We start from the raw sequence: 57,671 nt of genomic DNA, 5'->3' as shown, positions 1-57,671 counted from the left end.
CGAGCTTTGGGATAATTTCTTCAACGTTGTCATCCTTCATTTCTGAAAGAATTTGTTTATGAAGAATACTTTTCAGTTCTTGATGCTTGTTCACAGGTTGTTGTTTTTGTTTTTGAGGTTGAGTGAGCACATTTTCGTTTCTTCTTGATTCGCGGAAAGATGAGATCAGATCTTTTTTGGGCGTTTCTCCCGCTTCATCTTCATTCACACCTGATTCAGGAGAGTCCACAAGATTCTTATTTTTTTCTTCAAGCTTCTTTAATAGACTCATTCTGTCTCCTCCTTTAATCGCCTTTTATTAAACATCTTTGAAAGTAAAGATGGTGCTTTCGTTTTAATAATGGTAATTTCTCTTCTAGATGAAATTTGCTCGGCCATTTTGTAGATCGATTTTGCAAGTTCTGACTTCCCTTGATTTACAACGAACGGAATTCCAATATTCAACGATTGTGAAGCAATCTGAAAGTCATTAGGAATATAGATCGGATCTTCTGCACCAAGTATATCTGGAACATCCACAGCTTGAATCACACTTTCCATTGTCGCCCGGTTAATCACTAAACGTACTTTATCTCGCATATCAAGCTTATCTAACGTTTCTAACATCGATTTCGTATTTTTTAATGTTGCCATCTCTAAATTTGTCACTAGCAAGATTTGGTCTGCTTTCTCTAATAGGAGGAGGGTCTTATCTGTCAGACCCACTCCTGTATCTGCAATCGTATACTCATTTTGCGTTAATAATAATGGAATAATCTTGTCTAATGCTTCCTCTGTAATGAGGTCTGCAAATTCTGGTTTATCTGGAGCAGATAGCACCTTTACCCCACTTTCATGATGACTCAGGTAACTTGCAAGTGTGTATTCATCTAAATTATTCATCTCTTGAATCACATCTTTAATCGTAAAGGTAGACTGTAAATCCATAGCTAGACTAACATCACCAAACTGAAAATCGCCATCGAGTATACTGATTCTGATATTTTTCTTACAAAGTGCAACGGCAAGGTTAACTGATAGCAGTGTTCTGCCGACACCACCTTTTGCACTGCAAATCGCGATAAATTCTCCTCGTTTTTGCTGTTTTTCTTCACTCACTCTTACTTCACCCCCACTTTCCCTCTTCAACCAAGGGTTACAAACGTTACTAGTTCTATTTTTCTACAATCTTACTGTTAAGTGTAAATTGAATATTCCCACGTTCTGAAGCATTAATAACTGTCACTGCATCAGTAGGTTTTAATTCTAGCGTTACGGAGTTATATTCCACATACTCTTCGCTTTCGTCTGATTTAGGTACCATTTTTGTTCCAACAGCAAGCACACGCACATTGCTCAAAATTTGCTCTGATTTTATAACATTGGGATTCGTACTAATGACTTCACTAAATACTACATCTACATAATCTTCTGGTTCAATAAGTGTGGATACTGATTGAACGAAGTCAACTCCGATTGACACTGCACGGTGCCCATCCATTACTTTACGAGAAACGTATAAACTTTCCTCTAAAGATGACTGAACGCGATGTTCTAATATCGATTCTCCTGCTTCAATCGGTGACGTTACATACAAGCCCTCTAGTTTAGACATATCTAGAATTGTTTGTGGATGTAATCCTTTTTCGGGCACTGATTTTATCTCAAGTAAACTTGCATTTAATTTTGTGTTTGCTGGAATCTTTTCTTTCGCAACAACAACCTCTATCATACTTTCACTTATTGCAATTTCCGAGTCAAATTGTTTCATATAATTAAAGAATAAAAATGTCGTAATAACACCCATTGTTATGGCTAATATAAGGATAAATTTTGATTTCATATGTTCACCTACTCTGTTAGTCTTATGCTATATGCCCCTCTATTTAAAGCATTCGGATCGATTGTCCCTGGGCCAGTTGTTTTGATAAACATTCCATGTACAGATGTATCTTTACTTGTTGCTGGTCTTGTTAAATAGAAGTATGCAAATCCAACCACCTGTACTTCTTTAATTTGATTTGAAGTTACATTTACTGGACGATAAACAGGAATAAGGATAATTCTTGAACACTTTTTATCCACTGCATCCTCAAAGGTATATGGACATTGATCAATTCTCGCTTCGATTGCAGATCTTGTCTTACCCGCTACGTTTCCTGTTTCAGTTGAAAGTACGTCTCCAACTTTGATCTCTTCATCATATCCATTCATAAAATTCTCATAATACGTGTCAGCACCTGAGCCACCTAATGATAAGATCCCAAACCATCCAGTATCATTGCCAATCGAATCTGTTTTAAGTTGATATTCCTTATAAAATTCAAGTTCAAACCTCTCATCAATACCGATTGGAACTGCCCCAGAAGCTTTTCCCATCGTTCCAATTTCAGCTGCTGCTTTTGCAAATACGGGGCTTGATTCTAAACCAAATAATGTTGAAAACGATAATGGCATCTCTTTATTTAATGAAACCCTGACAAGTCTGTTGTCCTCAATCATAACTTCTTGTAAACTCTCTTTTTCTTCGTGAAAGTCTAATACGTCATTCACTACGTTATTTACAAACTGTTCATCTACTAATAGCTTTTGTGCACCTGATAATACAGATGCATTCGCAGCCTTTTGTAGATGACTTTTCGTCACATACAATTTCCCACCATCAATAACTAGTCCAGCCATCGTTAATAACACCATTAATGAAATGGTTACTAATATAATTGCATTACCATTTTCTCTATTAAGTATCTGTTTGAATGTCTTCATTTCATCACTCACTCCACTCGTATCGTAGAATCCGTTTTTAGTTGAATAGGATTTGGGATGACTTCCGATAAAAGTGGTGTAAGTAGCTCGATTGGATATTGTAGGCTAACAGTCACATAATCACCAGATTCTCGGTTACTCTCATTAGGTGAAATCGATACTGTTAAAGTACCTGGTTCACTAAGGTGAATATACTCTTTTGCAAATTGTGTAATTTCACTGTCCGATTTTCCTAAACCACCTAACCGTACCGTCTCCTGGGTGGCCATATGCAAGTGAGAATAGGAATATAGCAACCTACCAAAATCAATTATTCCAACTAGTATTAGTAATAGCACTGGCAACAATAGTGCCATTTCAACCAATGATTGTCCGCGCTCTTCTTTTATCATAAAATTCCCCATCCTTTATAGAAGAGACTTAATGCTGCGCCACCTGCAATTGCAACACCATAGGGATAAGTAGTCTTTAATCCTTCTTTATCCAAATAGAGCGGGATTCGAACACCCGATCTGATGCCAGACAAACTGTATATGATTGATCTCACGCGCTGAAGTGCTCCTTTTCTAAACAGTAGTACGAGTAATCCGATAAGACCACCTAAAAGTGCCATGTAAATCGAGGTTACGATGACAAATTGCATCCCCTTCATCGCACCAATTAACGCTAATAGCTTCACATCTCCTGCTCCCATTCCACCTAAAAAGTAAGGAATAAGTAAAATGGAGAAACCTACGATAAACCCCAAGAATGAAAAACCTAAACCAGCAAACCCGTCTGAAATAAAATGGAGAAGAAAAGTGAGTAGTAATGACGGGAAAATCACGATGTTATATATTTTTCTAGATTTTAAATCTGTTATTAAACAAATGCTTAATACGAACAGGAGGAGTAAATTGAATAGCATGTTTATCCCACCTTTCTCACGCAAAATATAGTAATCTTCATGAAAAGTTGAATTTTCATGATTAGTCAAAAACAGCCCCACGTAATCGAACGTATGGGGCTGTAATAATTTCAATTTTCATAGAAAGTACTTTCTAACAGCTGATGAATAACTGATTTAGATAATAAACGTAGAATAAGTTCAATTTCTTCCATTCTGTTAAAAAGAGATTAAAAATCTATTAGTTCCCTGAACCGTCACCTGTTTGACGCCCTTGAACTGATGTTACTGCATCTTGGAACATTGCTGTAATTTCACCACGTAATGTTACTAAGAAGCCCACTACTGCTACTGCGATAATACCTAATACTAAACCGTATTCTGTCATCCCTTGACCTTGTTCTTCTTTAACTAGACCTTTTAATTTGTTCATCATGATCATTCTCCTTTTAATTGTATATTTTTTGTTTATTAATTATTGTGCAGATCCATCTCCAGTTTGACGGTTTTGTACAGAAGTTACTGCATCTTGGAACATTGCTGTAATTTCACCACGTAGTGTTACTAAGAAACCTACTACTGCTACTGCGATAATACCTAATACTAGTCCGTATTCTGTCATCCCTTGTCCTTGCTCTTCTTTAACTAAACCCTTTAATTTGTTCATCATGTTAACATTCTCCTTTTTCTCGATTATTTTTTGTAATTAAATTGTGTGAGTCATTAGTTTCCTGATCCGTCACCAGTTGCTCTTGTTTGTACCGTTGTAACTGCATCTTGGAACATTCCTGTAATCTCACCACGAAGTGTTACTAAGAAACCTACTACTGCTACTGCAATGATTCCTAATACTAATCCGTACTCTGTCATCCCTTGACCTTGTTCTTCTGATAACAATGCTTTCAACTTTTTCATTGCTCCCCCTCTTTTCCTACGACTCGTTGATTTCTAACATATCTCCAATGTTAGTGTTTGTTCTACTGACAGTCCCTGCTGGAAATTCGAACACGGATGATGCAGAACGATATACTTTACTGACTTTTCTCGGTGACATCGATTCTACGATTCCAACTATCTCAAGATGTTTATTGACGAACACAACATCAATTGGATAGTTCATGAAATACGTATGAACCGACTGACAGGGTTTAAGATGAAGGCTACAACCATCTGGTAAATCCTTCGAGAATATAAGCCCTTTTAGTCTCGTTAGGAAGGAATATGCTTTACCTACCTGAGTAGCTAGTTCTTCTTTATTCCTCTGGTTGATCAACTTCACTCTTCGTTCACCTCCTAGTGATAAAGAAAAAACCCCGCCTTTACCGAAAGGTGGGGTTTTAAATAGCACAAAAAACGCCCAAATCTTTCGGTAACTGGCTGGCTTAGTGTGATTTACACACCTTAGCCCCTGTAGCTTTGCGTCACTGGCTTTCACCAGCTTTGCCTTTATCGAGACTCAGCGTTTTTAATTCCGTCTGATCTCTTACGTCTATATTAAAACCACATGATAAAAAGAAGAATCCATCAGACTGCTTATTTTCGACAAGTTTTTTACTAGTCTCATTGTCACAATTTGTAGAAAATTATGGAATAAAACGTGGGAATTTTCAGTTATTTTACAGAAATATTAAATTCAAGTTACTTTTTTACTATTTCTTTAAATTTCTTTTAAAGGAAATTACCCCCATAAAAAAACAAGAGAACTCGTATATTTAGAGTTCTCTTGTTTGTCTAACATTTAGAATGAAAGCTCATTTTGTTGATCTTTATTTATACTTATTCCACGTCCACGAATGAGGAACACTATTAAAGCGAGTAGTGCAAATAACAAAAAGAATAATGATAATACACCCACGTTTATCATATTACCGTTTAAGGATATAACAGATTTAAAACCTTCAATTGTATACGTAAAAGGTAGGAAGATGCTTCCTGCTCTATATTCTTCAGGTAACATCTCTATTGGTAAGTTTGCACCTGTAATCGACAACTGCATCACAATAAATGCAATGGCAACCCATCTACCAAAGTTACCTAATGACGCTAAGAATAAGACAATCGCCGAAAAGACAACGCTTACAAAAATAGCAAATAGAATAAATCCTCCTGAACTTTCTACCATTAAGCTTTCACTATTAGGAAGTAGGTTAAATCCAAATAATACAACAAAGGAAAGAATTAACGCCTGCACTACTGACAATGATGCAAGCTTCACAAACTTCGCAACAAACCAACTTACACTTGATACATTTTGTGGCTTTGTGAAATTGATAAACAAGGACATAATCAAAATCCCAACCATTAAACCAAGTGTTACGACATATGGAGCAGTTGAGTCACGGTAAAACTCATAACTGTTCACTTTACTTCCCACTAACTGTACAGGAGAAGCAAACATAGCTGCATTCTCTTCCGCTAAATTAAGTCCACCTGTTTTCTCAGATCCTTCTTTTAAACCTGTAGCCAATTGTTTTGTTCCTTCATCAACCTTAGCAGCACCCTCGTTTAACTTCATAGTACCTTCAGCTAACGTCTTCCAACCTTCATCAACCGATTTGTTTCCATCATAAATCTGTGTAGCACCTGAATTTAATGCTGATGCACCTTTTGTTAATTCGGTCCAACCATTTCTCACAGTTGCATTTCCTGCTGCTACTTGTTTAGCTCCAGCTTCTAACTCAGATGCTCCGGTGACAATTTGTGATTGACCAGCTACAAGTGCTTTTAATCCTTCATTAATCTTAACCACACCTGTATTAGCATCTCCTGCTAAACCATCAGAAACAGATTTTGCTCCTACTGCTAGTTCACCAGATTTAGTAGATAGGTAAGTCAAACCTGCAAGGATTTCATCCGCACCATTTTGAATATCTCCGTAATATGGTCCAACTAGAACCGTTGGATTTGCAGCCTTATAAGCTTCTAATCCAGCAACAAGCTTTTCAGCACCTGTTTTTAGTTGGTTTACTCCACCCTGTATACCAAGAGCACCATCCGCAACTCCCTTACTACCAGGTTTTAGTTTAGTATCAAAGGCCGTACGAAGTGTCGCACTACCTGCTTCGGCTTGTTTCAAGCCACCCATAACCTCAGCAGTACCATTTTTCAATCTTACGGTACCTGCATGTAATTCCTGGGCACCATTTGATAGTTTCGTAATATCTCCTGATTTCCCTCTTAAGCTACTAAGTAGTTGTCCTGTACCCGCTTTCAAATCTTTGGAACCGCTTGCAAGTTTTGAGATGTCAACTAACTTGGAGGTAACGGATGTATTCAGCTCATTCGTCCCTTGAAGAAGCTGGGAAGTTCCTTCAGCAAGTTGCGTGGAACCATCTGATGCCTCTTTAAACCCGTCAGCTACATCTTCTAGGCTTGTAAACATGGTAGCCACATAAGTTGCAGTGATTGTATTTGCAAGTTCTTCTCTAATTTGCGTTGTAGCCGACTCCGTTACTTTAGAGGCTAAGAAGTTTAAGCCTTCGTTTTGAATGTACTTTAGTTCAAGTTTTGTTGGTTCAGAACTTAGCACTGTTGTTGCCCGTTCAGAAAAATCCTCTGGAATGACAATGACTAAATAATATTCATTATCTTCCAGTCCTTCCATCGCTTCGTCTGAACTTACAAACTCAAAGCCTAAGGATTTCTTTTCCTTCAACGACTCTACTAATTTGTCCCCCACATTCATTGGCTCTCCGTTCGAGGTTGCTCCTTTGTCATCGTTCACTACTGCAACTGGCAGGTTAGAAAGATTATCATAAGGACCCCAATCTGGACTGAGCATAATACCTCCAAAAATCACAGGCACTAGTAATGCACCAATCACAGAAAATAATATTGCCTTGTTTGCAGCAAGCTTCGAAAACTCTGAAGCAATTAATTGAAACACATTCATTTAAAAACCCCCCATCTATTTAATTTTGATTACAGAATAATGAATGAACACCCATTCATTACACTAGTAATCTATTTTCATAATATTTAAAACTTTTAAACAAATCAAGGAAAATTTTACTAATATTTAGTAAATATTTACTTCGGTTTTCGTGCTTTTCTCACACAAAAAACAGTGATTCAATGAACCACTGTTTTTTTTTAGATTATACCGCGAGCTCTTGATTGTAATTTCTAGAGTTGAGTCTCCCTTTTATAAAGAACACCATATATGCTAAACCAGCAAAAACAACTAAGTAACTAGCTAAGAATCCAATATTATGAAATGCAGCTGTAGGATGATCTAGACTTATTACAGATTTGAAACCAGCAATTGCATACGTAAATGGTAAGAAATTACTTACGTTTTGATAAAATTCTGGCAGCATTTCAATCGGCAGGTTTGCACCTGTGATAGACAGCTGCAGAACGATAAATGCTACAGCAATAAATCTTCCGATGTTACCGAACGTTGCGAGGAATAAAACGATTGCCGCAAAGGTAACGCTTACAAAGATTGCAAAGAAGAAGAACATTAACGGATTCGTAACCTTTAAATCCAGTCCAAAATATACAACATTTGTGACGATTATAGCTTGTAATATCGCTAGCGACGCAAGCTTTACATATTTAGCAGCAAACCAACTAAAGCTAGATACAAATTGTGGCTTTTGGAAGTTAATGAATAATGACATGATTAAGATTCCAACCATTAGACTAAGTGTTAATATATATGGTGCAGTTGAATCTCTGTAGAATTGATAGCCATTTTTTTTATCAGCTACTAGTTCTACAGGAGAAGAAAACATTTGAGCATTTTCTTTTTCTAAGTTTAATTCACTTGTTTTTTCTTCTCCTTCTTTTAGTCCTGATGCTAATTGCTGGCTACCATCATTTACCTTTCCAGCACCTTCATTTAATTGACTAGTTCCAGCCGCCAAAGTTTTCCATCCTTCATTTACAGCTTGGTTTCCGGAATAAATTTGTGCTGCTCCTGAATCAAGTTGAGTCACTCCTTGTGTCAAATCTGCCCACCCTTTATTTACTTGGGCATTGCCATCTGCAACTTGTTTCGCACCATTTACAATTTGCCTTTGACCTACAACAAGCTGATTTAATCCATCATTTAAAGCCACTACCCCTGGACCAACACTATCCGCTAATCCGTTTGAGACTTTATGTGCTCCATCTGCCAAACCGATAGATTTTGAAGACAAAGTGTTTAATCCTGCTAAAATTTTATTAGCTCCATCTTGAATTTGTTTGTAATACGGACCAACCAGTACTGTTGGATTTGCCTTTTTATATTCTTCTAATCCGTTAACAAGTTCTTGTGCTCCAGCTGCCAATTGAGCAGATCCTCGTTGTATTGCCGTTGCACCATCTGCAACAGCTGCACTTCCTGGTATTAATCGATCATACAAACCGTCTCGTATCTTCTTACTACCAGGTTCTGCCTTTTCTAAACCTGCTAGTATTTGGAGTGTACCAGCATGCAGTTCTTGTGAACCATTTGCTAATTTGGAGATGTCACCTGATTTTCCTTGTAAGCTATTTAATAACACTCCCGTTCCTTCTTTTAATTGTTTTGTTCCATCTGCTAGCTTCGAGATGTCACCCATTTTCGCTGTTACAGATGCATTCAGTTCATTTGTGCCATCATGGAGTTGTGTCGTTCCCTCAGCAAGTTGCTTGGATCCATCTGCTGCTTTTTCAAATCCTTCTGCTACTTCTTCAAGACTTGAAAACATTGTTGCTACATAGGTTTCTGTTATTGAATTGGCTAACGACTCTCTGATTTGAACCATTGCCGATTCCGTTACTTTCGAAGCTAAAAAGTTCAGACCCTCATTTTGAATATACTCCAACTCTAGCTTTGTAGGATCAGCATCTAAGACCGTGACGGCTCTTTGAGAAAAATCTTCTGGGATGACAATAGCTAAATAATATTTGTTCTCTTCCAAACCTCTCATTGCCTCTGTAGAATTTACAAATTCAAATCCTAAAGAATTTTTCTCTCTTAATGATGCTACAAGTTCACTTCCGACATTCAATGGCTCTCCATCCTTAAGGGCACCATGATCGTTGTTGACAACTGCAACAGGTAAGTTAGATAAATTGTCATATGGCCCCCATTTTGCATTAAGTAGAATCATTCCATAAACCACAGGAACGAGAAGGGCACCAATTACGGAAAAGAGAATTGCCTTATTAGCAGCCAACTTCGAAAATTCAACAGCTACTAGGTTAAACACATTCATACAACTACCTCCATCCCAAGCAATCTAATCTTTCACAAACACTGAATGAACATCCATTCACTTTATTAATAATCATAATATTTTAAAAAATGAAACAAATCCATCTATTATTACACCGAAACTGCAATTTACTTACTATGTACTAGTGCAATGTAACCCAAAAGTTATAAGTGGTTTATGCCTATTAGATATAAATGACTAAAAAACAAAAACTCCATTGACATGGAGTTTTTAGCTTCTAGAATTTTTTAAATGACTTTGATGAGGATCTTTTACCTGTAAAGGTTTCTGCCCACTCTAATAGTTCTTTATACTGTAAAGGCTTAGCGAAATAATACCCTTGTATAGTTAACACTTCTGGCATAGAACTCAAAAATTCGATTTGATCCTCAACTTCTACCCCTTCGATCACGACATGCAGATTTAATGATTGACAAAGTGAAATAATTGCCTTAATAATCGCTGAATCTTTGTTTGATCCAGGCACATCATCAACAAAGGATTTATCAATTTTCAATGTAGTAATAGGCAATCTTTTTAAATAGGAAAGTGAGGACACACCTGTACCAAAGTCATCTAAAGCAACAGAAAAACCAAACTCCTTAATTTCTTTAACAGATCGAATTGCATTATCAATATTGCTTACGAGACTTGTTTCTGTCATCTCCAGCTCGAGATATTTTGCCGGAATTTTATGCTTTTGAATACTTTCTTTTAATACTCGTAGTAATCGTTCAGATGTAATATAAGGACCAGGAATATTGATCGCGACTTGCCAAACAGGTTGTCCCTGTTCAATAGATGAAGCGATTTGTAAACCGACTTCATTAATGACCCAGTCTGTTACGTCAAACATCCTCCCACTTTCCTCTAAAATCGGTATGAATAGTCCAGGTGATAACGGACCATGAACAGGATGACTCCAACGAAGGAGAGCTTCTACACCCATAATTTCTCGTGTATTAGAGTTTATTTTCGGTTGATATACAAGGTATAACTCTTTATCTTTCATTGCCCTGTCTATATCATCAAGCAAGTTACGTTCAAATGAATACGTATGAATCGCAGGGTCAAATTCAACAATTTCATTATTATACGATATTGATGGATGGTGTAAGACCGACATTGTATTCAGAAAAAGCTGATTAATTTCCTTTTCAGCAGTTGAATGATCAATTGCCGATACCGTTTCTAACACTACTTTGTGATCGTTGACAACTAAAGGTTTCATTAAAATCGACAAAATTCGCTCCATTGTAGTTTTCATCTCAAGGAAGTCATTTTGATCACGAGTCAACAATGCAAACCGATTTCCTTCAATTCGATAAAACTCAGCTGAAACAGGCTTTAACTTTATAAGTAAGTCAGCTACAGTTCGAATGATTTCATCGCCCATTTCGTAGCCATATCCACTATTTAATCGTTCAAGATTGTGTAAATGTAAGATTGCTAACATACTAGGAACATTTGAATTTTTAATCGATTTTTCAAACTGTCTTCGATTTGGTAATTTCGTTAAAGCGTCAAAATAATTTAAACGATATTCTACGTATCTATCCAACACACCTGAAAGACCCGTAATACCGAGTAAAATCGAAATACCCACCGTCACACCAACAACTAGCATCGTAATATCCATTTGGTGTAAGTGTAGTGCAGCAAATGGTCTATTTAACTCTTCTACATAGAAAATGACAGCTTTCATCCCCGTATAATGCATGCTGGAAATTGCCAATCCCATTATTATAGCCGTTAAACTTCTTACAAATATGTTCGTCAAAAAGTTCAAATTTCTCGAAAAAATGAACAATGCAACAAAGGAAACAACGATTGCAATCACTACTGATACGAAAAATAGTAGAGGATCATACACAAACTCGACATCCATCTTCATAGCCAGCATACCTGTATAATGCATCGCCGAAATGCCAACTCCCATTATAACTCCAGCTATCACATAGGACCAAATGGACTTGTTTGTCCGATTTGATATATAAAAAGCGAGGAAGGAAGCAAGTATTGCAGGAATGACAGACAATATTGTCAATTGAACATCATAATCCATCTTAAGTGGAAGCATAAATGCACTCATCCCAATAAAGTGCATTGACCAAATACCAAACCCCATCGCAAATGAAGCAAGTGTAAGCCAAAAGTGCTGATGAAAAAAGCCATTCTGCTTCATTTTTTCGTTCATCACCAACGCTGTATACGAAGCAACAATGGCAATAACAATCGATAGAATGACAATTGAAACCGAATATTTTCCATGGAGTATAACAATTTCACTTGAATTAGGCAACGTAAACATGAGAATCACCCCCTGACTTTTAGTCCTATAATGTATATCGACAGAGATTGACTCAAAATAATACGTTTTTCATGATTGCTAATAATTACTAATTTTATAAATCTAATTTGTTTTACACACAAAAAAAAGAGCTAGCGAATGCTAGCTCTCTTCACGATGATCCTTATAGAAAATTCTAGATACCGCAAGTCCACATAGGCCAAGAATAATGAACAGTATTGCTCTTATAAAGATTGAGACATATGCTAAATCAATCAACAAAAGTTTTCCTAATGTCACAAATAATAGACCGATACCAAAAATACGTAGTACTTTGTTGTTTCGTTTGGCCCCAAGGACAATACAAGAAATTGCATACAGTGCCCATACAATGGAAACGGTCATATATTGAATATTAAGTGATAACCATAAGTTCTCCGTAATTACACTTACCGTTAATGAAGTGAAAACTAATAATAATAAAGTAAATAGGATATCCATGATCTGCGTGAATTGCTTTTGTTCCTTTACAAACACTGTTTTAAATAGCAACAGTCGTAAACCAATAAAGGTACCTAATAAGATTAACCAATTTAAGTATTCAATCGAGAAGATATAATAAAACCTGTCCCCGATCGTCATTAACGCAGCAATTATGAATATAAATGCCCCTAGTAGCTGCTGCACTTTCGAGGTAGCTTTAATTCCAACATAAATTGCCAGCACTGCTTGTATTAGAAAAATCCCAACTAAATCCTCAAGATTAAATCGACTTGCGAGAAAGAAAAGAAAAGACAAGGTAGAAACAGGTAAAGTTAAAGATAATCTTGGTCCACTTTTCTTCCAGAAATATAGAGACAATAATGAATAGACTACAAACAAACCTAGTAAGGTGAATTCATATTGAAAATCATTTAACGAAACCTCGATCCACAGCACCGTAAGGATAAAACTCGTAAACAACGTTCCCATTTGCTGCTCTATCCGGTTCATTCGATCCATACTGAATGTGACCAGCAGAATGATGTGTTGAATTAAGATGGCTATACTGAAAACTTCAATATCACTTGGTCTTATTAGTAAACTTCCAGCTAGTAATGTCACGTGAAGGAGTCCAAATGCAACGTGATATAGAATGATGTATCGTTTCTTTATCGCAAACAGTAAAAGGGAAATATAAAAAATTGTTTCAAAAGCAATAAAACCTAAAATATTCGGGTTTGTACTTTCAAGTAAAAAGGGAATTAAATAGCCTCCAACAGCGGTTACAATGGCAAGTGGTTCAGATTCATGACGATGCGAAAAATAAATACCAAGCCCAATCCAGGCAATGTTAATAAGCAATGCTACTAGTACCGGAACCATCGCGTATATAACATGCATCGAAAACGTAACGATCAATAAGAGTACCACACTACCGCCAAGAAGAACTTGCCCTAAGGCAATCCGGCTCTCCTTAATTTGTTTATTTCCAAGCCAAACCAAAAGAATTGCTGCAAAAAACCCTATGCCAATCTTAACAAAATTATTAAGAAGTCCGTAATCTGACGCTGCCTTAAACGCCCAAATCACCCCAAGCAACAGGACGAAAATAAAAATTCTCGGCAACCAAACTTGCCCGATTTGTTTTTCCCAGTCAATGGGCTTCGCTTCTTTCGGTGCAAGAGGAGGTTTTTTTACTTGCTGTGAAACAGGTTTAGGTGCCGCAGGTTTTTCCACCTCTTTCTCATACTTTAACTCCTCTATTAACGTTTTTAATTCTCTTGCTTCGCGTTGTAGGTCAATCACCCTTAACTCTAGTTGTTCAATTCGTTGTTTATCTGTCATTCCAATCTCCTTTAGCCTAAGAAATCTTTCCTCCCTTATATATTCGTTTTCATTTAAAAATATCCTTTTTGGCTAAAAGGTTTACATGCATCAACCTTTTTATACTTGCTGCTTATGTTGGGTCCGTATCTTCCCATAAAAGATAATTCCACTAGCCAACAATAATACACCAAATAGAAAGGTTTTAAGATCAGACGTACCTGCTATGATGACCCATAAAGAGTAAATCGTTGCAAGAATGGCAATAATCCCATCTGCCATCCTCCACTCTCCATTTGAATACGTCTCCTTTGTCCAAACAAGTTTAAGCTGGAATACGGAGGCAATAAAGTAAGGAACTAAATAGGATAACGTCGCAATATAAATAATGAAATCAAACGCTGCTGAAATGGAGTTCGAAATAGTTGAAAAGATAAAGAATTGGCCTAGTATATTCGTTACAACTAATGAAAAAGTCGGTAATCCTTTTTGATTTTCTTTTAAAAAAATGGGTAGGAATAACCCTTGTTTCGCTGCTTGATACGGTATTTCAGCGCTTAACATAATCCATCCAATTGTTGACCCTATTAGACTAATTAAACCAATCGCCGCAAGAATTTTGCCACCTATCGATCCTAACACCGTTTCTATAGCATCTATTAATGGCTTTTCTGATTGAACTAAAACATCTTGTGGAAGCATTCCCATTACTAGAATACTTATTCCAATATAAATACCTAATGCAATTAATAAGCCCAAGATGGTTGCACGTTTGACATCCAATTGCTTTTTCGCACGTGATGCAAACACCATTGCAGATTCGACACCGACAAACGCCCAAAGTGTTGTAAGTGCGGCACTATTTATTTGTCCAAGCAAGCCCAATGTTTGTCCATTTGTAACCTCTTTTGTTGAAATGAAGGGTATGATATAAGCTTTTTGAAAAGCAAATAATCCAGCAACAATAAACAATACAAAACCTAATACTTTTGCTGCAGTCGCAACAAAGTTTATTTTTCCAGCCCCTTCAATTCCTTGCAAAATAATAAAGTGGGTTGCCCAAAGTAATAGTGTACAAACTACAAAAGTACTTAAATTACCGAGTCTAAGTGAGAAGGTTCCACTAGTATATAGTACAGTTTCATCCGTTAAAATCGGAAAGAAGGTTGATAAATAGCTTGCAAAAGTAGTAATGATCGCAATATTGCCAGCTAAATTTCCGATCCAATATCCCCATGAAGCCATAAAGCCAGATAAAGTTGATGCGGTCGAGCCTTCTGAAAATAATTCTTTCGCATAAATCTGTGGCCCTCCTGTTAGGTTTGGTTTTCTAATAGCTAAGTTACCAAACACTAATGCTACCATTAACACACCAAAGCCAGTTAAAGTCCATGCAAGCAGAACACCTGCAGGACTTGCCACCTCAGATAACGTCCTTGGTAACATAAAGATCCCCGAACCTACCATATTTCCTACAACAAGTGCTGTTAATATCCAAAATCCTAATTTTCGTGTATCAGTCACAGCTGTTACTCCCTCTATGTATGGCATATTTGTTTTATTTTATGCCATTCATGTGTATCGTAAACAAAGAAAGAGGTAGACAGTCAAAGACCGTCTACCTCTTTTAAGCAAGGGAATTAGTTGTTTCCATTTCCGTTACCTTTATTATTCTTCTTTTCTTCAGCTTTAGCTTGACCTTGTTGCTTCTTTTCTTGACCTTTTTGTTTTTTCTCTTCAGCTTTAGCCTTACCTTGTTGCTTCTTCTCTTCTGCCTTTGCTTTAGCTTGTTGCTTCTTCTCTTCAGATTTAGCAGGAGCAGTTACTGCTACAACTGTTTCTTCTTCAACTTCTGTTACTTCTTCTGTTGTTTCATTTTCTGTAACTTCTTCAGTTGCTACCGTTTCTTCTGTAGTAGTTTCTTCAGTTGTTGTTTCTTCAGTTGCTTCTTCTTCAGTTCCGTATTTCTTTTCAAGCTTTGCAATCTTTTTATCTAACTTAGCAAATGATTTTTGAATGTTTTTCATAAGTGCTTGCTGTGCTCTTGGGTTTTCAACATGACTTAATGCTGCTAATAGTGCATCAATATTTTGACCAAGCTTAACTTCAACAGTTACTTCTTCTTCTGTTGTAGGCTCGTCTATTGCAACTACTTCCTCTTCTGTTCCTTCTTCTACAACTTCAGTTTCTTCAGTTGCTTCTTCTGTTCCTTCTTCTGTTGTCGTTTCTTCAGTTCCTTCAACATTCTCTAACTCTTCAGTTGCTGCTGTTTGAGTTTCAATCGCTTTTTGTAATAACTCAGTTGCTTCTTCCGTTTTACCTTCAGCAATTAATGCGTTTGCTTCTGCAATACGCTCTGCCGCAAATTCAGCTAAAAGTTGTGCTTCTTTGTAGTCATCTACAGTTACAGCAAGACGAATTTGCTCCATGAATGATTTTACGAAATAAAAGAAATCTCCAGGTACTAATGATGGTGCTTCTTCTTGTACTTCAGTATCTTCTTCTACAACTTCTTCCGTAGATTCATCTGTTGTTGTTTCTTCTGACACTTCTTCAGTACTTTCTTCAGTTGTTGTATCTGTTCCTTCTTCAGTACTTTCTGTTGTTGTTTCTTCAGAAGGCTCAGTAGAAGTACCACCTTCAGTTAGTTCAATAACCTCTAGTGTTTCGTCAGAAGTAGATGTGTCTCCATTTGCAAATGCTGCGCCTGCTCCATAAGAGAAAATAAGTGCTGATGCTACCATGCTGCTTACTAATTGTTTTTTCATGTAAACCTTGTCCCCTTTTTAATAAATTTTTCACTACAAATTTCGACTTAATAAAAATCTTTATGTCGCATTTTTTGAAAATATTTTTTTCTATTAACACTCCTAACTTGTTTGAAGTTGACTGTTCGGTAACAAGATTCGAGTGTAAGGAATTCTTTTGTGTCGCAAAAGTAAAATATAGTACAAAATTGATTATGATTGTTCGAAACAATAAAATCGAGATTGATTTTTTGGAAATAAAGTAAAAAAAGACTAACTCATGTTAGTCTTCCAATAACTCAAACGATAGCCCCTTTTCGAGTATCCCTTTTATAATAGAAGGTAAAGCCTTCACAGTCTGCTCAACCTCATGTAAAAGGATGATAGAGCCTTCTTCTACATGATCAACAATATTGGATGTTATCCTCTGTGGTTCTGATTTCAACTCCCAATCATAAGTGGAAATGTCCCACATGACAGGGGTCATTTTTAATTTTTCTATTATATTCATCGTTTCTTCATTATAACGACCAAACGGTGGTCGAAAGTATTTTACTTCAATTCCAGTTAATTTTTCTAATATTGATTTGCTACTGTTTATATGGTGAAATTGTTCCTCTTTCGTTAACCGTGTTAAATTGCTATGGTTATGTGCATGTGAACCGAGAATGTGCCCTTCTTCTAATAGCCTTTTCCACGGTCTTTTTGGATAAACAAGGCGTGATTGCCAGAAGAAAACCGCTTTCACTTGTTTCTCCTGCAAGATATCTAGAATATCTTTTGTATACTTTCCAGGACCGTCATCGAACGTTAGGACAACTCCTCTTCGTGGAGTATGACCTTCATTAATATTTTTGATCCACCTAGGATCATTGAAATCGTATACGATTTCTTGCTTTACTACTCATGGATTATTCAATATATTCACCCCTTCTAAATAATGTAGAAACGAATATTTCAAGCAAAATATTATAAAATATGACATGAACTTGTTACTATATAAATGTTACTATTTTATACTATATCGATTGGATATGAATACATAAAGAAAGAAGTGAAGAAAATGTCTCATAAAACACTAAATGATATTGCTATTTCTGTGTTAGACCTTTCTCCAATTGTCATAGGAAGTACAGCGAGGGAATCATTACTAAACACAATAGATCTTGCTCAGCATGCTGAAAAATGGGGGTATAACCGTTACTGGCTTGCAGAGCATCATAATATGCCAGGTATCGCTAGTTCTGCAACTGCTGTCGTCATTGGACAAGTTGCTGCAAACACCTCCAAAATACGCGTAGGATCTGGCGGTGTCATGCTTCCAAACCACGCTTCCCTTGTTATTGCAGAACAATTCGGAACGCTAGAATCACTGTTTCCTGGACGAATAGACCTTGGCTTAGGCCGTGCACCCGGCACAGATTATCGCACGATGATCGCATTACGTAGAGATCCAAGAAAAACAGGCGATGACTTCCCAGAACAGTTATCAGAGCTTCGTTCTTATTTTAACCCTTCTTTAAGCTCAGAAAAACTACTGGTTCACGCCGTTCCTGGTGAAGGGTTATCAATTCCAATTTGGCTATTAGGTTCAAGCGGTTTTAGTGCGCAGCTTGCCGGACAATTAGGGTTACCATTTTCGTTTGCAAGCCATTTCTCACCTGCCAATACACTACCTGCCTTAAACTTATATAGAAGCAACTTTACCCCTTCTGATGAACTTCAAAGACCATACGTAATGGTTGGAGTTAATGTGATAGCTGCGGATACAGAAGAAGAAGCACAAAGATTAGCTACATCCATGTATCAACAATTTTTAAACCTAGTCCGTAATAATCCAGGACAATTACAACCTCCAGTCGATAATATGGACGAATTATGGAGTGAGCAAGAGAAAGCAACTTTGCAGCAACAACTAGGAGCATCCATTATCGGAAATCGTGAAACAGTAAAGATGCGACTTCAAAGCTTCTTAGATGAAACAGATGCTGATGAGATCATCATTAATACTCAAATTTATGATCACAAAGCACGACTACGTTCATTTGAAATTGTATCCGAATTATTCAATTCATAAAAAAGTATGGAGAAAATCAGACTAATGATTTTCTCCATACTTTTAAAGATCACTCCTTCGTTAATTGCTCAAAATACATTCTTGCTTCTTCTAGATCATTTGAACTTAACCATCTTTGATTTTCGCAATCTAGTATTCGATAATGCTGGGAGATCATGTTTTGTTGAAGACGATACACTCCATTTTTCTCAACTTCTTTCCACCAAACCTTACCCCCGAGCGTTTTAGGTTTCGGTTTATGTAACCCATCATGAACATAAACATCCAGCATCTCAAGCGGGTCTCCTCCCAGTGAGTAATGTAAAATTTCACTTTCACGGAATAGTGCACACACCACTACCGCTGTTGACCATCCTGCCAATATTCTATCTTTTTCAATTTGAACTAACGTCTTCTTAGAGATCCCTAATATTTCGGCCATAGCCTCTTGTGTATGTCCCGCTTCTGTTCGAATTAATCTAATCTTCTGTGATATTAATCGAATAAATTGCTCTTTATTCATTGTAATGACCGCCTTTAATGAGTATGAATGAATGGATATATATCCTTCTCTGATTTAATAGAAGATATATTATCTGGAGGGATGATAATGGTTGTAAAAGTTTTTCCACTATCACTTTCGTATGAAATAAATAATTCAACATTCGTTAACTCTCTGTTTTGAATTTCCTTAATAATCTCATATATTTTTATGCTAACTTTCTCTTTCTCCTGTTCTGTAAACTCTCTTTCAAACTTTATCATAATCGTAAAGGGATGTTCCACCTGACTATAGTGAGGGATATTTCCAACACTATAATATTCCGATCCAATACCATAGATTGGTTCAAACAAAATCGTTTCATCTTTGAATTGCTTTTCTAGTAGTGGAGAAAACTCACTTTTAAGTTGTTGTGTCCATAATGCTTCCGCATAATAGTCAACGTATGGACTGTTTTTATTTTGACCTTCTTCTACATGCACTTTAATTGTCGGGTCTTCTTTAAGCGTAAATTCGGTTACATATGTTCCCATCTTAAAATTATAACCTGACTTCTCTTTTACGACTTCAATGTCATACTTATTCTCAATATATTCCTCCATTTTTGATGCACTCACAATTCGATGCCAAGGAGTTCCGTTAAAACTTACATACAACCAGACTGAAATGGTAAAAATGATAATCAATAACGAATATCCAAAAAACTTTTTCATCAAATAACCTCCGCTACTCTTTTAGTGTAATTTTACACTATTTACGCCGTATTGCAACCATTATTTTCCTGAACTAACTCTTTCCAGTGAAATTGTATTGTTACGTTAATTAACTTAAAAAAAATGAGCTGATTATATGAGTATTATTTTAGCGCTACTTGCAGCATTATTCGCTTCATTTACGGCGATACTTGCCAAAATCGGAATTGAAGATATTAATTCTAATCTTGCAACTGCGATTCGTACAATCGTTGTGCTAATCATGGCATTTTTCATGGTTTTGATTACCGGTGAAGTGCAATCCATTTTTAAAGTTGAAGGGTATTCTTTGTTTTTTTTAATCTTATCTGGTTTTACGACAGGGTTATCTTGGCTCTTCTTTTTTAGAGCCATCCAAATCGGGGATGTTTCAAAAGTTGTTCCGATTGATAAAGCAAGTGTTGTGCTGACTATTTTATTATCCTTTATCATCCTTCAAGAGCCTGCTACAACATTTATCATTATTGGTGGCTTATTCATTTCAATTGGAACATTTGTATTAATTGGTAAAAAGAAAGACGAAAAAATCAAGAAGAAAAAAACTACTATCTCCAGCTCATATATATTTCTAGCAGTTTTAGGTGCTGTTTTTGCATCCTTGACAAACATCTTAGCGAAAATTGGGATTGAAGAAGTAGATTCTAATGTGGCTACGTTTATTCGTACAATTGTCATTCTCATCTTTTCGTGGGGAGTTGTATTTTTTCAAAAAACAGTGAGTGAGGCTAAAAAGATTTCTAAGAAATCTTATCTATTTCTTATTTTATCTGGGGCAGCAACAGGCTTTTCTTGGCTATGTTACTTTGCTGCAATCTCCATAGGTAAAGTAAGTGTCGTGACACCGATTGATAAATTTAGTGTTGTCATTACAATGATTCTTAGTTATTTCATTTTAAAAGAGAAAGCAACAATGTATACGATTATTGGTGGTATATTTATTACTATTGGAACGATCTTTCTAATTTTATAAGTAACGCTCTGTTAAACTTAATTGTTGATTTCAGTGAAGGTCTGGCGCATTCCGCGGGTTGTCTCACTTGGACACGCCGGATATCCCGCAGGAGTCGCCGCCTTCCACTGCAATCAAAGATTCAAAAATCAACATTCTACTTTAACAGAGCCGTAAGTCAAAAAAAATATATAATGAGATAAATCCCCTCTTCAAAATGTTTAATTAACCAAACAGATTCCTTCTTATCCTATTCTTTTAGGTAAGTTATAGCTTTTTGGATGTATGAAATTAATGGGCTTGAGGTATCTATGACCAAGAACATGCCATTCTCTGGTTTCTTACTATTAACTAGCGCCTTCTGAAAGTAATCCTTTGATTCTACTTTTTCAATTTGGCTAAGTAATCGATCTCTGTTCTGTAATCTTCTATTCACCTCATGAAAATCATCCAAATAACATTCAATATATTTGTATTTGACAGAATACTTCTTTGCAAGCTGCATTCCTCGTACTAATCCTTCTGTATAAAAACATGGACTATCCAGTACGACACTTTTCCCCTGTGATAAATGGTAATCGGTAAGAGCCCATTCCACCTTATACGCCATTTTACCCGCTTTGTTTGAATCCATATGTTCATCACGATCTTCAAGTATTGCAGTCTTCACAACATCATGATCAAGTACGATGGCATTCGTTAATAATCCAATTTGTTTCGCAAGTGTAGATTTTCCTGTTCCAGGGAATCCTGCCATTTGTAGAAAAAACATGTTATCACACCTAGGTATCATTTTTTCATTATTATTCAATAGAAAGTTAACATTTCCTCTTTTCCTGTCTGTTTTTCGGCATAGAAAAAACACGGTATTTTCTTTTGTTGGAAATACCGTGTTCTTAATAGTTCTATGAATAACGATTAATCACTTCTTGTAGTTTATGTTTGATCGTAGACATTTCACTTGCTGAAAATGATAGTCTAATATGACTTTCATCCATATTTAACGCTTCGGATAGTAGGCTGCCTAAACCACGCGCACGACGGTCAACTTGTAGTAGTACATCTATTCTAGTTTCTGAAGCTGACAAGAATGTTACTTCTAATTCATCCAACTTCCCACGGAAAGATCCACTTGTTGGAACAAACTCAAATTCTTGAATAAACGGAAGAGTTCCTCTTAAATATCTTGGAGCCGCAATACATTCTGCCTCACGAATTCTGAACCCAAGCTCTTGTACAGACTGTAACACTGTATGAGCAAGTGGAGATGGTGTTACAGTAATAAAGTCTTTGTCAGTTGGATCAACCGCATTTTTTATATCAAGTCCAGTATGAATCCACACTCTCGTTCTACCTGCCGTTAATGGCGTATCATACGGTAAATCAAATGAAAATGGAATTTCTTTCTTCTCATTTGGTCCAATCGTTAACTTATCTAGTACACGAAATTTGCCAACTGTGCCTGTTTGTGTGAATTTATTATCATCCACTTCTTTAATATACGTTGTCATGACTGATAGGTAAATTTCATCAATTGGTTGTTCTGTGTTTCCACCTGTTATTTCAACTACACCTTGAACAGCTTCACCAGCTGAATATGTTCCTTTATGTAACTTTGTATCAACCTTCGCTCCACCAATTCCAATGCTTGCTAGTACTTTATTAAATAGTGACAATTGATTTTCCCCCTTTATAAATAAATAATCTTACCTATACATTCTATTCTTATAGCCTATTTCCTTTTACGTTTATTGGAAAATTTAATAGTAATCAAAATGAAAAGGAGTATTTCTACTCCTTTTATTAATATTTTGAAATTGTCGTTCCTGGAAAGTAATGCTGAATGATCTCTTGATAAGATTTTCCTTTTTGGCCCATAATACTTGCTCCCCATTGACTCATTCCAACACCGTGACCATAACCTCTGCCTTGCATCGTATAGGTTTTGTTTTGAAAATCTAATGAATCAATGAGATAACTCTTAAATAGATCCCCACCAATAAGTGGCCTGATCCGATTGATTTCTACATCCTTTAATTCATACTCTTCTAGCATAACAGTCCCATCGTACAATCTATGCAGAAATTGTATTGTAATCGACCCTTTTCTCGAACGTTTGGAATCATATTGGTCTTTTGAAAGCTCAAACGTAGGAATTGAAACAATCTTTATATCACCTGGGTATCCGTTTTTTTGCAACTTTTTCTTCATCGTGTTAGTAATTTTTTGGTCAACTTCTTCTGTTTCATCCCAACATTTTGAATCAGTCCAATCAACATTATCAAGTGAAATTTGTTCTTGATGTAAAGAGTATTCCCATGGATGAGTGGGATCATATGGGTCTTCTTTGATTGGGAAATAAGGCTCTGGATTTCCTCCCCATACATTTGCATTACTTTCTGTTACCCCACCATTGCTAGCAGAATAGAAAGCGTTAATTAGCTTGTCTTTATGGGTAATAACTTCTCCCTTTGTTTCATTTACTGCTTTCGTTGTCGATGCCTTCCAATCGTATCCACCATACACTTGGAACCGAATTGTATCGTCCATTTTATCGTTGATATGAGCAACTGCATAAGTTCTGGCAGCTAAGGCTTGTGCCTTTAACGTTTCAATCGGCCAGCTAGGATATACCTCTAATGGTACAACACCTTTTAAATAATCTTCCAACGGTAATTGATTAATGGGCCTAATAAATTGATTATTTTCTACTGCGAATTCCATAGCTCCTAAATAAGGATGATTATTAATTAAAATTTGATGATCTACATCGTACTTTTCTGGAACGATATATACAGAACCCTCGACCACTTGCTTTTGTCCATTTCCTTTGATGACTAGTTTACCTTTTTTCACAGATAAAGAGTAGTTTACACCGTCCTCAAATTGAAAAAATGGATTTAATGAGAAGTACCCTCCTTTTAACATTATGTCTAACTCAGAAGTTTCTTCAATGTTTTGAAAAAGTCGTACCGTCACCATTTCTTCTGCATGAATATTCATAGGAAAAAACAGAAACATTACAGCACTTAGGAATAATAGTATTTTTTTCATACACGTAGATTTCCCTGTTGACTACACTTTTTATTCTTTGTCATTGATTGGCAATTATATGAACAATTTCATCTTCAAGTTCCTTACCTTTACCTTCATCCAATAAGTGATTAAGCATGATCGAAAATATTAACTTCTTCCCACTTTTCGTTGTGATGTAGCCTGAGAGTGTGCTAACGGTTGAAAGGGTTCCTGTTTTTGCTCTTACTTCTACTCCGTCAGGTAGGTTGTGCATACGATGAAACAACGTCCCTCCAATTATCCGTTCACCAGAGCCGGCAATCGGCAGCGAATCGTAATACGTTGAGAACCATTTCTCACGCTGTAAAGAAAAAAGAATGGATGTAAAATCATTTGCCTTCATTGAGTTAACGTGTGAGATACCAGAACCATCGCGGATAATAAGATTGTCGGTATTTATACCAAGTCTCTTTAACTCTATATTTACCACTTGTAACCCACTATCCCAGCTTCCTTCATTATGAACTTTCTTTCCAACTTCTTTAACGAGTACCTCACCAATTCCATTATTACTTTGCTTCATAAATGTCATCACAATTTCTGCTAATGGTATAGAGGTATCTATCGCAATTTCCTTTGCATTGTCTGGTGTAATACCTGATCTAACTTTTCCTAAAACCTTAATCCCTGAAGAATGTAACGTTTCCTTAAATACTTGAGCCGTATATCCTGATGGGTCCCAAGTTGCGACCCAATCTTTTTGTAATGTACTATGTACTGGAATTGTTCCTTCTATTAAAATCAAGTTTTGTCCATGTTCTCTCGTAATGGTAAGATCCTTTACTCCCTTTTCATCTACAGTTTTTGCTTTATTTACGATTCTTACGTAGTCTGTATTTGGATAAGTAGAGACTCTTGGAGACTGTCCAATCTTACTAGGCCGAACTTCAACAATGACAGTCCCAGCATCATAATCTCTGTCCGGGGAAAGGTTGAGTGCTGAAACTTGACCACCGTAATATGTTTCCTCATCACTCCAAGGTAAGTCAATCGAATATCTCACATCATCAAACCACGTGTCATCTGCTATAACATCCCCTTTAATTGCCGTAATCCCTGATTCTCGTAGTTTTTTTGACAGTTGTTCCAAGTCTTCCAATAGTAACGTCGGGTCACCCTTTCCCCTTAAATACACATTTCCTAATAGCAAGCCATCTTTTAGAACTCCGTCTGTTAACACTTCTGTTTGGAAAGTATAGTCTACTCCCAGTACAGATAAAGCAGTCATTGCCGTAACGAGTTTTAAGTTAGAAGCAGGTTGTAGTCTAACGTTCCCATTATGGTTATATAGATGCGTTCCACTGTTTGCATCTCGAATACTTATTCCGGCTATCGCTCCATCTAGAATCGGACTTTGTTGTACGATTGAGTCTAACTGTTGTATTACTGAGTTTTGCATATTCTCTGCTATTCCATAGTGGTGAGGACCTATACACACTAATCCCACTACAAGAATAGGCATCATGAACATTTTTACGAGACTAGATTTATAAATATTATTCACCCTCCATTTTCAATTATCGATGAAAATACGAACGTTTCGTTGCTGGTCGTTTATTAAAGCATTCTTCACATTTCATAAATCTAAAGTTTTTTGGTAACTCAGCTCCACACGTACGACACGTTTTAGTTGGAATTTTAATACCTGTTTTCAGCATTTCATGAATACTATTAGAGAGATCTTCTCTCACTCTTTCCCAATAAACCGTTTCCGTTCTTCTTTCTAATCGGTATAAAAATAACAAGTGAAGTCCAACACTTTTATAGGAAAGTTCTAATTCTTCGAGACTATCCGTTTTGATGACGGGCTCTGGTAAGTCAGATTTATCAATAATGGAATACATGTTCTTTTTCCATTGTGCAGCGAGAGCTGGATCAGAAGCTGAAAACGGCATATTGATAAAACTATAAAGATCCTTTAATGACAGTCTTGCTGCAATTTCTGTATGTTTAATACTTTCATATAAATCTCTTGCTTCAATTAAAGGAGCTTTCCTCGTACCTGCTGGATTTTTATATTCCTTCCATAGTTCAAAAAATTCTCCTAGATTACGCGAGTATTTTTCGTATCGTTCCAACACATTACTTGTTGGTGCAATCGCAAAAGTATGAAGCGACTCGTCTTTCCCTTGAAGTAACTCAGTCATATGGCTAATATCTTTAGAAAACGCGACTTTACCAATATCATATATGCCTTTCCTTCCAGCACGTCCAGCTATTTGTTTTACTTCTTGAGAAGATAACGTTCTTCTTCTCGTTCCATCGAACTTTTCATTCTCTAAAAAGACAATTCTTCGTATTGGTAAATTCAAACCCATTCCTATAGCATCAGTAGCTACGATGACGGTTGTTTCACCATCTACAAACATTTTCATTTGTTTTTTTCGTGTTTCAGGTGGCATGCTACCGTATATCATGCTCACTTTATAACCGTCATCTTTTAGAGAAGAAGCAGTTTCAAGCACGCGACTTCTTGAAAAACAAACGATTGCATCTCCCTTTTTGGTCTGCTTTAAAGAGAATTCTCTAGCTTCAACTTCAAGAGGAATCTCCCTTACATACTCATATAATTCAATTTCCGCCTCACCAAGAAGCTGTAAGAGCATTTCCTTACTATTTAAGCTGCCGATAATATGAACTTCAGTTGCATTCGCTTTTGTAATCGCTTTGTACCAGGAATAACCGCGATCCTTATCTGATATCATTTGCGCTTCATCAATGACAATTACTTCATAATAGTCTTTCTCATAGAACATTTCGACAGTACTCGACAAGTGACTGGCACCATTAGTGATTTTTTCTTCTTCTCCTGTCTTTAATGAGCAGGGAACATCTTCATTATTTAATTTATCAAACACTTCTAGAGCAAGTAGACGAAGAGGAGCTAAGTACAGTCCACTTTGCGCTTCTTTCATTCTTTGCAGGGCATGATACGTTTTCCCTGTGTTCGTTTCTCCAACATGCAGAACAAACTTCATGGTGCGACTCGCGGATGGACTGTATTCCTTTCCGAATACATCCTCCATCATTCTTTCGTGTTCTTCTTTTCTACGCTGCAACTCTGCTTGTTCTTCAGCATATCTTAATTCCTGATTCTCTAAATCTCTGTAATACATTTCTAAATGTTGCTCAGAAGTAAACGGTACCTTTGTAACATTTCTTAAATCTTCAATAAACTCTGACTTTAGCTCATCTAGAAATTCATAGCTTAAGTCATATAACGGTTCAATAATAAATGCTTTTAATTTATCAAGCGTTAATTCTTGATGTGTTATTTTCTTATAATCCTGAGTGGCACTTGTTCCTAGTTTTTCCATAAACCATTTTGGACCCAAGTTAAATAAATAATCTGAGATAATCATTTGATATTGATTTTCGATTTCTTCCCAATCCAACGTCTTTCTTTTCCAATAAGGTATATATGATTGTTCTTCAATGGAATCTTCTATGTAGGATTCAACATTTGTATTTATAGAGCTTGGCTCGTAGCCACTGCGCTCCATTTCCTTTGTAATATGTAAGGCCATTTCGTACCTCACGTGAACATATAACTCATCAAAATACTCAGTCAGTAATTTTTCAATTTCGTTTTCAAGTTTATGAATGACACTTTGTCTCAGTTCGACTTCTTTTCTTCTTCGCTCCCTTTGTATATATTGATCTCTTGCTTCTTCATATGTTTTCTGCCATTCTTGTTTGTTATTGGAAAATTGCTCATCTAGCCATTTAATTACATTAAACGTTCTATATTCTCGAATCTCATTTTTGAACAATACATTTAACTGTTTTCGAGTGACATCTTCAACATCAAGCCCTTTTTCAACTAAAAATGCCTTTCGATCCTTTACTGGCGTTTGGCTGGAGGCAACGTTTACCCACGTATTTAACCATAGGTGAACGATAAATTGTCCACGTTCTCTTAAGTATTGTTCATATGTTGGTAATTGTTCATGGTTTTCGAGATATCGCGTAATATCTTCATATACTCTATCTATCGTTTCATTTTTCGCTTTTTCGTATAATCCGTTCATCATATTCATTTCATAACCCCTTTACGTACAAGCTAATCCATTTTATGGTTCTCTTTTTTTGGAAATTTATGTATCAACAACCATTAAAACTGTTGAGAACACACAAAAAAAGAGCTCATCGTGTAAGCTCATTAAAATTTCTTATTCATTGCTTTCTGCTTATTCATAATCTCATGAGACTTTTCAATAATATCAGCGAGAACGTCGCCTTTATATATTCTGCCTAGTTTCATATTTTCTTGATAGTACTCCACGATTTCATCTAGCTTCGCTGAAGTTTCCTTCGTAATTCTAACATTCAATTGAATTCGTTGATCATTCGACATACCCCTCACCCTCTCTATCTTTATGATATCATAGTGCTAGCAGTCTGTTAAATTAAATCTATCCAATGCAAAGAGCATGAGGAAACCCAATCACCTCATGCTTTTGACAATATCACTTGCAAGTCGTCTAACAAAGCACGACAACTTTTATAGGGTTTGTCTATTTTCAACAATTTTCTAAGTAAACTCCGAGTATTATTTGTAATCGCAAGCTCATCTTCCCAACTTTTTTCTTTTCTAGAAGAAGGCTCATAGCCTGAATACAATAAAAACAACAAGAAATGTCCGAGTGCATAAAAATCACTTTCGAATAATGGCTCTCTGTATAATCTCTTTTCAAAGCTAGCATCAAGTGTAGACGTTATATTCTCTGTTTCATGTTGAAAAACAGCTAACCCAAAATCTATAATAAATACTTCATCATTATGAAATAAAATGTTCGGTAGTCGAAGATCTCGGTGGACAATATTTTTAGAATGAATATATTCTACAACTTCGACTACTTTTTGAAGAATTCTTAAACTTTCGTTTTCATTATAGATTTTCCCCGTAACTAAAACTAACTCCTCAAAATTCTTACCCTCCATATGTTCCATGATTAATGTACTTTTAGATGCTTCTTCAACAAAATCTATACATTTGGGAATATGAGGATGAAGAAGCACATGTAATGTCTGAGCTTCTTTTTTTAATAACGCTTTACTTAGTTTTTCTCTTTTTCTTCTATTTTGTTTTATGATCACTAGTTTACTGGTATCCAAATCCAGTGCCAGGTACACAATACCATAACTTCCCATTCCAACAAAGTCGATAATTTCATATCGGCACTGTAAAATTACACCCTTTTTAAGTGGTCTTTCTAGTAGATATTCTATAAAGTTCCGTACCATTAACTACTATATGAACGACTAAAAAACCCGCTGGATTTGTTTTTCTTCTTATAATAACCATGTCCGTAATGTGAAGGATGCTTTTTGTAATGATTTTTCTTATAGTGACTACTTGAATAACGATGACCGTGTAATTTACTATTGATCAGTTGTTTTAATAGTTTTTTTAACATAGTAAGCCCTCATTTCTTTTTTTCATATCGAAAGAGAAAAACGCTTCTACCAAAGCTGGTAAAAGCGTTTTATGCATAAGAGGAGCCTTTACCATGATTGGCAAAGGTCTCGCTAACAACTAAAGTTGCCAATTAAAGCCGAGGATTATCATCCCGTAATGACGACTTTAATGTGAAAGCTACTCCCCTTTGATATGTAATTGTGATATCTATATTATACGCATTATGATTCAACAAAACAAGAATAATGCCTTTCATTCAGTGGACGATTCTTCTTTACTAGTCTGATCCTTCCAAATTTGAAAAGGATAAATTATAATCGCTATCAATAGCATCATAAGATAAATACCTGTTCTATTAATATTTTTTAGTTTCACAACACCTAGCCGTTCTATGAATGGTAAATATACATAGGAAAAAAAACCATCCAAAATCATATTTATTATTAGGTAAAATTTAAATCCTGACTTAAAAGTTAGATGAAATACCCACAAAGTACCAATGAAGAATGGACCTAAGACATATGATATATCTGTAGGTGTTACCCATGGAATAATAGGTTTTTTAACTTTCCACCATTTAAAGTAATGAGACATTTCATATACATATGTAACTAATAATGCTGCTAGAATTGCCGTTGGTATATATTGTTTTACAGACTTTTTGGGAATAAAAAAGAAACTTACCCACGATAAAATGAAATTCAACCATAATAATTGCTTAACCATTCCATTACTCCTTTCATTTCTTTTTAGTATGTATCATTTTCCATCTTTTTATCTCAGTCCACAAAAAAAGACAGGATATCCCTGTCTTTTAACTAACAACAAATCTCGTTTCGCTATATCCTTCTTTCGTCTTCTTAACCTCTAGAATAGCTGGAATAGCTTGTTTTAATTCTTGTACGTGAGAAATGACTCCAATCATTCTTCCTGATTGTTGTAAATCGATTAGTGTATCAATGGCCTTATTTAACGATTCTTCATCTAAAGAGCCGAAGCCTTCATCAATAAACATCGTTTCGATTGAAATTCCACCCTCATACGATTGAATCACATCAGCCATTCCTAAAGCTAAACATAGCGATGCATTAAACTTCTCACCACCTGATAGCGATTTAACATCTCTAAACTGACCTGTGTAGTTATCGAGTACATCTAATCCAAGACCACTTTGTCTACCACGCTTTTCTAATCGATCACTTCTAACTAATACATATTGACCGTTTGATAGACGTTTTAATCTTTCATTCGCAGCGAATATGATCTGTTCTAAAAATTCGATTTGCAAGAAGCGCTCAAAACTAATCTTCTTCGTGTTTTCACCACGAACAACATCATATAAATCTTTTATCACCTGTAATTCTGCTTCAACTTCTTTAACGTCTTCTTCTGCTTGAAGAATTTTACTTTTTGCTTCCATTGCTTTTTCATAAAAATTTTGCGCCTTCTGCATATGAGTTCGAATTTCTTCAAGTTGCTGTTCTGCTTGCGCTAAGGCAATTTTCAACTCATCTAAGTTTTTCATCTCTTTGTCAGCTAATTCTTCTTCTAGTTGCTTAATTTGAACGGATACTGTATTTACATCTGTTTTGTATTTATCTAGTTCAAGTTTTACTGCTTCACGTGCAGAAACATTCATTTTCGAAGAATGATAGTCTTCAACTGTTCCGAAACCAGAGGCTTCAATTGCATCATGAAACTCTCGATCTACTTTTTCTTTTTTAGTTATAATTTCTTGTAGAGTTACTTTCGCGTTAGCTAATCTGGCTTTATCTGTTGCTAACTTCTCATTAGCTGATTGATAGACAGATTGAACTAGCTTCCACTTTTCTTCTAGCTTACGTTTCTTTTCTATAGCTTCTATTAGACTCGCTTCAAGTATAGTAATTGATCTTAACTCTTCAGGAATTGACTGTAAACTTTGATCATACATTGCTCTCTCGGTTTGATAGTGGCTGTTCAAGTTACTATGCTTATTGATTGTCTCTAAGTGGCTAGTAGAAAGAATCGTTAGTTCATCTTCCAACTTATTATATTGTTCTTTCAATTGAGCAAGCTCATCTCGAGACTTTTTCAACTCTTCGATGGTCTTACTCAAAGCAATACCATTCGTTGAGATTTCAGCGTATAGTTGATTTGCTTCTTCAGCATTTAATCCATAAGATTTTAATGCCTCATTGTATTTTTCGACACTTTGTCTAGCCGAATTAACTTCTGCTTCCCTTACATAAAACTGTTGCTCTACTAGTCTTACTTCTCCACGCTTGTTATCGAGTTGCTCTTTACTTGGGACCTCATTCGTCACCATAGCTTTATGAGGATGCTCTTCACTACCGCATACAGGACATGGACTTCCATCATGGAGGTGCTTGGCAAGATTACTAGCTTGTCCTTGTATCCAGCCTTCTTCAAGCTTGTTTAACTCACTTTCAAGTTTCTGAAAGCTTACTTTTTCAATACTTGCTTTATTTTGTGCATCAAGTAACTCTTTTTCATACTTAAGAAAATCCTTTAAAGCAGAAGCCTTCTCCCGTAATACGCTAATCTCCTCCAACAGTTCAGGTAATAAGCGTACCTTCTCTTCTAAGGGCTTAATACTAGAAGAAAGGTGAACCCTCTTTTCTTGCTTATCTTTCACTTCATTTTCAAGTGTTGTTGCTTTATTTTTTAACAGTTGAAGGTTTCGATAAGACTCAGCTAGCTTTTCCTTCTTATTTTCCAGCTCTCTGACCGTCGGTTGAAACTCTTGAAGACGTTGAATCTCGAGTGCTAGTATCTCTCTTACTGAAATGAGAGCATCCTCTTGCTTAAACTGCAATTCAGCTTCTTGCTGTAATTTCACACTATCATTAAAAGAGGATTCTGCCTCTGTCAATTGAATCGTTTTACTCTGAAGCTCTTGTTTAATTTCTAATGCGTTTTTCTCATAGATTTCAAGATGGCTAGCTTGCTCAGCACGACCTAAAGAAGTCTCTTTGTGCTTCATCTCAACGCTTCTTTGATCAAGGTTTTGTTTAAACAATCGTCTATTAGCTAACAGTTCGAAGCGTTCATTTATTGTTTGTGATTGAAGTAATTCATTTGTAAATGTTTGTACAATTTTGGATTTATCGTTTAATTCAATTTGATATTTTTTACTTTCCACATCATAATACTCGATTTCGGCTTCTAATCCAGTTACCACTTGATGTGTGTTATAAAATTCTTGGGAGAATACCGTGAAAAGCTCAGAATCCTCCCTTTCCGGAAGTGAATTCTTTATTGTTTCAATATGAATTTTCCGCTCATGTCCTCTCTCTTCGTAATGCTTTTGAGCCATTTTACGTCTTTCATTTAATTGCTCCGTAACGGTCTTATAAAAGTGTGTTTTGAAGATTCGGCGAAGAATTTCTTCTTTATTTTCTGTTTCTGAAGTTAATAGTTTCCGAAACTCTCCTTGTGGCAGCATGACGATTTGACTAAATTGTTCCTTTGTAAGTCCGATGATACCTTGAATTTTATTGTTCACTTGGGAAACGATGAATCGATCTGCTAACGGTGTTTCCTTTCCCTCTGTTGTTTCGTACAATTCATATTTATCACCAGTAGCTCCTTTGTTACCAGCCTTAACATGAGCTAGTTGGCGTAATACTCGATAAGTTCTGCCTTTCACCTCAAATTCAAATTCAACTGAAGTATGAACTTCATCATCAGCAAAGTCACTACGAAGCATTCTTGTATCGTTACGGTCTTCTCCGCTTGCATCTCCGTATAATGCAAAACAAATTGCATCAAAGATTGTGGTCTTCCCAGCTCCAGTGTTTCCTGAAATAACAAAAAGCTTATGACCGTTCAGTTCCGTAAAATCTACTACTTCTCTGTTTTTATAAGGACCAAACGCAGTCATCGTTATTTTAATAGGTTTCATTTACGTTCACCTTCTAACTGTAACAATTTTTCAAGTGTATCTTTAAATAAACCTTCTGTTTGTTCGGAAACATCCAGCCCTTTTACTTCTTTATAAAACGCTTTGAATAATGAAATATCATCCATCTTTGTCCGGTCCTTTTGTACGTACTCTTCCCCGTCTATACCGATTTTTGTTTGTGTTCCCACTCTTTCAACATGCATCGCATTCGGATATACTGCACGCACTCTTTCCATCGGTGTTAAAACTGGTGCATCATCTAAGAGGCGCACAAAAACATAATCTTCATTACCTTGTTGTTTTTCTATTTCATCCATAAACCCTTCGACGATATACATATCGCGACGCGGCTCTAAGAAACGTTTTTCAACTGTTGCATTACCTTCTTCATCTAGCTCAACAACAAGATAACCTTTTTTATGTGTTGCTTCAGATGATGAATATTTCAAAGGAGAACCGGAATAACGAATCGTTTCAATTCCTGTATGATGTGCCTGATGGAGGTGACCAAGTGCCACATAGTGAAAATTCTTTAGATGTTGGTCGCTCACATGCTCTGCTCCACCAATTGATAAAGGCCGTTCAGATGTACTTGTATTCTCTTTTTCCTCACCCTTATGAGTGACGAAAGCATGTCCAATTAATACATGTCTAGCATTATCGTCTTTTTGTTCATTAATTTTCTCTACAATTACTCTCATTGCATCATCATGTGTTTTAATTGATTCATCCAGAAGGACGTGTCTTACCTTGCCCGGCTCAGCATAAGGAACTAAATGAAAATGAACTTCCCCGAACTCGTCGCCCAGAACAACTGGTTCAAATGGGTAAGCAAATTCACCAACAATATGGAAACCCACAGATCTCATTATCTTGCTGCCGAAATTCAAACGGCTAGGACTATCATGATTACCCGCAATCGCAAGTACAGGTGTTTTTAATTTAATGACAATTTCCTCTAAAATTTCATTCAATAATAAAACAGCCTCAGTTGGTGGAACAGCACGATCATATAAATCCCCCGCAATAATGACAGCATCTGGTTTTTCCATTTTTATCGCTTCTATAAATTGACGAAGAATATACTCCTGGTCCTCAGTCATATACACTCCTTGTACCAATTTCCCTAAATGCCAATCGGCCGTATGAAATAACTTCATCTATCGAAACTCCTCTCCGAAACTAGTTATCTCTATTATAACGGATATCAATGAAAGATTTCGATATTAATGGTTAGTAGTATTTACCTCAAATAAAGAAAATTCGACAAGTGACTGGCACTTGTCGAAATAAATGGTAAATTATGTAATTAATAATTAATCGTTTTGACTTCATCTCTTGTGCTTACTTTGTCAATTTTATCGACAAACATTTGGAATACTCTTCGTTTTTCTTCTAAGTCTTTGGCTTCTTCTTTTAGTGAGTTATATCTCTCTTCGAATGGCTTATGGTAGGTTTGTTTAATCACTGTATTAATATCTTCATTAGCTGTAGATTGAATGACTTGATTAGTAATGCCAAATTTATACGAGTATATATGCAATTCTCGTCTTACTTTTTCATATTCCTCATTAATTTGGAACAAATACTCCGCAATCTCTTCCTTCCAATCGTCCAATGATTTCTTCAAATAGTCTTCCATCTCCTTACCTCCTAACTGCTACATGCTCTATACAATTAGTAGATTCTAAGAGTTTTATGAGGGTTAAATGGATATCTATTTTATTAAATGCCCTTCATGTATAATCTCATCAAATATGCTTTGTATAGGTGTCCCTACCTTTATAGCTTATTGAAGAGTTTCACTCTCCTAAAGTAATTCGTTGTTTAATAGAATTAAAAATAGATTGTAAAGCTTAAGCATTCAAGAGAAATTTACAAATTAGTAGGATGTAAAAAAAGACCCCTTCTAGGAGTCCTGTTTTAACGCCATTTTTCCATATTCCACACTTGATCTACCCATTCTGAAAAAAACTCAGGCTCATGAGATACGACAATAATCGTTCCTTCATATGACTTCAATGCAGCTGATAATACTTCCTTCGCTTGAACATCTAAATGGTTTGTCGGTTCATCAAGGATAAGCCAGTTACTTTTTTCTAGCATCAGTTCACATATTCGAACTCTCGTCTGCTCACCACCACTCAAAGTGTGAAGCGGTTGGAATATATGTTCCGTTCTTAATCCACATCGTGCTAATGATTGTCGAACTTCTTTCTGTGTCATCTTTTCATGAAGAGACCAAATATAGTTCATCGGCGTTTGGTCAGATGTCGTATTCCACTCTTGTGCAAAATATGCTGGCCTTACATTCTGACCAAACGTGATCTTTCCACTTAACGGTTGAAGCTCTCCCATCATTGTTTTCAAAGTTGTCGATTTTCCTATCCCATTATGTCCAGTAATCGCGATCTTTTCCCCTCGCTTTAACGAAAAAGACATTGCAGGCAATAAAGGACGTTCAAATCCAACAACTAAATCTTCAACCTCTACGATCAAGCTTGCTGGTCTTTCTGAAACGTTAAATGCAAACCTCGGTTTCGGAAGTGGATTTGGCTTTTCAATACGGTCTATTTTCATTAACTTCTTTTCTCTTGCTTTCGCTTGCTTTGACGTTGACGCCCGAACTTTATTTTTCGCTATATACGTTTCAAGTTTTTGAATTTCCTGCTGTTGACGATCATATTGGGTGAAAATTTGTTGCTTTCTAAACTCATGCGCTTCGATAAATTTAACATAATTACCAACATACCTTGTTAATTGCTTATGCTCTAAGTGATACACAACATTAATCACTTCATTTAGAAATGTAGTATCATGTGAAATCAATATAAACGAATGCGGGTAGCCCTTTAAATAATCCTTCAGCCATTCTATATGTTCAAAGTCTAGATAATTAGTAGGCTCATCTAGAAGCAACACAGCTGGTTCCTCGAGCAAGAGCTTTGCTAATAATAACTTCGTTCTCTGTCCACCACTTAGTTGGCTAACATCACTATCCATTCCAAGTGCTAATATCCCTAAACCAGCTGCGATTTCATCAACTTTAGAATCAATTAAATAAAAGTCATGCACATCTAATAGTTCTTGTAACCTTGAAAACTGTATCAAAAGTTTCTCCAATTTTTCTGATGTACAATTCCCCATTTGAGTTGATAGCTCAAGCATTTTACTCTCTGCATTGTATAAATGTTGAAACGCTGACCTTAAATATTCTTGGATGGTTATTCCTCCAACCAAGTCAATATGTTGCTCTAAATATCCAACTTGAATATTGGGTAACCAATTAATTCGTCCTTCATCAGGTACAACCTTACCTGTGAGCAATTGGAGGAGAGTCGACTTCCCCGCTCCGTTTGGTCCTACTAACCCAACACGCTCATTGTTTAATAAACGAAAGTCTATATTTCTGAAAACTAATTTATCACCATAATAATGTGTTACGTTTTGAACTTCTACAATACTCATAATTTGTCTCTCCTTTTAATGGATATATATAAATCCAATCGTAAAAACAGGAGGACTCATGATAGACCTCTTCCACTTAAAAATTGCAACCGCTCCGCTTAACCTCAAACTAAGAATATGTTCTAAAGGTAATTAAGGGTAATTTCCCCTTCATCTTTTCAACAATTTGATCTTAGGTAGGCTAGGGCTGAAACTCAACACTGCTCTATTGAATATTCCATTTATACTAGAAATAATAGGCAGAGTAATAAGATACCCTGCCTCAAATGAATTGACACCCCAAAAATGCATCTCAATATCAATATAAAAAGGAGGAAAAGGTCAGATGAATCCAGTTGTCTTACGATTGGTTAGCTGAAAATGGGCAGACTTATCCCGTATCAAGCTAAAACCATTTGTAAAACAACAGGTGTATTCATCTGATCCTGATTCCTCCTTAAATGTTAAAAATTAGTATATCCATTATTTTAAGTAATCTTATTTAATTTGTAAAGCCTAAAAAAAAGGATATAACGTCTCCGCTATATCCCTTATAACTTACAGTTTAAATTTGTTGATTTGTATTTGTAAATCTTCTGCTAATTTTGATAGTGATTGTGCAGATGCTGCGATCTCTTCCATTGTAGCCAGCTGCTCTTGGTTTGCAGCAGAGCTGCTCTGGCTAAAGGTTGCGCCTTCCTTTGCTAGTTCAGAAACTTCCGTGATGGCAGTTAATACATTGCTACTCACACTTGTCATTTCTTGAATGGCAGAGGCAACATCAGTAACCTTTGAGTTCACCTGCTCATTTGTACTTTGGATATCTGTAAATGCTTCTGTTACGCTATTAGTATAGCCAATTCCTTCACTTACTTTCTCTTGTCCACTTTGCATAGATTTAATCGCTTTTTTGGTTTCAGATTGAATTTCTGAAATCATCGATGCGATTTGATCTGCAGATGAACGTGACTCCTCTGCTAATTTTCTTACTTCGTCCGCAACAACAGCGAAGCCTTTACCTTGTTCACCAGCTCTTGCTGCTTCTATCGCTGCGTTTAATGCCAGTAAGTTTGTTTGTTCTGCAATGGAAGTAATTAATGATAGAATATTACTAATCTCTGTTGATAAATCTCCTAAATTAGTAATGATATCAGATGTCTCTTTTACAGAAGTTTGTATGTTATTCATTTGTTGAACAACTTGTTTTACAGCACTTGCTCCTGTTGCTGACACATTGTTTGCATCTTCTGTTAACAAATTCATATCATGTCCATTTTTCGCAACCTGTTCTAAGCCAGCTGACAGTTGTTGCATGGCCGCAAGAACTTCTTCCGTACTTATTTGTTGTTTTTCTGATCCGGCTGCTGCTGTTTGTGCTAAAGATGAAATTTGTTCTGCCGCTTCGGTACTTTGCTCAGCACTTGCAGTCAATTCTTCACTTGAAGCTGTTACTTGCATCGTAGAATCACTTACTTCACCAATTAACACACGAAGGTTTCTCACTAACTTGTTCACATTCGCAACTAACTTTCCAATCTCGTCTTTTGACTTTGTTTTTAGCTCTTCTTGGCTTAAATCACCTTCAGCTAAAAGTGCCATACGGTCTGACACCATATTAATGGGTTTCGTTATTCTAATGGCCATCATCATAGCAACAAAAATCCCCACTACGATACCAATAAGAGCAATAATAATGTTTATTAGGATTAAATTAGAACCCTCAGATAATAACTGTTTTCCTTTATCCTTTATATCACTTTCTCTTTTTAAAGCAAGCTCTTTAAACCCTTCATCAATATTACGTCCCATTGGCGTAACTTTATCTTTAAGGATGCCCTCAGACAGAGCTCGATCCCCTGTATTTACAATTGGAAACAAGTAATCTTCAATATACGTTTCCCATTGTTTACTTTCCTCAATTAATCTCTTCGCCTCTGACGATGTGGAAAGTGTTAGTAACTTCTTCTCATAATCATGACTTTCTTTTGTCACTTCATTGAAGCGTTCAACATATGAATCATCACCAAATAATACATAACCACGAACTAACGCAATTCTCTCTTGAATATTTGCTGCTAATATCTCATCAGCAATTAATATTTCTACATCCTTTTCTACTAGCTCTTCAACATTTTGGTTGTATTGATTTACGAAAATAGCAGTTGCCACCGTAACAAGCGCGAAAATCGCTAATACAACACTAAATGATAGTAATAATTTTACTTTTAAGCTTTTCATAGATGTACCCCCTTTTATATACTATCGGTTTGTATATCGGCTACTTTTTAAAAACGTTTACAATATTTTTAATATTCCTAGTAAATATTGTTAGAATCTTAGTCTGGAATAAATGCATTTATATATGGAAACATATTTAACAATAGGAGATGAGAAAATGCCTACACTTACAATTAATAGTGAACAAATTTATTATGAAGATATAGGAACTGGGACACCAATTCTTATGATCCATCCTCCAGGTATGGGAAGAATTGTGTTTGAAGAACAAAAATCTCTTTCAGAGCACCATCGTCTAATTATCCCAGATCTCATTGGACAAGGGGACAGCTCATACAAGGGTGGTTCTGAAATAACGATTAAACGCTTTAGCGAGGACCTTGTCCAACTTTTAAATCACTTGGAAATAACAAATGCGGCGATATTCGGCTATTCATCAGGAGGTACTGTTGCACAACAAATGTGTATTGATCATCCTTCAATGGTAAAAGCACTCATCATGTGCGGAGGATTTCCTGTAGTTGATAACTTTTTTCTCGTGAATGAACATAAGCTCGGCATCTATACAGCCAAGAATAATAAAAGGATGCTATCACAGGTCCTAGCTATTAGTCACACTAAAAATAAGTCACTTCGTCAAAAACTAAAAGAACATATGTATAAATCAAATGGTGACGTATGGTCAAAGTATTACCTACAATCCCTTAACTTTAACTGTAAAAGACAAATCTCTTCATTTACAAAACCAACGTTACTTATTTACGGAAGTCTTGCAGATCCAATTAACACATATAGTAAATTTTATAAATCAACCCTACAACAAGTTAAGATTGAAATTATCAAACGCTCCTCACATCGTTTGCCGACAAGAAGATCTAAACAAGTGAATGATCTCGTTCATAATTTTGTTCAACAATTAAAATAAAAGCTGCCTGAGAATGTTCAAGCAGCTTTCAATTTAATTTATATCTTGTTTAAAACGTTTCAATGCTTCTTCATCTATGACTCCAGTCCACTTGGAATCATTGATAGAGTCATGGAAATAGCCTTCCATTTCCTCATACTGAGCACTTTTAAATAATTCTATATCATCACTCGGTAACCCAAAATCACTTTTATAAGTCAGTTCTTTGAAAATCGAAACAATCCGATTGTTCCTACCATAAATACCTCTTGGATCTTCTTTTCTCATGGAAACAAATTCAATTACTTCATTCTTCGTTTTTAATGATACCTCTCCTTTTGGAAAGGAACTGAATTCAAACGGATTATTAACGATAACCTCTCCAATTTCTTCCACTTTTTCACCAAGCTGATTAGGGTTAATCACAATTCGTTTATCAATCTCAATTCCTAACTGATCTTCAAAATCATTTTCAACTAGTTTTCCATTTAGAAATACATGTTCGATTGTAGTACCTTGATAGTTAACACGATGCGGAATTTGTATCATCTTAATCGCATTTTCTTTTTGGTTTAAGTTTAACAAAATAACACTTGGGTCATCATTCTCTATGTTTGTAATCAAAAGTAAATTTTCTACCTCTACACCCGTTATTTCACTTCCCTGTGTCAAAGGTACATCTGTTTTTTCCCCTATTATGAAGCTTTGGTTAAATACAATAAAAGCAAGTAGGATTACAGCTGGAAATACTAATGCAGGAAATAAATTTCTTACACTAAACAAATAGGAATTCTTTTTAGTTTTTATCTTGTTCAAGGTAGCATCTTGGAGTTGTTCATCGAATGTTTTACCTTTAAAGGTCGTGTTATCCAATGCTGTTTTTAAATTCTTCAATTGTTCCGACATCTTCGATCCTCCTCAACTCATATTGTTTTTTAAACTTCTCCCTTCCCCTTAAAAGTCTTGTTTTCACATTTCCTTCTGTTACGTTTATTAACTCAGAAATCTCCTTAATTGACAGCTCTTCATAATAATAAAAAAGTAGTACTTCACGGTATTTCACGGGAAGTTTCATTAAACTACCGGAAATTGATATAGCTTCCTCATTATCTATAAGTTTGTCTGTGACACTTTTTTCATTATCTGAGTGAACTAAATGTGAAGAATAGTAACTAAGGAATCTATTTTTCGGACTCTTTAGATAGTCCTTGCATTTATTTATTGCAATTCGGTAAATCCATGTTTTAATTGTTGATTTCTGATCAAAAAATTGATATTTGGAATAAATGGTTATGAATGTTTCTTGCACAAGATCTTCGGCTGTATTCCAATTTCTCACATAGGAATATGCCAGTTTCAAGAGTCCCGAACCATATTCTTCCATAAGACTTCTTATTTTCTCTTCATTCATTACCGGTAATGTTTCTTCATTCATTTGATCAACTCCGTTTATAAACTAACCTTTAGACGAGTAATTTCTAATTTGGTTACAAAAATCTACAATATAAAAAAGCAGTGAAACATAAGCTTCAACTGCTAACTTATATGTCTTCTCCTTTTATCAACAAGAACGATCACCATCACCACTACAAAAAGCATAATTCCAAGGACTAACATAAAGGTTATTGAATCAAGCGAAAATTCGTCATGGGATGCACCTATGTATACTGCCTTCATCCATTTATTCTCTTCCACTTCTACTGCAATTGCCTCATGTGTGGAGAGACCATGTATTCCATAATATTCAGTGCCTCTTGGGAATGCATTCGAAGCATCTCCCCAATATTTACCTGTCATATTGTTAGCTTTTCTTCTTACGCTCCCTATTTTATCTTCAACATCCATAACTTCTTCGTCTGTTACTTCATACATTTTTCCGTTCCAAACAACAAACGGATCCCAGTCTAATGCCATAACAGAATGTGAAAATGCAAAGACAAGAGAGAGTGCAATAATAACCGTTTTCTTCACCCTATCACCACCCAAATTAACCTCTTTATCTATTCAACAGTCGATACAAATTACCTTTCTCTACCATAAAAAATAATCTCTGGTTCTACCTTATTTATCAATCGCATACAAACATATAAAGAGATAAACGTGTAGGAAAATAGCGAAAAGATCTGCTTTAATTGTATATTTTTAACTTGTTTTGACTTGTTTTGTCACCCTAAAGGTATTCCAAATTAAGCTGTGGTATATATAGAAAAAAGTACCATTAATTTACTTAAAATGGAAATAAACAAGTAACATATAACTGGAGGTTAGTCGGTTGGGGAAAAACATGTATGCTATTTGTAGTCTTTTCATCATTTTAGTTCTTAGTGCCTGTAGTCCATTGGAAATTGCTTCAAACCTAACAAACTCAGAGAACACCGAAGAAGTGAATGTTGTAAAAGAGCATGTTCCCTTGCAACATCCAACCGTTACGGTTTCTAAACCTGTCCCTCCTAAGCCAGAAAAAACTAGCATTACATTAAGTGCAGCCGGTGACTTTACGATTGGTAGTGATGATAGCTTTGGATATGACGGTACGTTCAAACATGAAGCAGACCGCAATGGATTATCTTTTTTTACCGAAAACATTAAATCCCTTTTCAGTGCGGATGATTTTACAAGCGTCAATTTAGAGACAACGCTAACAACCTCTACACAAAAAGCAGAGAAAACATTCCGCTTTAAGGGAGATCCTGCTTATACACAAATTTTAAATGAAGGTAGTATCGAAGCGGTGAACCTTGCAAACAATCACATCTATGACTATTTACAGAAAGGTTTTCAAGATACGGTTACGAATCTACAAGCAAACAATGTTGGATATTTTGGTAACGGCTATCAGCACCTTTCAACTGTTAAAGGAATTAAGATTGGTGCAATAGGTTATAACGGATGGAATGATACATACGAAATAAGAAACCAAATTAAAGCTGATATTGACACCTTGCGTGGGCAAGGTGCACATATTGTGTTAGTACATTTTCATTGGGGGGAAGAACGAAGCTATGTCCCAAATGCTACACAAAAGTCTTTAGGTCGTTATACTATTGATAGTGGAGCAGACTTAGTGTTGGGACATCACCCTCATGTTTTACAAGGAATTGAAGAATATAACGGAAAATTCATTGTGTATAGCCTTGGCAATTTCATGTTTGGCGGCAATCGGAATCCAAGTGATAAAGACACAATGGTATTTCAGCAAGTGTTTCATTTTGAAGATGGTGAGTTACTTGACCAAAAAGAAGTAAACGTCATCCCGTTTAGTATCTCTTCCGTTTCATCTCGAAACAATTATCAACCTACACCACTTCAAGGTACAGAAGCAAAACGAGTAAGGTCAAAAGTATTAGAATTATCAGCACGAATTAGTGAACCTGTATGGGTGGCTTATGAAGGTAAACAAAATTAAGTGCGATTTGATTTATACGTTGATTTATGGATGTAAATGCCTCAATTCAAGATCACTTACTTATGATTCAATATCAGAATTCATGTTTCAAAAACAATCCATTATGTGTCTAAAATCTTCTTATGAATTACAAATAAAAGAAACCCTACTCTAAACTGAGTAAGGTAAAAATTGTGTGTGTGTTGTATGTAGTCCCGTCATGCCGTAACCGTATAGAAAACCTGAACTTGCTCCAGGTGGATTGCTGCAACTTCCCTTCTCGCGGTCTCAGGCTTGTTATGAGCATGGCGTTCGGGTCGTATATAGGCGTTCCGCTTCTATATTTGTTCAGTTTTTTATGTGGTCACGAACAAAACAGGATGGTTTTATGCTTAGGTGTAATGTGTTATTTACATCTTTTGATTATATGGCAGTAAACATTTATGTGCATTAGTAAATGATAGGTAGTAATAGTAAACACTGACATTGACATTTGTCTTTGTTTCTTTTTCCTTATGAACCGATACTACATATTATCGCATTGAGATTTGGATATTTTATACTAAGGAAATGATTCCCCATTTCCTCCAACTCATAAAACCTTTATAATTTTATTGCAGAAGGGAGTTGGAAGGAATGGCTGAAATAAAGCACTATGTGTTCTTTGATTTTGAAATGCTTTGTTCGAATACTGGGATGTCGTTTACTGATATGGAGGCAATTCGTCTAGGTGCCGTAAAATATGATCTGAATACTCATTCTCTTACAAGTTTTGATCAATACATTAAGCCAAAAAACTCCGCTCCTCTTAGCAGGTTCTGCCAAAACTTAACCGGAATTACAGATGATGACCTTTCTCTAGCGAAAACATTCCCAGACGTATTAGAGGAGTTTTTAACGTGGATCGGTGGAGTAAAGAAAACACAATTCTTCTCTTGGTCAAAAAGTGACTTATCTAGACTTAAGCTTGATAGTGAATTTCATGCTACACCTGAGGCAACCATTCGAAAAATTGAACAACGCTACGTCGACCTCCAGGCTGTAATGGCAAAGCGAGTAACGAAAAGTCAATTTTCGGTTGAAAATGCTTTAAAGCTTTATGGCTTAGAGTTTTATGGAGAACCTCATAATCCAATGTACGATGCTTACAATACATTTAGAATATATATGAGTTTTAATACTATGCCAATTCAGTCTGATCTCATCATGGTAAAACAATTTATTTCAGATGAGATTGAAAGCTATGACCCTATCGCGGTAAATAGGTTGGTAAAGCATCACTTAAAACAAGATATTGAGTCAATTTCCTCTCAACTAACTGAAATCTCAAGAATGAGAGACGCGTATAAATTTCTAAAAAAGAGCTCTCATTTAGTAGAAAAATTTGATAATGTAGTGATTAATCGCTCTGGGATATTTTCACCAGAACTTACTTCTGATGTCCAATTATTTCAGCAGTTATTCAATAACCTTGTCGACTCTTACAAAGAGCATTATCGACATAATTCAAAGGTTATTATATTTGATGACCACACCATAAACAAACTAATACATTTATCTCACGCAATTTAAAAATCCCTTATCTAAATTTAGACAAGGGATTTTTGTTGCATTAGAATTTCTTTTCAAACCAATCTTTTGCTTCGTCCACTTCTTCTCTTCTTAATTCATGACCACCATCTGTCCAAAACTCTTGAACAGGTGAGTTTGCTTTTCTTAACGCCTCAATTAGTTCACTCGTTTCAGCTTTAGGAATAAGTGGGTCATACTTCCCCGCACCAATAAAAACTGGTGTGTTTGATAAATCCAGAACATCAATTCCTCTAAGTGGAACCATTGCATGGAACAATATAGCACCTCGTAGTGTATTCTTAAAATGATATAACAGACTCGCTGCAATGTTTGCACCGTTTGAATAGCCTAGTGCAACTAATTTGTTTCGATCAAACAAGTACTTCTCTGCCATTTCATCCAAGAACTGCTGTAATTCCTTCGTGCGAAATACGAGATCTTCTTCATCAAAAACCCCTTCAGATAATCTTCTAAAAAATCTTGGCATCCCATTTTCTAATACATTTCCTCTCACGCCTAAAACAGAAGCATGCGGAGCAATCATATTGGCTAGCGGCAATAAGTCACGCTCATTCCCTCCTGTGCCGTGTAAAAGCAATAATACAGGTGCATTTGCATCCTGACCTTGGACAAAAATATGTTCCATTGTCGATTCCTCCACTTATAATTCTTTTGTATCAAGAGGCTTCAGCTTCGCCTCAATACTTTCTCGTTGATTCTCAAAATAAGGCGGTAAAGCTAACCGCTCACCAAGCGTTTCAAAAGGTTCATCACCTTCAAAACCTGGTCCATCAGTTGCAAGCTCAAATAATATCCCATTAGGCTCTCTAAAATACAAAGATTTAAAGTAATATCTTTCTACAAAACCCGAATTTGGAATTCGTGCATCCTTCAAGTATTGTGCCCATAACTTTAGCTCTTCTTCATTTTCTACACGGAACGCTACATGATGAACACTACCTCTTCCGGGACGTTCTTTAGGTAAATCAGCTCGTTCTATAATATGAATCTCTGCCCCTGTTCCACCTTCGCCTGTTTCAAAAACGGTAACTTGTCCTCCGTTCATATCATAATGTCCTATTTCACGGTATCCCATTATGTTAGTTATGACTTGTGATGTATTTTTCAAGTTACTTACCGTTAACATAACCGGCCCTAAGCCGCGAATTGCATGCTCTATCGGGATTTGACTTTGCTCCCATGGTACTCCAGCTGCTACACCTGAATTATGTTCATCAGAAACTAACGCTAATCGCTGTCCTTCAAAGTCCTTAAAATGAAGCATCGCTCTACCTGAATATTGATCAATTTCTTCATATTCAACATCAAATTCATCAAATCTTCTCATCCAAAACTGCAACGAATCATCCTTTGGAACACGTAATGAAGTAGTGGAAATGCTGTTCGTACCATAGTACGTATGACCAGCTCTAGGAATCTCAAAAAATGTTAGATCAGTACCGGGATTCCCTCTTTCATCTGCATAAAACAGATGATACATTGACGTATCGTCCTGATTGACCGTTTTCTTTACTAATCTCATTCCTAATACTTTTGTATAAAATTCATAATTACGACTAGCATTCGACGTAATGGCAGAAACATGATGTTGTCCCTTTAATGGTTTCAGGTTCATCTATACACCCCATTATTTTTTTCACTACTATTACAATTCACCTTAACTATTTTGTTATACTTCCATTCTTTCTGAATGGGGAATGAAAATCAATAATTATGCTTAAAGGAAAATTTTAGTTTATTGTTATTTTTTATAAGACATGCTATAGTTATAGAGCGATGAGCTGAATTGTGTAAGTCGAACGACGCTCGTTTTATACGAAATGCACTATGTGGAGTGCAGTCATTCGCCTCAATACGCAAAGACGTCTTTTATAGACGTCTTTTTTATTTGCAGAGTAATTTGAAGTCTATATCGGAATACATGAGCCATACATACTATACTTGCGAACCAACTCAATAGATTCTAAAGCCGTTGAACCAATTCTAACTAAAAAGAGCGCTATTCTTTGAATAACACTCTTTTCAAAATTATATTGCCCAGTTTCCATTCCTGAATAATGGAACTCGATCTCCGTTAGCAGTAATTCCGTCAATATTCATATCCTCTGAACCGATCATAAAATCAACGTGTGTCATGCTGCGGTTTGCACCATTGTCACTTAATTCTTCCTCGGACATCTGCTTTCCACCTTCAATTGCAAAGGCATATGCATTCCCAATTGCGAGATGATGTGATGCATTTTCATCAAATAGCGTGTTGTAGAAGATGATATTCATGTTCGAAATTGGTGATTGATGTGGAACCAAAGCGACTTCTCCTAAATAACGGGAACCTTCATCTGTTTCAATTAATTTCTTCAATGTATCATAGCCTTCTTCTGCTTGAAAATCGATAATCTTACCATCTTGAAAAGTAAGAGAAAAATTATTAATTACATTTCCACCATAATTTAAGGGCTTAGAGCTTCGAACTGTTCCATGTACACCTGTTTTCTTTGGTGTTGTAAATACTTCTTCTGTAGGCATATTGGCAATAAATTGATCGCCTTTTTCATTTATGCTGGCAGGACCAACCCATAGATGCTTATCAGCGAGTTCTACTGTTAAATCAGTACCATTTGCATTGTAATGTAGCGCCTTAAATTTATGTGAGTTTAAGTAATCAACTTTTTGATTCAAACTTGCATTATGTTGATTCCAAGCCTCAACTGGATTGTCAAGGAACGTTCTTGTCGCCTCAAAAATAGCATTCCATAACTTTTCCACTTGGCTCTCAGGATTTTCATTTGGGAAGACTTTTGCAGCCCAAGCTTGAGAAGGAACTGCAACGATTGACCAGCTATTTTTATCTGCCATCATAAAATGTCTATATTTCTTCGAAGCCTCTCCTGCTACTTTATTTAAATTTGCAATTTTCTCCGGGTCAACACCCTTTAACAAATCAGGATTCATTGACACAACAGAAAGAATGGCAGCACCTTCTTCAAATGCACGTTTAAGCATATCTGCTTTCCAATCTGGAAAATAATGAAAAGATTCGTCAGAGGCATGATCGTAGCGAATTCTTGTCACTGTTTCGTCTGACCATTCAACAGAGACTAATTTCGCACCTGCTTCATATGCCTTTTGTGTAACCTTTCTTACAAAAAGAGCACTATTAATATCAGCATTTACAAGTAATGTTTGCCCCGGCTGAACATTAACGCCTACCTTTACTGCAAGTTCTGCATACTTTTCTATAAGTTGCTCGAATTCAGTCATCGTAATTCCCCCACTTCTTATGATTTATATCTATCTTTTATGTACACCTTCTTCAAAATATCATACTTATTATCTTTTTTCCATTTATTTTCCTATAAAAGAAAGATCCATCAAAAAAATGATGGATCTTTCATATTTTATCTCTTAATAAACATCTGAACCCATGCACCGTGATGGAAACCAACACCTATTGTATTAAACTCTGGCTTAAGAATATTCGCTCTGTGTCCAGGTGAGTTCATCCATGCATTCATAACTTCTTGTGGAGTTTTTTGCCCTTTAGCAATATTCTCTCCAGCTGCTTGGTACGTAATACCAAATGTTTTCATCATTTGGAAAGGAGATCCATAATTAGGACTTGTATGAGAGAAATAATTAGAGTTAATCATATCCTCAGCCTTCTTCTGAGCAACCGCTTTTAAGTCGGCCGCATGAGTCAGCTTACCTAGACCTGCTTTCGCTCTTTCTTGATTGACTAGCGACGCCACTTGGTCATGGAATGAACTTGAACTAGATGCATCTGCCTTTAAGCGAATGATTTCACCAACGTGCATGTTGGTCGGTTCTACGTTTGGATTTAATCTCATTAGCTCACGATAATCTAATCCATAACGCTTTGCAATGAACCAAAACGAATCCCCTGGAGAAACCTTATAATGAGAGAAAGGTGGTTCGTTAAACATCTTAATTTGGGCATTAGAATAAATCGGTAACACAAACAAACAAGCGGCTAAAGCAACAATTGTCTTTTTTATCATAATGAACCTCCAATATAAACATATAGTTGTTACTATGTAACACTTATAGTTTGTCTCTCCACGATGTTTCAAATGCATGAAATAATCAATAATTTTAATAAGGCTCTTTTAATAAATTTTACCTAATTTATTTACAATTAAATCTTCAATCGTTTTGAGAATCATTGCTTCCTTGAATATGCCCCGAAGACTATAATTACTTGTTGCTGTACTTGTTCGAAAGAAAATGTAAATACAGCCTTTGGAAAAATAAATAAAGCTAGTTCCATTTATGTAAACGGGCACCAGCTTGCACTTTTTGGCTATCTTCTTTTTAACAAATGATTATCATTATTTTCTATTCGAAAAAAGGTCTATAAACCCTATTAATTAAGTTTTATTTATACATTTTTGTTTTACTTATATATTCCAGTTGATTGAGTAACTGATCTAGCTGTTGGCTTGATTTGACAGTATGACAGTTCGTTAAACCATACTTCAAACCAAGTGAAGTCATTTCTTCTCTTTGCTTCTCGATTGCTTTCTTTAACTTATCAATATCCATACAACATCCGCCCTTTTTCGTAACGTAGCTTTCCTAGTATGACAATAAAATACGAAGAATTAAACAGTTTCGACGAAGGTTGTCATAAGTTCCGAAAATGCGACAAAATCCTGTGACACCACTAAATTGAAGGAAACTTGCACCAAGCCTTATGCATATACATAAAATAAGTAACTAATTTTATGCCCTTCCATAAAAAACGGAAAGGAGTGTTAAGAATGGGAATAGACCGTAATAACAGAATAAAGCCCAAGTTATTTACTTCTTCTATTAACAATGCAAACTCTAATCAACATTTATATAGAACTAGTCCAATGACAAAATTTATTGAAGAGCAACAAAAAGTAAATGAGCGAATATCCGAATCGTATACAGATGTTTATGATTTAATGAAAGTTGCGAAAACGGAACAAAACAAGTACTTTACTGAAGTCATTACACAAATTCAAAAACAAGAACATACTCAAACACGCTTTGGTAACCGTATGGAACAGCAAGAACTTGTGAACCAAACATTGTTAGATCGTATACTCCATTTAGAAAAAATAAATTTAGAAATGAAAAAGAAACTAGAAAGCGATGAAATCATTCATCAAGCTATATTAGATGGATTAACCGCACAAGACAATTTTGGGCAGAAAATATCTCAAAAGATCTTTGAGAATGAAGGTATGCTAGACACTATTAACGATCAGCTTTCAAAACAGGAAGAGTTGTATAAAAATTTATCAGAAACTTTAGCACTACAAGAAGCGTTTCATAAAACTATTATGGAACGATTAGATCAGCAAGAAGCAATTACTCAAAAAATCTCAAGACAAATTGATCATTTAAAGAGTATTATCTTTGAACGCTTTTCATTTATTACGGAAAAACTCGAGAATAGTTGGAAAACAACTTCAAATTATCTGTTTGGGTATTTATCTAAATCAGATGATAAGCATGAAACAGAAGAGGAATTTGAAGAAACAAGGAAGCAATAGAAAAAGGTAAGCACCATCGTGCTTACCTTTTATTCTTTAGCTCATTGCGTTTGCGTAGTTAGGTGCTGGTAGTTCTTCTTTTTCAAAAAGAGCTCCCATTTTCTCACCAAATGAAGTGAATAGAGCTTCGTTAGCTTCTGTGTTATCAACGTCAGCCTTTACACCTTCGTAGAACTTAGCAAGATCTTCTAAAGCAGCCTTAATATCCGCACTGTAAGTTTCTAATTCAGCCGGGATTTCATAGTTGCGAATTTCGTCAGCAGATGCATCAGCAATACCTTGAGCATTAGCTTTCGCTTCAGCAATTGCAGCTTCTAATTCAGCGATATCTTCTGCAGTTGGCTTATCTTCTTCAGCTACTTCTGCATCTGATTGAGAAGCAACAGCGGCATCCTTTGCAGCAATAGCAGCACCATAAGCTGAATAAGTTTGATATTCATCTTTGAAATTATCAATTAGTGAAATGTGGAAGTTAACAAGTTCTGTTCTTGTATCCACTTCAACCTTTTCTGTTTCTTTTTCTGTTTCTTCAGCTTTTGGTTCTTCAGTTGTTTCTTTGTCAGCAGAACATGCAGCTAGTAATAACGCACTAGAGATAATCCCTGCAGCGATTAATTTCTTTAACATAAAAGACCCACTCCTATTTCTATGTAATGTAGAACATTGTTTATTTTATTACGAATAATTCTACATGTCTATACATTTGGAATTATTCGGAAAAACCTAATTTTTCTAATATTTTACAACATTCACTTAACAAACCACACTCTTCGTATATGAGTATGATTGACTTCATACATGGCGATAGCTTCAGTATTTATTCCATTCTCTCTACCTGTTACATACTCATGGTCAATTACAATATTGCCTTTAACAAGTCGATGCTTTAACTCGGCATGCTGGTTAGGATTTTGAAGGAAAAGGTTGTGATACCTAGTTCTAAATTCCTCCTTACCTAAGAGAGTAATATTATTAGATGGAAAGTCCATTACAACGATATCATCAGCATAAACAGATACAAATTCATCAATATCTTGTCTGTTATATGCATCTAATTGTTTTTGGGCTAACTGTTCTGGTGTATACATCCTTTTTTCTCCTTTTTAAGACTGGAACCGTTGGACAGAACGACGATTATCATCATATAACTCATCAAACGTATTATTCGTATAAGCTTTAATAGTTCCTCTCCAAAACGCTTGCGCCTTATAGTTTGTCTCAATTTGAGTTATATTCCATCGACCTTTGTATTGATTAAAAATTTGAAAAGCTGCTGCTTTCCCTAAGCCTAATCCTTCATATCGTTTTAAGATGAAAAATTGGTCAACTTGATAGTCATAATCCTTGTTAGTCAGCTTCTGTACAATGCAAAAACCAACAAGGTTGTCATCCTTGTAAATAAAATAAGGATCATAAGAATCCGTAAAGTATTCGTTTAATTGACCAAATCCGAATTTCCCATCAGTTCCTATATCTATTTTTAAATATGGACTAAACTCATACACGTAATACTCAAATAGATTACCAAGTTTCTCTTTCTCCTGTAATGTTACTTTATTTATCTTTAACATTATCTTCTCCCACTACTTTAATGCTAATTCCGCCATTTTCAGTATGCTTTCCTTTGATTTAGCACCGGCAATAAATCGTGCTGGGTGCGCAAAAATCGCATCATCAATACCAATTATCTGATTAAGCTCTGCTTCTTCCTTCCCTGCCCATTCCTCTGGTAAGTCCTTTCTAGCTTCAAACGTATTCTCATTTAATGGTACGACTTGTATTAAATATCCTTTACGATGATCCTTGTAAATGACAAACAGCACTTCACCTCTCGTATCTACTTGAAGAAGTGCAGAATGCCAAGGACAATGCTGCTCTAGAAATAAGATTTCCTTTTTAGTTCGTTCTGCATATGCTTTTTCAATCACATGAATTGCCGCTACCTTTGAGATTTGATCTTTAATTAAATTCATAAACGAGGTGCGTCCAAACTCCACTGCCCTCCTAAACTGCTCTTGTTCATCTTCCTGTAAATTCCATTTAGGATTGAAGCGATGAATGTCTGTCGAAAGTTCAGGAACAATCATTTCTCTTTTGAAACGTACACCGTTATCCACCGCATCTAAACCTTGTATGTACTTCTCATCAATATAAGTGAATATCTTATCTACGTAAGCAGAAGCTACTCCCTTTTTTTGTAGCAATTGCTTTCCAAAATCTCTCCATACTAAACCCGCTGCAGCATAAGGAATATTATTTTCTCGGTATTCCTTATCGGTTGTATGGTGATCGTATTTCCCTCCACCAACATCAAAAACAAGATCACACGTTGCTAGAATCTCTTTATCACGAGATCGGATTAACTCTAACGGTCCGTATAGCTCATCTAATATGACATATGCAATGACATCATCGGCATGAAAGGTTCCATTATGTGTTCCAACTTTTTTAATATCCATGTTCATACTCCTTTGTTTACTTACTTATCTTCAATGTCCATCATAAACAAACTGAATGGACATGTCTATTTTTCATGGGGTCAATCATAATTTGAGTTAAATAACACCATACTACTCTAGATATTACATATTGAAAGGAATGAGTTTTATGGAAACAATCGATCCAAAAGATGTAAACCCTGGTGACGAAGTCTACGTTATATATAACAATCCCCATACTCCAACTGTCTCCAATGTAAAAAAGGCTGAAATCGTACCACATCCACACAATCCTGATGGAGTTGCACTTTTTTTACACGAAACCTTTCATGTTATTGAAAATGATGATGCCTTATTCGCTTCAGAGGAGGCAGCCCTAAACGCATATGACCAATTTTATTCTGATGAACAGTATCATTAAATAAGAAGTGTTATGCTGAAGTACCCTCTCGCATATCAATGATAATGACTTGATATGAAGGGGGAATTTTTTTGACCCAAAAAAAGTATAAACATCTCATTGTTTCTGGTACCGGAGAACTAAGTGTGCAACCTGATACCGCATTTATATCATTAGGGGTTATGACAGAAGGAAAAGAGTTAGAGGTGATTCAAAAGGAAAATGCATCTCAAACAAACAATATTATCGATACCCTCTTACGTTTAGGTATACCACGTGAGCATATACAAACAGAGGAATACCTAATTGAACCGGTTTATGAGTTTCGTGACAATAAACAATTTTTACTTGGTTATCGTGTCACACATATACTTCAAGTAAAAATAAAAGATATGACAAAAATTGGCCAAATCATTGATGAAACTGTTCAAAGTGGTGCCAACACTGTCAATTCGATTCGATTTACGGTTGAAAACGCAGAGAAATATTATTTACAGGCATTAAACTTAGCCGTTCAGGATGCACACGCAAAGGCACTCTCATTAACAAACTCATACAGCGTTCGTCTTTATCCAATACCACTTCGCGTAGAAGAGGAATCGTATCAAGTTTATCCATTAAGTAAAGTCACTGCTTTCGCAGCAGAATCAACTCCTATTCAGCCTGGTATGCAAAAGATAGAGGCGAAAATAAAAGTAGAATATTTCTATTATTAAAGAGTCTAATAAAGGACTCTTTTTTTAATAGGCTGTATGTTGATTTTGAAGCAACTCTAAATTAGCTTAAGCACTATTGTTATGCTTCCATAAATAATTTTCAAAATATTTTAAAATTATAAAGCCTAAAAATTAAAAATGTAATATAATACATTTAATTAGCAACACGAAACATCTATAATTTTATGCGAAATAGAAAAGGAGAATGATTGATGGAAAAAACAGTGGCGAAACGTCCAAATCGTAATGAAGTATCAGTAGTAACAACATGGAATTTAGAAGATCTCTTCCCTACATATGAAGCATTTAAAGCTGGTGCAGCCTTTATTGAAGAGAATCTCCAATCCGTGACACAATATAAGGGGACGCTGTCAGAAAGTGCAGAACAACTCGTGAATTGCTTAAAAGCACAAGAATCACTCCTTGAGAAACTAGTTAGAGTGTACACGCATGCAAGTTTACGATTCTCAGAAGATGGAACAAATCCAGTAAATCAAGCCGATATGTCCCGTGTTGGAGCACTTTACTCCCATGTTATGGCTGCCTTCTCATTTATTAAGTCTGAAGTATTATCCCTGTCTGAGGACACTATCACATCCTTCTTAAATGAAAATAAAGAACTACATACTTATAAGAAGGTTTTACATGACATCACTCTCTTAAAGCCGTACCAACTGCATCCAGAAACTGAAGAAGCCTTGGCTGCTTTAGGAGAAGTTCACGGTTCTCCATATACAATTTATCAAAGAAGTAAGTCATCTGATATGCAGTTTGATTCAATAGTTGATGATGAAGGTAACGAACACCCTCTTTCATTTGCGTTATTTGAAGATCATTTTGAAATCTCGCCAAATACTTCATTACGTAGAAAGGCCTATGATTCTTTCGTTACAACCTTAAAGCAATACAAAAACACGTATGCTGCGACATATGCTGCAGAAGTCAATAAACAAGTAACATTGTCAAAACTAAGAAAATTCAATTCCGTGACCGACATGCTCTTGCAGCCACAAGAAGTGAGTCAAGAGATGTATCATAACCAATTAGATGTCATCGAAAAAGAACTTGCCCCCCATATGCAAAGGTACGCTCGCTTAAAAAAACGAGTATTAGGGTTAGATACGTTACGTTTTTGTGATTTAAAAGCACCGTTGGATCCTGAATTCAATCCAAAAACGACGTATGAAGAAGCATCAAAGCTTATTTTAGAATCGCTACAAGTAATGGGCGAAGAATATGCAAGTGTGATGGAAAAAGCTTTAACAGAAAGATGGGTGGACTTGCCGGATAACGTTGGTAAATCAACAGGAGCCTTTTGTTCAAGTCCATATGGAGCACACCCATACATTCTATTAACTTGGACAGATTCAATGAGAGGTGCATTCATTCTAGCACACGAACTTGGTCACGCAGGACACTTCTATTTAGCAAATAAATATCAAACGATTTTAAATACAAGACCATCTACTTACTTTGTTGAAGCACCATCAACAATGAATGAGCTGTTATTTGGTCAGCATATTTTAAAGAATACTACAGACCCTCGTATGAAACGTTGGGTAACGTTACAATTCCTAGGTACGTATTATCATAACTTTGTTACTCACCTTTTAGAAGGTGAATTCCAACGACGAGTATATAGACTTGCTGAAGAAGGGACTCCATTAACAGCAGCTTTATTATGTGAACAAAAAGCAGATGTGTTAAAGACGTTCTGGGGTGATACTGTCGAGATTGATGAAGGAGCATCTCTGACTTGGATGCGTCAGCCTCACTATTACATGGGACTTTACCCATACACCTATTCTGCAGGATTAACTGTTTCAACTGCTGTTGCTTCTATGATGAAGGAAGAAGGGCAAGTAGTTGTTGACCGTTGGTTAGAAGTATTAAAAGCTGGAGGAACTCTAACTCCACAACAACTTATCGAACACGCCGGACTTGACATGACAAAACCAGATGCCATTCGTAAAGCGGTATCATATGTAGGATCCCTAATTGACGACTTAGAACAAAGTTTCGAATAATAAAGGCTATTCTCGCATAGATAATTGTTTTCCGAACAAGTCGAGAAACACGTAATGATAAGTTTTCTCTTTCATCTTTTCGTCAAAGCAATGTATATCTCACCTGTATTGACCTATTAATGATGCCTAGAATTTAATTATAAGAAACGATGTTTTCGAAAAATAAAAATGACTAAGCAATTTCGGTTGCTTAGTCATTTTTTCATTTCATGATTACGTGATTCAAAGTAAACTACATTCTTGTAAGGGCACAAAATCTAATTTTGTGATCCTAAAGCAATGAAAGCCCTACCTCTCCTTCATCCTTATGACTCCTAGGTCATGCCAGTGAGAATTAGGAAAAAACAAATTACAGTTCTTCTGCTAAATAGACTTTTAGTTAAAATGGAATAATTGAAAACGAGAAAGATTAGTGGAAAAATTGAAGGAATATACCTATTCTGCTACGGAGTGGTTATGAATGACTTGTAACTCTCTTGATGACATCTTCATTTCACTTTTACACATCGGACATGTTGAAATGCCTTTTGATTTAAAATTATCTCTTACCCAACAATTACACGTGTCGGATGTACATTCCCAAACTTTTGTAACTGCCATTTTAATTTCTTCAACGGGTTTTCTACCAAATACCATTTTATTTGCCCCCTATATTGGTGTCAGTAGGAAAGCTACTCACTCAGGTGAGCAGCTTTCCCTCAATACCTTAAATTATAGTTTCACAACGTTTGCTGCTTGTGGTCCACGGTTACCAGTAGTTACTTCGAACTCTACTTTTTGTCCTTCATCAAGAGACTTAAAGCCATCTCCTGTGATAGCAGAGAAATGTACGAATACATCGTCCTCACCTTGAACTTCAATAAATCCGAAACCTTTTTCTGCATTAAACCATTTAACTGTTCCAGTTTTCATGTATGAAAACCTCCAATATTGTTATTATATGCTTATTTTTCAAAAAAAAATTCACATATTATAAAAAGTTACCAAAATAAATGATCACTTTTTATAATACGTGAAGCTAAAAAGTAATATTTTCTTGAATACTCTTATAAATATACAGTACTGGAAAGATTTTGTCAAACACATAAAGAGAGGGCAACCCTACGCCCTCTCCTTTTTTCATTGTAAATATTCAGGTGGTGTTTGTTGATGTCCTTTTGCGTTTACTTCTTCAAATAACCCTTGTTGAGATTGATTATTATTTTGATTTAGAGTCTGTTCAACATCTGCTTGCTCATGATGAGAATGCTTATATACAACTTTCGTTTGTGGATACTTTTCACGAATCTCTTCTCTCAATTGTTTAATTTCGTTTAATAAATACTGAATGTCTTCCTTTGATGCATTTTGTTTGGATTGTTTTAAAATAAATCCGAGTTGTCCGTTAGGTTCTATTGTTGCAAAGTGAACATCATTGAGATTTGACACATTACTTTGACGAAGTTTCATTTCCAACTGGTCAATTGTTAACCTGATTTTCCTTAAATTCTTCACATTGATGTTTCCGTTTTCAATTAAAATTTTTGCTCTACCTGTTATAAATTTCTCGAGGAAGTCAAATTTTAGTTGTCCATATTCGATGATTACTAACGTCGTGACAAGAACTAACCCTACTGTTAATGTTGCCCATACATTCTTTCCGACTAATG

The 57,671-nt window shown here is 35.8% G+C and carries 56 protein-coding genes, 1 other RNA gene, 1 pseudogene and 1 riboswitch (2 of these 59 running past the window's edge); of the genes and pseudogenes, 9 read left to right on the top strand and 49 right to left on the bottom strand.

Going from position 1 to position 57,671, the window contains the following annotated elements; all coding sequences use genetic code 11:
• The 17 genes from JR050_RS17790 to JR050_RS17710 form a co-directional block, all read right to left on the bottom strand.
• Nucleotides 1-271: the beginning of a TadA family conjugal transfer-associated ATPase gene (locus JR050_RS17790; protein WP_204204994.1), read on the bottom strand. 1,166 nt of this gene lie to the left of the window's left edge; the window shows 271 of its 1,437 coding nt (coding positions 1-271); its start codon is at nucleotides 269-271; its stop codon lies off the left edge, out of view.
• A complete protein-coding gene (locus tag JR050_RS17785) occupies nucleotides 268-1,098 on the bottom strand; it encodes an AAA family ATPase (RefSeq protein WP_204204993.1) in 831 nt (276 codons plus the stop codon). The genes JR050_RS17790 and JR050_RS17785 overlap by 4 nt, the downstream gene beginning before the upstream one ends.
• 55 nt (nucleotides 1,099-1,153) lie before the next feature.
• The gene (gene cpaB / locus JR050_RS17780; protein ID WP_204204992.1) at nucleotides 1,154-1,822 is read right to left on the bottom strand and encodes a Flp pilus assembly protein CpaB; all 669 of its coding nucleotides are present in this window, start codon (nucleotides 1,820-1,822) and stop codon (nucleotides 1,154-1,156) included.
• An 8-nt stretch (nucleotides 1,823-1,830) separates the two neighbouring features.
• Nucleotides 1,831-2,745, bottom strand: a complete 915-nt coding sequence (locus JR050_RS17775; RefSeq protein ID WP_204204991.1) for a Tad domain-containing protein — start codon at nucleotides 2,743-2,745, stop codon at nucleotides 1,831-1,833.
• Nucleotides 2,746-2,753: 8 nt separating this feature from the next.
• A complete protein-coding gene (locus JR050_RS17770; RefSeq protein ID WP_204204990.1) occupies nucleotides 2,754-3,137 on the bottom strand; it encodes a TadE/TadG family type IV pilus assembly protein in 384 nt (127 codons plus the stop codon).
• Nucleotides 3,134-3,652 (bottom strand): A24 family peptidase, encoded by a 519-nt coding sequence (locus JR050_RS17765; protein ID WP_204204989.1) that lies wholly within the window; start codon nucleotides 3,650-3,652, stop codon nucleotides 3,134-3,136. The genes JR050_RS17770 and JR050_RS17765 overlap by 4 nt, the downstream gene beginning before the upstream one ends.
• Nucleotides 3,653-3,872: 220 nt before the next feature.
• The gene (locus JR050_RS17760; RefSeq protein WP_204204988.1) at nucleotides 3,873-4,067 is read right to left on the bottom strand and encodes a Flp family type IVb pilin; all 195 of its coding nucleotides are present in this window, start codon (nucleotides 4,065-4,067) and stop codon (nucleotides 3,873-3,875) included.
• A 39-nt stretch (nucleotides 4,068-4,106) separates the two neighbouring features.
• Nucleotides 4,107-4,301 carry a Flp family type IVb pilin gene (locus tag JR050_RS17755; RefSeq protein WP_204204987.1) on the bottom strand — a complete coding sequence of 65 codons (195 nt, stop codon included), beginning with the start codon at nucleotides 4,299-4,301 and terminating at the stop codon, nucleotides 4,107-4,109.
• Between the two features lie 53 nt (nucleotides 4,302-4,354).
• Nucleotides 4,355-4,546, bottom strand: a complete 192-nt coding sequence (locus tag JR050_RS17750) for a Flp family type IVb pilin (RefSeq protein WP_204204986.1) — start codon at nucleotides 4,544-4,546, stop codon at nucleotides 4,355-4,357.
• Nucleotides 4,547-4,562: 16 nt separating this feature from the next.
• Nucleotides 4,563-4,910 (bottom strand): DUF192 domain-containing protein, encoded by a 348-nt coding sequence (locus tag JR050_RS17745; RefSeq protein ID WP_204204985.1) that lies wholly within the window; start codon nucleotides 4,908-4,910, stop codon nucleotides 4,563-4,565.
• An 86-nt stretch (nucleotides 4,911-4,996) separates the two neighbouring features.
• A riboswitch (cyclic di-GMP riboswitch) is annotated at nucleotides 4,997-5,086 on the bottom strand.
• A 283-nt stretch (nucleotides 5,087-5,369) separates the two neighbouring features.
• On the bottom strand, nucleotides 5,370-7,523 hold the full coding sequence (locus JR050_RS17740) for a YhgE/Pip family protein (RefSeq protein ID WP_204204984.1): 2,154 nt from the start codon (nucleotides 7,521-7,523) through the stop codon (nucleotides 5,370-5,372).
• 205 nt (nucleotides 7,524-7,728) lie between these two features.
• Entirely contained in the window at nucleotides 7,729-9,822 is a 2,094-nt protein-coding gene (locus tag JR050_RS17735) for a YhgE/Pip domain-containing protein (RefSeq protein WP_204204983.1), read from the bottom strand.
• A gap of 238 nt (nucleotides 9,823-10,060) precedes the next feature.
• A complete protein-coding gene (locus tag JR050_RS17730) occupies nucleotides 10,061-12,133 on the bottom strand; it encodes a bifunctional diguanylate cyclase/phosphodiesterase (protein WP_204204982.1) in 2,073 nt (690 codons plus the stop codon).
• Between the two features lie 141 nt (nucleotides 12,134-12,274).
• A complete protein-coding gene (locus JR050_RS17725; protein ID WP_204204981.1) occupies nucleotides 12,275-13,939 on the bottom strand; it encodes a DUF2339 domain-containing protein in 1,665 nt (554 codons plus the stop codon).
• A 99-nt stretch (nucleotides 13,940-14,038) separates the two neighbouring features.
• Nucleotides 14,039-15,442 (bottom strand): amino acid permease, encoded by a 1,404-nt coding sequence (locus tag JR050_RS17720; RefSeq protein ID WP_346726774.1) that lies wholly within the window; start codon nucleotides 15,440-15,442, stop codon nucleotides 14,039-14,041.
• Between the two features lie 116 nt (nucleotides 15,443-15,558).
• Nucleotides 15,559-16,686, bottom strand: coding sequence for a DUF5667 domain-containing protein (locus JR050_RS17715; RefSeq protein WP_204204979.1), 1,128 nt, complete (start codon nucleotides 16,684-16,686; stop codon nucleotides 15,559-15,561).
• Between the two features lie 262 nt (nucleotides 16,687-16,948).
• Nucleotides 16,949-17,515 carry a polysaccharide deacetylase family protein gene (locus JR050_RS17710; RefSeq protein WP_346726779.1) on the bottom strand — a complete coding sequence of 189 codons (567 nt, stop codon included), beginning with the start codon at nucleotides 17,513-17,515 and terminating at the stop codon, nucleotides 16,949-16,951.
• A 213-nt stretch (nucleotides 17,516-17,728) separates the two neighbouring features.
• On the opposite strand from JR050_RS17710, the gene JR050_RS17705 reads away from it, so the two are divergent.
• Entirely contained in the window at nucleotides 17,729-18,742 is a 1,014-nt protein-coding gene (locus tag JR050_RS17705) for an LLM class flavin-dependent oxidoreductase (protein WP_204204978.1), read from the top strand.
• 49 nt (nucleotides 18,743-18,791) lie between these two features.
• On the opposite strand, the gene JR050_RS17700 is transcribed toward JR050_RS17705, so the two are convergent.
• Nucleotides 18,792-19,244: a helix-turn-helix transcriptional regulator gene (locus JR050_RS17700; protein ID WP_204204977.1), complete on the bottom strand. Its 453-nt coding sequence runs from the start codon at nucleotides 19,242-19,244 to the stop codon at nucleotides 18,792-18,794.
• 14 nt (nucleotides 19,245-19,258) lie between these two features.
• The gene (locus JR050_RS17695) at nucleotides 19,259-19,936 is read right to left on the bottom strand and encodes a YfjL-like protein (protein ID WP_204204976.1); all 678 of its coding nucleotides are present in this window, start codon (nucleotides 19,934-19,936) and stop codon (nucleotides 19,259-19,261) included.
• A gap of 136 nt (nucleotides 19,937-20,072) precedes the next feature.
• Here JR050_RS17695 and JR050_RS17690 point away from each other — a divergent pair, with 136 nt between their 5' ends.
• Nucleotides 20,073-20,945: an EamA family transporter gene (locus JR050_RS17690; protein ID WP_204204975.1), complete on the top strand. Its 873-nt coding sequence runs from the start codon at nucleotides 20,073-20,075 to the stop codon at nucleotides 20,943-20,945.
• Nucleotides 20,946-21,174: 229 nt separating this feature from the next.
• Here the strand turns inward: JR050_RS17690 and JR050_RS17685 are convergent, their stop codons facing one another.
• The 14 genes and pseudogenes from JR050_RS17685 to JR050_RS20890 all read right to left on the bottom strand — a co-directional run.
• Nucleotides 21,175-21,696, bottom strand: a complete 522-nt coding sequence (locus tag JR050_RS17685; protein ID WP_204204974.1) for a P-loop nucleotide/nucleoside kinase family protein — start codon at nucleotides 21,694-21,696, stop codon at nucleotides 21,175-21,177.
• Nucleotides 21,697-21,829: 133 nt separating this feature from the next.
• Nucleotides 21,830-22,600 carry a sporulation protein gene (locus JR050_RS17680; RefSeq protein WP_204204973.1) on the bottom strand — a complete coding sequence of 257 codons (771 nt, stop codon included), beginning with the start codon at nucleotides 22,598-22,600 and terminating at the stop codon, nucleotides 21,830-21,832.
• A 127-nt stretch (nucleotides 22,601-22,727) separates the two neighbouring features.
• Nucleotides 22,728-23,978, bottom strand: a complete 1,251-nt coding sequence (locus JR050_RS17675) for a SpoIID/LytB domain-containing protein (protein WP_204204972.1) — start codon at nucleotides 23,976-23,978, stop codon at nucleotides 22,728-22,730.
• Nucleotides 23,979-24,018: 40 nt separating this feature from the next.
• Complete coding sequence (dacB, locus tag JR050_RS17670) at nucleotides 24,019-25,470, bottom strand: D-alanyl-D-alanine carboxypeptidase/D-alanyl-D-alanine endopeptidase (protein ID WP_204205142.1); 1,452 nt, start codon at nucleotides 25,468-25,470, stop codon at nucleotides 24,019-24,021.
• Nucleotides 25,471-25,516: 46 nt separating this feature from the next.
• Nucleotides 25,517-28,039, bottom strand: coding sequence for a DEAD/DEAH box helicase (locus JR050_RS17665; protein WP_204204971.1), 2,523 nt, complete (start codon nucleotides 28,037-28,039; stop codon nucleotides 25,517-25,519).
• A 122-nt stretch (nucleotides 28,040-28,161) separates the two neighbouring features.
• A complete protein-coding gene (locus JR050_RS17660) occupies nucleotides 28,162-28,356 on the bottom strand; it encodes a hypothetical protein (protein ID WP_204204970.1) in 195 nt (64 codons plus the stop codon).
• Between the two features lie 95 nt (nucleotides 28,357-28,451).
• Nucleotides 28,452-29,246, bottom strand: a complete 795-nt coding sequence (locus JR050_RS17655) for a serine/threonine protein kinase (protein WP_204204969.1) — start codon at nucleotides 29,244-29,246, stop codon at nucleotides 28,452-28,454.
• Nucleotides 29,247-29,673: 427 nt separating this feature from the next.
• Complete coding sequence (locus tag JR050_RS17650) at nucleotides 29,674-30,147, bottom strand: hypothetical protein (protein ID WP_204204968.1); 474 nt, start codon at nucleotides 30,145-30,147, stop codon at nucleotides 29,674-29,676.
• Nucleotides 30,148-30,235: 88 nt separating this feature from the next.
• The gene (locus JR050_RS17645; protein ID WP_204204967.1) at nucleotides 30,236-33,328 is read right to left on the bottom strand and encodes an AAA family ATPase; all 3,093 of its coding nucleotides are present in this window, start codon (nucleotides 33,326-33,328) and stop codon (nucleotides 30,236-30,238) included.
• The gene (locus JR050_RS17640) at nucleotides 33,325-34,488 is read right to left on the bottom strand and encodes an exonuclease SbcCD subunit D (RefSeq protein ID WP_204204966.1); all 1,164 of its coding nucleotides are present in this window, start codon (nucleotides 34,486-34,488) and stop codon (nucleotides 33,325-33,327) included. Before JR050_RS17640 ends, JR050_RS17645 begins: the two co-directional genes overlap by 4 nt.
• Nucleotides 34,489-34,637: 149 nt before the next feature.
• Nucleotides 34,638-34,970 (bottom strand): hypothetical protein, encoded by a 333-nt coding sequence (locus tag JR050_RS17635; protein ID WP_204204965.1) that lies wholly within the window; start codon nucleotides 34,968-34,970, stop codon nucleotides 34,638-34,640.
• A 281-nt stretch (nucleotides 34,971-35,251) separates the two neighbouring features.
• The gene (locus JR050_RS17630; RefSeq protein ID WP_204204964.1) at nucleotides 35,252-36,796 is read right to left on the bottom strand and encodes an ABC-F family ATP-binding cassette domain-containing protein; all 1,545 of its coding nucleotides are present in this window, start codon (nucleotides 36,794-36,796) and stop codon (nucleotides 35,252-35,254) included.
• 537 nt (nucleotides 36,797-37,333) lie between these two features.
• Nucleotides 37,334-38,233, bottom strand: a complete 900-nt coding sequence (locus tag JR050_RS20895) for a methyl-accepting chemotaxis protein (RefSeq protein ID WP_430392899.1) — start codon at nucleotides 38,231-38,233, stop codon at nucleotides 37,334-37,336.
• 42 nt (nucleotides 38,234-38,275) lie between these two features.
• Nucleotides 38,276-38,419, bottom strand: a pseudogene (locus tag JR050_RS20890) (HAMP domain-containing protein); the annotation flags it as partial.
• A 751-nt stretch (nucleotides 38,420-39,170) separates the two neighbouring features.
• Here JR050_RS20890 and JR050_RS17620 point away from each other — a divergent pair.
• Nucleotides 39,171-39,938 carry an alpha/beta fold hydrolase gene (locus JR050_RS17620; protein WP_204204960.1) on the top strand — a complete coding sequence of 256 codons (768 nt, stop codon included), beginning with the start codon at nucleotides 39,171-39,173 and terminating at the stop codon, nucleotides 39,936-39,938.
• 33 nt (nucleotides 39,939-39,971) lie between these two features.
• On the opposite strand, the gene JR050_RS17615 is transcribed toward JR050_RS17620, so the two are convergent.
• From JR050_RS17615 to JR050_RS17605, 3 genes are all read right to left on the bottom strand, one after another.
• Nucleotides 39,972-40,823 (bottom strand): LCP family glycopolymer transferase, encoded by an 852-nt coding sequence (locus tag JR050_RS17615; RefSeq protein WP_204204958.1) that lies wholly within the window; start codon nucleotides 40,821-40,823, stop codon nucleotides 39,972-39,974.
• Complete coding sequence (locus tag JR050_RS17610) at nucleotides 40,783-41,352, bottom strand: sigma-70 family RNA polymerase sigma factor (protein ID WP_204204956.1); 570 nt, start codon at nucleotides 41,350-41,352, stop codon at nucleotides 40,783-40,785. The genes JR050_RS17615 and JR050_RS17610 overlap by 41 nt, the downstream gene beginning before the upstream one ends.
• A gap of 101 nt (nucleotides 41,353-41,453) precedes the next feature.
• The gene (locus JR050_RS17605; protein WP_204204954.1) at nucleotides 41,454-41,888 is read right to left on the bottom strand and encodes a hypothetical protein; all 435 of its coding nucleotides are present in this window, start codon (nucleotides 41,886-41,888) and stop codon (nucleotides 41,454-41,456) included.
• A gap of 313 nt (nucleotides 41,889-42,201) precedes the next feature.
• On the opposite strand from JR050_RS17605, the gene JR050_RS17600 reads away from it, so the two are divergent.
• Nucleotides 42,202-43,323: a CapA family protein gene (locus JR050_RS17600; RefSeq protein ID WP_204205141.1), complete on the top strand. Its 1,122-nt coding sequence runs from the start codon at nucleotides 42,202-42,204 to the stop codon at nucleotides 43,321-43,323.
• Between the two features lie 187 nt (nucleotides 43,324-43,510).
• On the opposite strand, the gene ssrS is transcribed toward JR050_RS17600, so the two are convergent.
• Nucleotides 43,511-43,687: non-coding RNA, 6S RNA (ssrS, locus tag JR050_RS17595), on the bottom strand.
• A gap of 251 nt (nucleotides 43,688-43,938) precedes the next feature.
• Between ssrS and JR050_RS17590 the strand changes: the two genes are divergently transcribed.
• A complete protein-coding gene (locus tag JR050_RS17590) occupies nucleotides 43,939-44,874 on the top strand; it encodes a 3'-5' exonuclease (RefSeq protein ID WP_204204953.1) in 936 nt (311 codons plus the stop codon).
• Between the two features lie 40 nt (nucleotides 44,875-44,914).
• On the opposite strand, the gene JR050_RS17585 is transcribed toward JR050_RS17590, so the two are convergent.
• From JR050_RS17585 to JR050_RS17565, 5 genes are all read right to left on the bottom strand, one after another.
• Nucleotides 44,915-45,520: an alpha/beta hydrolase gene (locus JR050_RS17585; RefSeq protein WP_204204951.1), complete on the bottom strand. Its 606-nt coding sequence runs from the start codon at nucleotides 45,518-45,520 to the stop codon at nucleotides 44,915-44,917.
• Nucleotides 45,521-45,535: 15 nt separating this feature from the next.
• A complete protein-coding gene (locus JR050_RS17580) occupies nucleotides 45,536-46,510 on the bottom strand; it encodes a ring-cleaving dioxygenase (protein ID WP_204204950.1) in 975 nt (324 codons plus the stop codon).
• A gap of 413 nt (nucleotides 46,511-46,923) precedes the next feature.
• On the bottom strand, nucleotides 46,924-48,156 hold the full coding sequence (locus JR050_RS17575; protein WP_204204948.1) for an aminopeptidase: 1,233 nt from the start codon (nucleotides 48,154-48,156) through the stop codon (nucleotides 46,924-46,926).
• A gap of 137 nt (nucleotides 48,157-48,293) precedes the next feature.
• Entirely contained in the window at nucleotides 48,294-48,914 is a 621-nt protein-coding gene (locus JR050_RS17570; RefSeq protein WP_204204946.1) for a CAP domain-containing protein, read from the bottom strand.
• A 376-nt stretch (nucleotides 48,915-49,290) separates the two neighbouring features.
• Nucleotides 49,291-49,458 carry a Spo0E family sporulation regulatory protein-aspartic acid phosphatase gene (locus JR050_RS17565; protein ID WP_204204945.1) on the bottom strand — a complete coding sequence of 56 codons (168 nt, stop codon included), beginning with the start codon at nucleotides 49,456-49,458 and terminating at the stop codon, nucleotides 49,291-49,293.
• A 218-nt stretch (nucleotides 49,459-49,676) separates the two neighbouring features.
• On the opposite strand from JR050_RS17565, the gene JR050_RS17560 reads away from it, so the two are divergent.
• A complete protein-coding gene (locus JR050_RS17560; protein ID WP_204204943.1) occupies nucleotides 49,677-50,441 on the top strand; it encodes a hypothetical protein in 765 nt (254 codons plus the stop codon).
• A gap of 36 nt (nucleotides 50,442-50,477) precedes the next feature.
• Here the strand turns inward: JR050_RS17560 and JR050_RS17555 are convergent, their stop codons facing one another.
• From JR050_RS17555 to JR050_RS17540, 4 genes are all read right to left on the bottom strand, one after another.
• Nucleotides 50,478-51,068: a hypothetical protein gene (locus JR050_RS17555; protein WP_204204941.1), complete on the bottom strand. Its 591-nt coding sequence runs from the start codon at nucleotides 51,066-51,068 to the stop codon at nucleotides 50,478-50,480.
• A 122-nt stretch (nucleotides 51,069-51,190) separates the two neighbouring features.
• Nucleotides 51,191-51,529 (bottom strand): nuclear transport factor 2 family protein, encoded by a 339-nt coding sequence (locus JR050_RS17550; protein ID WP_204204939.1) that lies wholly within the window; start codon nucleotides 51,527-51,529, stop codon nucleotides 51,191-51,193.
• A gap of 15 nt (nucleotides 51,530-51,544) precedes the next feature.
• Nucleotides 51,545-52,012 (bottom strand): GNAT family N-acetyltransferase, encoded by a 468-nt coding sequence (locus JR050_RS17545; protein ID WP_204204937.1) that lies wholly within the window; start codon nucleotides 52,010-52,012, stop codon nucleotides 51,545-51,547.
• A gap of 12 nt (nucleotides 52,013-52,024) precedes the next feature.
• A complete protein-coding gene (locus JR050_RS17540) occupies nucleotides 52,025-52,900 on the bottom strand; it encodes an MYG1 family protein (RefSeq protein WP_204204935.1) in 876 nt (291 codons plus the stop codon).
• A gap of 148 nt (nucleotides 52,901-53,048) precedes the next feature.
• Here JR050_RS17540 and JR050_RS17535 point away from each other — a divergent pair, with 148 nt between their 5' ends.
• The 3 genes from JR050_RS17535 (at nucleotide 53,049) to pepF (ending at nucleotide 56,022) form a co-directional block, all read left to right on the top strand.
• Complete coding sequence (locus JR050_RS17535; RefSeq protein WP_204204934.1) at nucleotides 53,049-53,300, top strand: transcriptional regulator SplA domain-containing protein; 252 nt, start codon at nucleotides 53,049-53,051, stop codon at nucleotides 53,298-53,300.
• Between the two features lie 71 nt (nucleotides 53,301-53,371).
• Entirely contained in the window at nucleotides 53,372-53,995 is a 624-nt protein-coding gene (locus tag JR050_RS17530; RefSeq protein ID WP_204204932.1) for an SIMPL domain-containing protein, read from the top strand.
• A 212-nt stretch (nucleotides 53,996-54,207) separates the two neighbouring features.
• Nucleotides 54,208-56,022: an oligoendopeptidase F gene (pepF, locus tag JR050_RS17525; protein ID WP_204204930.1), complete on the top strand. Its 1,815-nt coding sequence runs from the start codon at nucleotides 54,208-54,210 to the stop codon at nucleotides 56,020-56,022.
• A gap of 435 nt (nucleotides 56,023-56,457) precedes the next feature.
• Here the strand turns inward: pepF and JR050_RS17520 are convergent, their stop codons facing one another.
• The 3 genes from JR050_RS17520 to JR050_RS17510 form a co-directional block, all read right to left on the bottom strand.
• Complete coding sequence (locus JR050_RS17520) at nucleotides 56,458-56,658, bottom strand: cold-inducible protein YdjO-related protein (RefSeq protein WP_204204928.1); 201 nt, start codon at nucleotides 56,656-56,658, stop codon at nucleotides 56,458-56,460.
• A 75-nt stretch (nucleotides 56,659-56,733) separates the two neighbouring features.
• Nucleotides 56,734-56,934: a cold-shock protein gene (locus JR050_RS17515; RefSeq protein ID WP_204204927.1), complete on the bottom strand. Its 201-nt coding sequence runs from the start codon at nucleotides 56,932-56,934 to the stop codon at nucleotides 56,734-56,736.
• Between the two features lie 207 nt (nucleotides 56,935-57,141).
• A protein-coding gene (locus tag JR050_RS17510) for a DUF421 domain-containing protein (RefSeq protein WP_204204925.1) crosses the window boundary here: on the bottom strand, nucleotides 57,142-57,671 show its 3' portion. It continues 145 nt past the right edge of the window; 530 of the gene's 675 nt are visible here — the last part of the coding sequence; the start codon falls outside the window, past its right edge; it ends in the stop codon at nucleotides 57,142-57,144.

This window comes from Bacillus suaedaesalsae, assembly GCF_016890225.1.
In the GTDB taxonomy this organism is placed as follows: Bacteria; Bacillota; Bacilli; order Bacillales; family SA4; genus Bacillus_BS; species Bacillus_BS suaedaesalsae.
Note: the sequence above shows the minus strand (reverse complement) of the source record. Positions and strands in the feature narration are given on the sequence as shown.

Bases quoted from the DNA above. Each gene is read 5' to 3' on its own strand.
- JR050_RS17695 (WP_204204976.1), bottom strand. From the start codon at position 19,936: ATGAAAAAGTTTTTTGGATATTCGTTATTGATTATCATTTTTACCATT.
- JR050_RS17620 (WP_204204960.1), top strand. From the start codon at position 39,171: ATGCCTACACTTACAATTAATAGTGAACAAATTTATTATGAAGATATA.
- JR050_RS20895 (WP_430392899.1), bottom strand. From the start codon at position 38,233: ATGCAAGTAACAGCTTCAAGTGAAGAATTGACTGCAAGTGCTGAGCAA.
- JR050_RS17660 (WP_204204970.1), bottom strand. From the start codon at position 28,356: ATGTCGAATGATCAACGAATTCAATTGAATGTTAGAATTACGAAGGAA.
- JR050_RS17590 (WP_204204953.1), top strand. From the start codon at position 43,939: ATGGCTGAAATAAAGCACTATGTGTTCTTTGATTTTGAAATGCTTTGT.
- JR050_RS17690 (WP_204204975.1), top strand. From the start codon at position 20,073: ATGAGTATTATTTTAGCGCTACTTGCAGCATTATTCGCTTCATTTACG.
- JR050_RS17560 (WP_204204943.1), top strand. From the start codon at position 49,677: ATGGGAATAGACCGTAATAACAGAATAAAGCCCAAGTTATTTACTTCT.
- JR050_RS17655 (WP_204204969.1), bottom strand. From the start codon at position 29,246: ATGGTACGGAACTTTATAGAATATCTACTAGAAAGACCACTTAAAAAG.
- JR050_RS17520 (WP_204204928.1), bottom strand. From the start codon at position 56,658: ATGGTATTTGGTAGAAAACCCGTTGAAGAAATTAAAATGGCAGTTACA.
- JR050_RS17545 (WP_204204937.1), bottom strand. From the start codon at position 52,012: ATGTTAAAGATAAATAAAGTAACATTACAGGAGAAAGAGAAACTTGGT.
- dacB (WP_204205142.1), bottom strand. From the start codon at position 25,470: ATGTTCATGATGCCTATTCTTGTAGTGGGATTAGTGTGTATAGGTCCT.
- JR050_RS17555 (WP_204204941.1), bottom strand. From the start codon at position 51,068: ATGTTAAAGAAATTAATCGCTGCAGGGATTATCTCTAGTGCGTTATTA.
- JR050_RS17565 (WP_204204945.1), bottom strand. From the start codon at position 49,458: ATGGATATTGATAAGTTAAAGAAAGCAATCGAGAAGCAAAGAGAAGAA.
- JR050_RS17610 (WP_204204956.1), bottom strand. From the start codon at position 41,352: ATGAATGAAGAAACATTACCGGTAATGAATGAAGAGAAAATAAGAAGT.
- JR050_RS17645 (WP_204204967.1), bottom strand. From the start codon at position 33,328: ATGAAACCTATTAAAATAACGATGACTGCGTTTGGTCCTTATAAAAAC.
- JR050_RS17550 (WP_204204939.1), bottom strand. From the start codon at position 51,529: ATGTATACACCAGAACAGTTAGCCCAAAAACAATTAGATGCATATAAC.
- JR050_RS17535 (WP_204204934.1), top strand. From the start codon at position 53,049: ATGGAAACAATCGATCCAAAAGATGTAAACCCTGGTGACGAAGTCTAC.
- JR050_RS17540 (WP_204204935.1), bottom strand. From the start codon at position 52,900: ATGGATATTAAAAAAGTTGGAACACATAATGGAACCTTTCATGCCGAT.
- JR050_RS17715 (WP_204204979.1), bottom strand. From the start codon at position 16,686: ATGAAAAAACAATTAGTAAGCAGCATGGTAGCATCAGCACTTATTTTC.
- pepF (WP_204204930.1), top strand. From the start codon at position 54,208: ATGGAAAAAACAGTGGCGAAACGTCCAAATCGTAATGAAGTATCAGTA.
- JR050_RS17775 (WP_204204991.1), bottom strand. From the start codon at position 2,745: ATGAAGACATTCAAACAGATACTTAATAGAGAAAATGGTAATGCAATT.
- JR050_RS17740 (WP_204204984.1), bottom strand. From the start codon at position 7,523: ATGAATGTGTTTCAATTAATTGCTTCAGAGTTTTCGAAGCTTGCTGCA.
- JR050_RS17580 (WP_204204950.1), bottom strand. From the start codon at position 46,510: ATGAACCTGAAACCATTAAAGGGACAACATCATGTTTCTGCCATTACG.
- JR050_RS17770 (WP_204204990.1), bottom strand. From the start codon at position 3,137: ATGATAAAAGAAGAGCGCGGACAATCATTGGTTGAAATGGCACTATTG.
- JR050_RS17760 (WP_204204988.1), bottom strand. From the start codon at position 4,067: ATGATGAACAAATTAAAAGGTCTAGTTAAAGAAGAACAAGGTCAAGGG.
- JR050_RS17615 (WP_204204958.1), bottom strand. From the start codon at position 40,823: ATGTCGGAACAATTGAAGAATTTAAAAACAGCATTGGATAACACGACC.
- JR050_RS17600 (WP_204205141.1), top strand. From the start codon at position 42,202: ATGTATGCTATTTGTAGTCTTTTCATCATTTTAGTTCTTAGTGCCTGT.
- JR050_RS17735 (WP_204204983.1), bottom strand. From the start codon at position 9,822: ATGAATGTGTTTAACCTAGTAGCTGTTGAATTTTCGAAGTTGGCTGCT.
- JR050_RS17705 (WP_204204978.1), top strand. From the start codon at position 17,729: ATGTCTCATAAAACACTAAATGATATTGCTATTTCTGTGTTAGACCTT.
- JR050_RS17755 (WP_204204987.1), bottom strand. From the start codon at position 4,301: ATGATGAACAAATTAAAGGGTTTAGTTAAAGAAGAGCAAGGACAAGGG.
- JR050_RS17585 (WP_204204951.1), bottom strand. From the start codon at position 45,520: ATGGAACATATTTTTGTCCAAGGTCAGGATGCAAATGCACCTGTATTA.
- JR050_RS17635 (WP_204204965.1), bottom strand. From the start codon at position 34,970: ATGGAAGACTATTTGAAGAAATCATTGGACGATTGGAAGGAAGAGATT.
- cpaB (WP_204204992.1), bottom strand. From the start codon at position 1,822: ATGAAATCAAAATTTATCCTTATATTAGCCATAACAATGGGTGTTATT.
- JR050_RS17665 (WP_204204971.1), bottom strand. From the start codon at position 28,039: ATGAATATGATGAACGGATTATACGAAAAAGCGAAAAATGAAACGATA.
- JR050_RS17630 (WP_204204964.1), bottom strand. From the start codon at position 36,796: ATGAGTATTGTAGAAGTTCAAAACGTAACACATTATTATGGTGATAAA.
- JR050_RS17575 (WP_204204948.1), bottom strand. From the start codon at position 48,156: ATGACTGAATTCGAGCAACTTATAGAAAAGTATGCAGAACTTGCAGTA.
- JR050_RS17730 (WP_204204982.1), bottom strand. From the start codon at position 12,133: ATGTTTACGTTGCCTAATTCAAGTGAAATTGTTATACTCCATGGAAAA.
- JR050_RS17750 (WP_204204986.1), bottom strand. From the start codon at position 4,546: ATGAAAAAGTTGAAAGCATTGTTATCAGAAGAACAAGGTCAAGGGATG.
- JR050_RS17765 (WP_204204989.1), bottom strand. From the start codon at position 3,652: ATGCTATTCAATTTACTCCTCCTGTTCGTATTAAGCATTTGTTTAATA.
- JR050_RS17675 (WP_204204972.1), bottom strand. From the start codon at position 23,978: ATGAAAAAAATACTATTATTCCTAAGTGCTGTAATGTTTCTGTTTTTT.
- JR050_RS17515 (WP_204204927.1), bottom strand. From the start codon at position 56,934: ATGAAAACTGGAACAGTTAAATGGTTTAATGCAGAAAAAGGTTTCGGA.
- JR050_RS17700 (WP_204204977.1), bottom strand. From the start codon at position 19,244: ATGAATAAAGAGCAATTTATTCGATTAATATCACAGAAGATTAGATTA.
- JR050_RS17725 (WP_204204981.1), bottom strand. From the start codon at position 13,939: ATGACAGATAAACAACGAATTGAACAACTAGAGTTAAGGGTGATTGAC.
- JR050_RS17570 (WP_204204946.1), bottom strand. From the start codon at position 48,914: ATGATAAAAAAGACAATTGTTGCTTTAGCCGCTTGTTTGTTTGTGTTA.
- JR050_RS17650 (WP_204204968.1), bottom strand. From the start codon at position 30,147: ATGGTTAAGCAATTATTATGGTTGAATTTCATTTTATCGTGGGTAAGT.
- JR050_RS17640 (WP_204204966.1), bottom strand. From the start codon at position 34,488: ATGAAGTTATTTCATACGGCCGATTGGCATTTAGGGAAATTGGTACAA.
- JR050_RS17685 (WP_204204974.1), bottom strand. From the start codon at position 21,696: ATGTTTTTTCTACAAATGGCAGGATTCCCTGGAACAGGAAAATCTACA.